52 protein-coding genes and 3 other annotated features (2 of these 55 cut by a window edge) are annotated in these 57,671 nt (G+C 41.5%); of the genes, 27 read left to right on the forward strand and 25 right to left on the reverse strand.

Translation table 11 applies throughout. From position 1 onward, the window contains the following. From A3KS_RS0100305 to A3KS_RS0100355, 11 genes are all read left to right on the forward strand, one after another. Positions 1–363, forward strand: partial view of a citrate/2-methylcitrate synthase gene (locus A3KS_RS0100305; protein WP_026393179.1) — the 3' end only. 1,005 nt of this gene lie to the left of the window's left edge; the window shows 363 of its 1,368 coding nt (coding positions 1,006–1,368); its start codon lies beyond the left edge, outside the window; the stop codon is at positions 361–363. Positions 364–596: 233 nt separating this feature from the next. Beyond that, the gene (locus A3KS_RS0100310; protein ID WP_026393180.1) at positions 597–1,568 is read left to right on the forward strand and encodes a phosphate acyltransferase; all 972 of its coding nucleotides are present in this window, start codon (positions 597–599) and stop codon (positions 1,566–1,568) included. Then, the gene (gene iorA / locus A3KS_RS0100315) at positions 1,543–3,324 is read left to right on the forward strand and encodes an indolepyruvate ferredoxin oxidoreductase subunit alpha (RefSeq protein WP_026393181.1); all 1,782 of its coding nucleotides are present in this window, start codon (positions 1,543–1,545) and stop codon (positions 3,322–3,324) included. The genes A3KS_RS0100310 and iorA overlap by 26 nt, the downstream gene beginning before the upstream one ends. A 2-nt stretch (positions 3,325–3,326) precedes the next feature. Continuing rightward, on the forward strand, positions 3,327–3,899 hold the full coding sequence (locus A3KS_RS0100320) for an indolepyruvate oxidoreductase subunit beta (protein WP_026393182.1): 573 nt from the start codon (positions 3,327–3,329) through the stop codon (positions 3,897–3,899). Between the two features lie 2 nt (positions 3,900–3,901). Then, on the forward strand, positions 3,902–4,177 hold the full coding sequence (locus A3KS_RS0100325) for a cysteine-rich small domain-containing protein (RefSeq protein WP_026393183.1): 276 nt from the start codon (positions 3,902–3,904) through the stop codon (positions 4,175–4,177). Positions 4,178–4,197: 20 nt separating this feature from the next. Then, entirely contained in the window at positions 4,198–4,812 is a 615-nt protein-coding gene (plsY, locus tag A3KS_RS0100330) for a glycerol-3-phosphate 1-O-acyltransferase PlsY (protein WP_026393184.1), read from the forward strand. Positions 4,813–4,951: 139 nt separating this feature from the next. Further along, complete coding sequence (locus A3KS_RS0100335; RefSeq protein WP_084504842.1) at positions 4,952–7,957, forward strand: vitamin B12-dependent ribonucleotide reductase; 3,006 nt, start codon at positions 4,952–4,954, stop codon at positions 7,955–7,957. 68 nt (positions 7,958–8,025) lie between these two features. Continuing rightward, positions 8,026–8,832, forward strand: coding sequence for a glutamate 5-kinase (gene proB / locus A3KS_RS0100340; RefSeq protein ID WP_026393186.1), 807 nt, complete (start codon positions 8,026–8,028; stop codon positions 8,830–8,832). 30 nt (positions 8,833–8,862) lie between these two features. After that, a complete protein-coding gene (locus A3KS_RS0100345) occupies positions 8,863–9,018 on the forward strand; it encodes a hypothetical protein (RefSeq protein WP_026393187.1) in 156 nt (51 codons plus the stop codon). A gap of 8 nt (positions 9,019–9,026) precedes the next feature. Then, positions 9,027–10,208 (forward strand): MGDG synthase family glycosyltransferase, encoded by a 1,182-nt coding sequence (locus A3KS_RS0100350; protein WP_026393188.1) that lies wholly within the window; start codon positions 9,027–9,029, stop codon positions 10,206–10,208. Between the two features lie 17 nt (positions 10,209–10,225). Further along, entirely contained in the window at positions 10,226–12,874 is a 2,649-nt protein-coding gene (locus A3KS_RS0100355) for a valine--tRNA ligase (RefSeq protein WP_026393189.1), read from the forward strand. Positions 12,875–12,939: 65 nt separating this feature from the next. Here the strand turns inward: A3KS_RS0100355 and A3KS_RS24110 are convergent, their stop codons facing one another. After that, on the reverse strand, positions 12,940–13,065 hold the full coding sequence (locus tag A3KS_RS24110; RefSeq protein ID WP_278247280.1) for a hypothetical protein: 126 nt from the start codon (positions 13,063–13,065) through the stop codon (positions 12,940–12,942). A 186-nt stretch (positions 13,066–13,251) separates the two neighbouring features. Here A3KS_RS24110 and A3KS_RS22160 point away from each other — a divergent pair, with 186 nt between their 5' ends. From A3KS_RS22160 to ytvI, 4 genes are all read left to right on the forward strand, one after another. Next, positions 13,252–13,887, forward strand: a complete 636-nt coding sequence (locus tag A3KS_RS22160; RefSeq protein ID WP_051355557.1) for an MBL fold metallo-hydrolase — start codon at positions 13,252–13,254, stop codon at positions 13,885–13,887. A 123-nt stretch (positions 13,888–14,010) separates the two neighbouring features. Further along, a complete protein-coding gene (locus A3KS_RS0100370; protein WP_026393190.1) occupies positions 14,011–16,269 on the forward strand; it encodes an AAA family ATPase in 2,259 nt (752 codons plus the stop codon). A 5-nt stretch (positions 16,270–16,274) separates the two neighbouring features. After that, entirely contained in the window at positions 16,275–17,522 is a 1,248-nt protein-coding gene (locus A3KS_RS0100375; protein ID WP_026393191.1) for an McrC family protein, read from the forward strand. A 207-nt stretch (positions 17,523–17,729) separates the two neighbouring features. Continuing rightward, positions 17,730–18,809, forward strand: a complete 1,080-nt coding sequence (gene ytvI / locus A3KS_RS0100380) for a sporulation integral membrane protein YtvI (protein ID WP_026393192.1) — start codon at positions 17,730–17,732, stop codon at positions 18,807–18,809. A gap of 100 nt (positions 18,810–18,909) precedes the next feature. On the opposite strand, the gene A3KS_RS0100385 is transcribed toward ytvI, so the two are convergent. From A3KS_RS0100385 to A3KS_RS0100400, 4 genes are read right to left on the reverse strand one after another with little or no spacing between them, the layout of a single operon-like run. After that, entirely contained in the window at positions 18,910–19,569 is a 660-nt protein-coding gene (locus tag A3KS_RS0100385; RefSeq protein WP_026393193.1) for an amino acid ABC transporter permease, read from the reverse strand. Beyond that, complete coding sequence (locus A3KS_RS0100390) at positions 19,563–20,285, reverse strand: amino acid ABC transporter permease (RefSeq protein WP_026393194.1); 723 nt, start codon at positions 20,283–20,285, stop codon at positions 19,563–19,565. Before A3KS_RS0100390 ends, A3KS_RS0100385 begins: the two co-directional genes overlap by 7 nt. After that, the gene (locus tag A3KS_RS0100395; protein ID WP_026393195.1) at positions 20,285–21,097 is read right to left on the reverse strand and encodes a transporter substrate-binding domain-containing protein; all 813 of its coding nucleotides are present in this window, start codon (positions 21,095–21,097) and stop codon (positions 20,285–20,287) included. Before A3KS_RS0100395 ends, A3KS_RS0100390 begins: the two co-directional genes overlap by 1 nt. A gap of 53 nt (positions 21,098–21,150) precedes the next feature. After that, positions 21,151–21,873, reverse strand: coding sequence for an amino acid ABC transporter ATP-binding protein (locus A3KS_RS0100400; protein ID WP_026393196.1), 723 nt, complete (start codon positions 21,871–21,873; stop codon positions 21,151–21,153). 293 nt (positions 21,874–22,166) lie between these two features. On the opposite strand from A3KS_RS0100400, the gene A3KS_RS0100405 reads away from it, so the two are divergent. Beyond that, positions 22,167–22,532 (forward strand): Acb2/Tad1 domain-containing protein, encoded by a 366-nt coding sequence (locus A3KS_RS0100405; RefSeq protein ID WP_026393197.1) that lies wholly within the window; start codon positions 22,167–22,169, stop codon positions 22,530–22,532. Positions 22,533–22,618: 86 nt separating this feature from the next. Here A3KS_RS0100405 and A3KS_RS0100410 read toward each other — a convergent pair whose 3' ends face one another. Further along, positions 22,619–23,140: a DUF4364 family protein gene (locus A3KS_RS0100410; protein ID WP_026393198.1), complete on the reverse strand. Its 522-nt coding sequence runs from the start codon at positions 23,138–23,140 to the stop codon at positions 22,619–22,621. Between the two features lie 84 nt (positions 23,141–23,224). Between A3KS_RS0100410 and A3KS_RS0100415 the strand changes: the two genes are divergently transcribed. The 11 genes from A3KS_RS0100415 to lexA all read left to right on the forward strand — a co-directional run bounded on the left by A3KS_RS0100415 (position 23,225) and on the right by lexA (position 37,778). Continuing rightward, positions 23,225–23,938, forward strand: coding sequence for an epoxyqueuosine reductase (locus A3KS_RS0100415; protein WP_207637732.1), 714 nt, complete (start codon positions 23,225–23,227; stop codon positions 23,936–23,938). A 165-nt stretch (positions 23,939–24,103) separates the two neighbouring features. Beyond that, positions 24,104–25,438, forward strand: coding sequence for a DUF512 domain-containing protein (locus tag A3KS_RS0100420; protein ID WP_026393200.1), 1,335 nt, complete (start codon positions 24,104–24,106; stop codon positions 25,436–25,438). Positions 25,439–25,496: 58 nt separating this feature from the next. Then, positions 25,497–26,816 carry a ribosome biogenesis GTPase Der gene (gene der / locus A3KS_RS0100425; RefSeq protein WP_026393201.1) on the forward strand — a complete coding sequence of 440 codons (1,320 nt, stop codon included), beginning with the start codon at positions 25,497–25,499 and terminating at the stop codon, positions 26,814–26,816. 631 nt (positions 26,817–27,447) lie between these two features. Continuing rightward, on the forward strand, positions 27,448–27,816 hold the full coding sequence (locus A3KS_RS0100430) for an ArsR/SmtB family transcription factor (RefSeq protein WP_026393202.1): 369 nt from the start codon (positions 27,448–27,450) through the stop codon (positions 27,814–27,816). A 36-nt stretch (positions 27,817–27,852) separates the two neighbouring features. Then, on the forward strand, positions 27,853–30,204 hold the full coding sequence (locus A3KS_RS19575; RefSeq protein WP_084504829.1) for a heavy metal translocating P-type ATPase: 2,352 nt from the start codon (positions 27,853–27,855) through the stop codon (positions 30,202–30,204). Positions 30,205–30,468: 264 nt separating this feature from the next. Beyond that, on the forward strand, positions 30,469–31,149 hold the full coding sequence (locus A3KS_RS22165) for a TnsA endonuclease N-terminal domain-containing protein (RefSeq protein ID WP_051355559.1): 681 nt from the start codon (positions 30,469–30,471) through the stop codon (positions 31,147–31,149). Next, a complete protein-coding gene (locus A3KS_RS0100445) occupies positions 31,127–33,028 on the forward strand; it encodes a DDE-type integrase/transposase/recombinase (protein ID WP_026393203.1) in 1,902 nt (633 codons plus the stop codon). The genes A3KS_RS22165 and A3KS_RS0100445 overlap by 23 nt, the downstream gene beginning before the upstream one ends. Positions 33,029–33,051: 23 nt before the next feature. Continuing rightward, on the forward strand, positions 33,052–34,047 hold the full coding sequence (locus tag A3KS_RS0100450) for an ATP-binding protein (protein WP_026393204.1): 996 nt from the start codon (positions 33,052–33,054) through the stop codon (positions 34,045–34,047). A gap of 23 nt (positions 34,048–34,070) precedes the next feature. Next, a complete protein-coding gene (locus tag A3KS_RS0100455) occupies positions 34,071–35,540 on the forward strand; it encodes a TniQ family protein (RefSeq protein WP_026393205.1) in 1,470 nt (489 codons plus the stop codon). Between the two features lie 527 nt (positions 35,541–36,067). After that, positions 36,068–37,051, forward strand: coding sequence for a tyrosine recombinase XerC (locus A3KS_RS0100460; RefSeq protein ID WP_035354737.1), 984 nt, complete (start codon positions 36,068–36,070; stop codon positions 37,049–37,051). Between the two features lie 82 nt (positions 37,052–37,133). Then, the gene (gene lexA / locus A3KS_RS0100465) at positions 37,134–37,778 is read left to right on the forward strand and encodes a transcriptional repressor LexA (RefSeq protein ID WP_026393207.1); all 645 of its coding nucleotides are present in this window, start codon (positions 37,134–37,136) and stop codon (positions 37,776–37,778) included. A 55-nt stretch (positions 37,779–37,833) separates the two neighbouring features. On the opposite strand, the gene zapA is transcribed toward lexA, so the two are convergent. From zapA to nadD, 19 genes are all read right to left on the reverse strand, one after another. Continuing rightward, positions 37,834–38,394: a cell division protein ZapA gene (gene zapA, locus A3KS_RS0100470; RefSeq protein WP_242834712.1), complete on the reverse strand. Its 561-nt coding sequence runs from the start codon at positions 38,392–38,394 to the stop codon at positions 37,834–37,836. Positions 38,395–38,502: 108 nt separating this feature from the next. Beyond that, complete coding sequence (locus tag A3KS_RS0100475) at positions 38,503–39,381, reverse strand: DNA-processing protein DprA (RefSeq protein WP_026393209.1); 879 nt, start codon at positions 39,379–39,381, stop codon at positions 38,503–38,505. Positions 39,382–39,398: 17 nt separating this feature from the next. Beyond that, positions 39,399–41,777, reverse strand: coding sequence for a phenylalanine--tRNA ligase subunit beta (gene pheT, locus A3KS_RS0100480; RefSeq protein WP_026393210.1), 2,379 nt, complete (start codon positions 41,775–41,777; stop codon positions 39,399–39,401). A 13-nt stretch (positions 41,778–41,790) separates the two neighbouring features. After that, positions 41,791–42,813, reverse strand: coding sequence for a phenylalanine--tRNA ligase subunit alpha (gene pheS, locus A3KS_RS0100485; protein ID WP_026393211.1), 1,023 nt, complete (start codon positions 42,811–42,813; stop codon positions 41,791–41,793). Positions 42,814–42,900: 87 nt separating this feature from the next. Further along, positions 42,901–43,128 (reverse strand) — a binding site (T-box leader). Between the two features lie 39 nt (positions 43,129–43,167). Further along, positions 43,168–43,959 carry a TrmH family RNA methyltransferase gene (locus tag A3KS_RS0100490; protein WP_026393212.1) on the reverse strand — a complete coding sequence of 264 codons (792 nt, stop codon included), beginning with the start codon at positions 43,957–43,959 and terminating at the stop codon, positions 43,168–43,170. A gap of 2 nt (positions 43,960–43,961) precedes the next feature. Beyond that, a complete protein-coding gene (locus A3KS_RS0100495) occupies positions 43,962–44,630 on the reverse strand; it encodes a potassium channel family protein (RefSeq protein ID WP_026393213.1) in 669 nt (222 codons plus the stop codon). A gap of 14 nt (positions 44,631–44,644) precedes the next feature. Next, a complete protein-coding gene (locus tag A3KS_RS0100500; protein WP_242834713.1) occupies positions 44,645–46,021 on the reverse strand; it encodes a TrkH family potassium uptake protein in 1,377 nt (458 codons plus the stop codon). 131 nt (positions 46,022–46,152) lie between these two features. Continuing rightward, a complete protein-coding gene (gene rplT / locus A3KS_RS0100505; protein ID WP_207725434.1) occupies positions 46,153–46,506 on the reverse strand; it encodes a 50S ribosomal protein L20 in 354 nt (117 codons plus the stop codon). Between the two features lie 26 nt (positions 46,507–46,532). Further along, a complete protein-coding gene (gene rpmI, locus A3KS_RS0100510; RefSeq protein ID WP_026393216.1) occupies positions 46,533–46,736 on the reverse strand; it encodes a 50S ribosomal protein L35 in 204 nt (67 codons plus the stop codon). Between the two features lie 110 nt (positions 46,737–46,846). Next, positions 46,847–47,386 carry a translation initiation factor IF-3 gene (gene infC / locus A3KS_RS0100515; RefSeq protein ID WP_026393217.1) on the reverse strand — a complete coding sequence of 180 codons (540 nt, stop codon included), beginning with the start codon at positions 47,384–47,386 and terminating at the stop codon, positions 46,847–46,849. A 170-nt stretch (positions 47,387–47,556) separates the two neighbouring features. Beyond that, entirely contained in the window at positions 47,557–48,351 is a 795-nt protein-coding gene (locus tag A3KS_RS0100520; RefSeq protein ID WP_026393218.1) for an ABC transporter ATP-binding protein, read from the reverse strand. Beyond that, positions 48,352–49,248, reverse strand: coding sequence for an ABC transporter permease (locus tag A3KS_RS0100525; protein ID WP_035354741.1), 897 nt, complete (start codon positions 49,246–49,248; stop codon positions 48,352–48,354). Positions 49,249–49,350: 102 nt separating this feature from the next. Continuing rightward, the gene (locus tag A3KS_RS0100530) at positions 49,351–50,343 is read right to left on the reverse strand and encodes an ABC transporter substrate-binding protein (protein WP_026393220.1); all 993 of its coding nucleotides are present in this window, start codon (positions 50,341–50,343) and stop codon (positions 49,351–49,353) included. 109 nt (positions 50,344–50,452) lie between these two features. Next, positions 50,453–50,694 (reverse strand) — a binding site (T-box leader). 71 nt (positions 50,695–50,765) lie between these two features. Next, complete coding sequence (gene thrS / locus A3KS_RS0100535) at positions 50,766–52,682, reverse strand: threonine--tRNA ligase (protein ID WP_026393221.1); 1,917 nt, start codon at positions 52,680–52,682, stop codon at positions 50,766–50,768. A 103-nt stretch (positions 52,683–52,785) separates the two neighbouring features. Next, positions 52,786–53,041 (reverse strand) — a binding site (T-box leader). Between the two features lie 70 nt (positions 53,042–53,111). Further along, positions 53,112–54,818 carry a B12-binding domain-containing radical SAM protein gene (locus tag A3KS_RS0100540; protein ID WP_026393222.1) on the reverse strand — a complete coding sequence of 569 codons (1,707 nt, stop codon included), beginning with the start codon at positions 54,816–54,818 and terminating at the stop codon, positions 53,112–53,114. A 51-nt stretch (positions 54,819–54,869) separates the two neighbouring features. Beyond that, entirely contained in the window at positions 54,870–55,967 is a 1,098-nt protein-coding gene (gene ychF, locus A3KS_RS0100545) for a redox-regulated ATPase YchF (RefSeq protein ID WP_026393223.1), read from the reverse strand. A gap of 247 nt (positions 55,968–56,214) precedes the next feature. Next, complete coding sequence (rsfS, locus tag A3KS_RS0100550) at positions 56,215–56,559, reverse strand: ribosome silencing factor (RefSeq protein WP_026393224.1); 345 nt, start codon at positions 56,557–56,559, stop codon at positions 56,215–56,217. A 28-nt stretch (positions 56,560–56,587) separates the two neighbouring features. After that, positions 56,588–57,169, reverse strand: a complete 582-nt coding sequence (yqeK, locus tag A3KS_RS0100555) for a bis(5'-nucleosyl)-tetraphosphatase (symmetrical) YqeK (RefSeq protein ID WP_026393225.1) — start codon at positions 57,167–57,169, stop codon at positions 56,588–56,590. After that, a protein-coding gene (nadD, locus tag A3KS_RS0100560; protein WP_026393226.1) for a nicotinate-nucleotide adenylyltransferase crosses the window boundary here: on the reverse strand, positions 57,156–57,671 show its 3' portion. It continues 126 nt past the right edge of the window; the window shows 516 of its 642 coding nt (coding positions 127–642); the start codon falls outside the window, past its right edge — the gene reads right to left on this strand; the stop codon is at positions 57,156–57,158. Before nadD ends, yqeK begins: the two co-directional genes overlap by 14 nt.

Raw genomic sequence — 57,671 nt, forward strand, 5'->3', positions numbered from 1 at the left:
TCGGTATCGGATCCCCGGGCCAATGTATTTAAAGGATTTGTCCGCAGCTTATCGGAAGAAAAGGGCTTGCATGATGAGTTTGAACTCTATTCAATGGTCGAACGTCTGGCCCCTGAAGTAATCGGCGAAGAACGAAAAATCTACAAAGGCGTCAGCGCCAATGTCGATTTCTACAGTGGCTTTGTTTACAGCATGCTGGGATTACCACTGGAACTCTTTACCCCGATTTTTGCCATCGCCAGAATTGCCGGTTGGAGCGCTCACCGTCTTGAAGAACTGATCAATGCCGGTAAAATTATTCGTCCCGCCTATATGAATGTCAGCGAACGACGAGCTTACGAACCATTAGACGAACGAAAATAGTTCCTTAATTTGAGGATCTGTTTTGACAGCAAGAAAAAATATCTCCGTGTTTGTATAGTCTTCCTGATCTGTTCTGTGCTAGAATAGATCAGGAAGCTTTTTTTATCACAAATTTTATTTTACGGTGTTCAGCATCAGTCAGAGATTGTCCAGAAGTAATTGTAACAAAATTGTTTCTTTATTATGGGTTTGAATTAGTGTATAATATTTCATATGAAAAAAATGAGGTTAAGATGTTTGATAATTTTAAGGACATTGGTGAATCGGTGAAGTGTGGCGAAAAGGGAACCCTGGTTGTTGCCGCCGCTGCGGAAGGTGACTTGTTAAAAGCCCTTGCCATTGCAAACGAATTATATCTGAGTCACATTATTCTAGTTGGTAGTCGAACGAAAATCGAAACGATCAGTCGTGATGAAAGCATCGACGTCAGTAATATGGAAATCATCGACGTCGCTGACACGGCGGTAGCCTGTCAGAAGGCTGTGTCACTGGTACACCATGGACAGGCTGATTTTATTATGAAGGGTTTAGTGGATACCTCTGTCTTTCTCAAAGCTGTGATCAATAAGGCTGAGGGGTTGATGGTTGGCCGCCTCTTGAGTAGTATAATGATGGTCAGAATCACGTCGTATCACAAATTTTTGATTCTGTCTGATGGCGGAATGATCATTGATCCAGATCTGGTGAAAAAGCAAGGGATAATTGCGAATACTGTCGATTTTGCGCGACTGCTGGGTATTTCTCCGATTAAGGTCGGCTGTCTGGCAGCCAAAGAGAAGGTTAATCCCAAAATGCCGGCAACTGTGGACGGCGCAGCATTAAAACAATTATCTCAACACCAGTATTTTGGCGCTGATGTGCTGGTTGAAGGTCCCATTGCGATGGATCTGCTGATCTCTCAAAAAGCCGCCCAGGTCAAGGGTTATGAATCGGATGTCGCCGGCGATGCCGATGTTATTATCATGCCAAATATTGAAACCGGTAATGCAATCATAAAAGTAATGACTCATTTGGGTAATGCCCAATTGGGAGGGATCGTAATGGGTGCCTGTGCACCCATTATTTTAACATCCCGATCGGATTCTTATGAAAATAAATTAAATTCCATTATCCTGGGGGCATATCTAACCCAGAGAATGGGCAATTGTCACCAAATCAGAGAGGAGCATCAAGAAAGAAATGAAGCTATTATTAACAGGAAATGAAGCCATCGCAAGAGGGGCCTGGGAGGCTGGGGTAAAGTTTGCCACAGCCTATCCGGGAACACCAAGTACTGAAATTTTAGAAAATGTGGCTACTTATAAGGAAATTGTCTCCGAATGGGCCCCCAATGAAAAGGTCGCCCTGGAAGCAGCGGCTGGAGCATCTATCGGTGGCGTCAGAAGCTTATGTGCGATGAAACACGTGGGGGTCAATGTTGCCACCGATCCATTGTTTACCTTTGCTTATCTGGGGGTTAACGCCGGGTCAGTTCTCGTCACAGCTGACGAACCAGGCATGCATTCATCTCAAAACGAGCAGGACAACCGTAATTATGCTCGTCATGCCAAAGTTTGTATGTTTGAACCATCAGACAGCCAGGAAGCTAAGGATATGCTTAAAGAAGCGTATGCCGTCAGCGAAGCCTACGACATGCCAGTATTATTTCGAATGACCACCCGGGTATGCCACTCCAAATCAATTGTCGACTGTAGCGACCGGGTTGAAGTAATGGATAAGCCTTACGAAAAGGATATCCGGAAATATTGCCCGCTGCCGGCATTTGCTCGCGGCATGCAGGTTAAGCTAGCCGATAATTTTAAGCGACTGGAAGACTATTCCAATAATTCGCCATTTAATTATATTGAAGATAATGGTGCTGATATCGGTATTATCGGATCTGGGGTGGCCTATCGTTATGCCAAGGAAGTGTTTGGGAAGACCGTTTCTTATTTAAAAATTGGCTTTAGTTATCCACTGCCGATGGAAAAAATTGCCGCCTTCGCCAAGGGGAAAAAGACCCTTTATATATTTGAAGAAAACGATCCGATTATGGAAACCGAAATCAAAGCGGCTGGAATTGACTGTATCGGCAAAGAAAAATTGCCTGCTATGGGAGAGTTGACTCCTGATCGTGTCCGTAAAGCCCTCTTAAACGAGGAAGCTCAAATTATTGAACCAAACCCAGAAATGGTATTGCCACGACCTCCAGCGCTGTGTGCCGGATGTCCGCATCGTGGCGTTTTTTATGAACTGGGGCGTCGCAAAGATCTGATGATTTTCAGTGATATTGGTTGCTACTCGTTAGGACTAATGCCTCCTTACAATGCTACTGATGCCATGATTTGTATGGGCGCCAGCATCAGTGCCGGCCATGGCGTTCAAAAAGCCTTTGACATTAAGGGCGATCATTCAAAAAAAGTGGTGTCGATCCTCGGCGATTCAACCTTTTTCCATTCTGGCATTACCAGTCTGATGGATGTCACTTATAATAAAAGCAATACCCTGACCATTATCCTGGATAATCGCATTACCGGCATGACTGGTCACCAGCAGAATCCCGGTACTGGGTACGATTTAATGGGCGAAGCTGCGCCAATGATCGACATTGAAGCGATGGTTAAAGCCTGTGGCGTCAAAAACCTGATTTCCATCGATCCCAATAATTTGACCATTGTTGAAGAAGCGATTGAATGGGGTCTTAACATCGAAGGACCCGCTGTCATTATTACCCGTTGGCCCTGTGTTCTTAAAAAGTTCTCAGCCCAGGATAATAAGGAGTTTCCGACGGCTTTTAAAATGGTTGCAACCGTCGATGTGGAAAAATGCATTGGCTGTAAAAAATGCCTGAAGTCCGGTTGCCCGGCGTTAGCATTTGATCGCGCTAATAAAAAATCCGGCATTTTAAAAGAAACCTGTGTTGGCTGTGGTGTTTGTGCTCAGATCTGTCCCAAACAAGCCATTAATGTGGAGGTGAGATAGAGATGGAAACAAAAAATATTGTATTAGTGGGCGTTGGCGGTCAGGGCACCATTTTAGCGGCCAAGTTGTTAACCACTGGTTTGATGGAAGCTGGTTATGACGTGAAAATGAGCGAAATTCATGGCATGAGTCAGCGTGGTGGCTCGGTTTCTTCGTTAGTTCGTTATGGTGATGATGTTCAGTCTCCGGTTATTGAGATCGGCAGTGCCGATATTGTCGTTGCTTTTGAAAAAATGGAAGGTCTGAGATCTCTGGAATACCTTAAACCGACCGGCAAAATGATCGTTAATGATACTGAAATCTTTCCACTGTCGGTCATTATTGGTGTCACCACCTATCCTGACAATATTCTCGATGAAATTAACAGCAAGGTTAATCTGCGGGTGATGTCAGCCTCCAAAATGGCTGAAGAGCTGGGTAATCCCAAGGTCATGAACGTGATTCTGCTGGGTTCGATCATCAAATCGATGGGCCTGACCGATATCGATTGGGAAGCAATTATTGCCGATAATGTCAAAGCTCAGTTTAAAGATCTTAATATTAAAGCCCTGCAGGCCGGAATGAATGCTGTATAAAAATGAAAAAAGACGATTCGAATTATAAATATTTTCAGCATACCGCCTGCGAGTACTTTCCTTGCCATAAGATTGATGATCTAAAAGATTTTAATTGTCTGTTTTGTTATTGTCCGCTGTATGCCTTGGGCAGTAACTGTGGTGGTCATTTTACTTATACGGATAAGGGTATTAAAAACTGCAGTTCTTGCAGTTTTCCTCACCAGCGCGAGCATTATGATGAGGTATTGGAAAAACTGGGAACGCTCATTGAACAACTCAGAATAACTAAAATTTAATGTGTTAAAGGGGTAGTGAAATGTCGATTGTTATTGGACTTGTTTTTGTTGTCGCGGCTTATTTAATTGGAAATTTGAATTTTGCCTATATCCTGGTGAAATTTTTAAAAAATGAAGACGTGCGCAACTACGGCAGCGGCAACGCGGGAACAACAAACGTACTCCGGGTGATGGGAAAAAATGTCGCCATTCCCGTGTTTCTGCTTGACGCATTAAAGGGCTGTCTGGTGGTTGTCATTGGTCGCTATGTTTTAAGCCTGAACGAGGTCTTTCTTGTTTTAGGTGGAATCGCCGTTGTCGCTGGTCATAACTGGCCTGCCTTTCTGCAGTTCCGCGGCGGTAAGGGCACTGCAACTTCGCTGGGCGTCTTTCTGACCTATGACTGGGAGGTTGCTATCATTGCCATCATGATCGGTTTGATTGTTCTGGCTATCTGGAAAATGGTTTCCCTGACATCGATGGTTGGGATGACGATGCTGCCAATTTTCGCCCTTTTGTTTGGCCGTACTGTGACCGAAGTTATTTTTGCGGTTGTTTTATGTCTTTTCAGTTTATTCCAGCATCGCAAGAATATCGGCCGGATCATTCAGGGGCGGGAAAGCAAGCTGGGACAAAAAGTTAAAATGAAAAATTAGATAATTGAATTTTTAATAATCAATAAATACAAGATTCTCTTATAAAAAGGCTCTGTCATGAGCCTTTTTATTTGCTCTGAGACACACTTTGAAATTTGCAACATACGCATTAAAAAATACATTGTTAAACACTATATATATGATTATAATTAGAGATAAAACCCAAGATCATGTAAAAAAATTAGGAGGAACAAAAGAATTGAATCAAATAAATCAACTGTTCAAACGGGTATTCACCAAAGAACTGGAAAATTCAGATAAAACGGTTTATGATCTGTTTCAATGGCAGACTGTCGACGTTATTTTAAAAAACTATAAAACCGGTGCAACCATTTATGAAATGAAAGACCTGGAATTCCCTGAGCATTACTCTCAAAATGCCTGCAATATTATCGCCACCAAGTACTTCCGTCGAAAAGGTGTTCCCAATCAATTTGGTTATGAACACAGCATGCGCGAAATTGCTGACCGTCTGGTCGGCTTTTGGACTGACGCCATTCGCGAAGAAGGACTAATTAACTCTGATGAGGAATGGCAGATTTATTACGATGAACTGGTTTATGCCTTTCTGATGCAAATGTGGGCGCCTAATTCACCCCAATGGTTTAACACCGGGCTGATGCGCAGCTATCAGATTGCCGGTTCCAAAGATGATTTGTATTTTTACGATGAAAAAACCGAACAGGTTCTCGAATCCGAAGATCGCTACACCCGCACTCAGGCCAGTGCCTGCTTTATTTTATCGATTGAGGATCGGCTACTTGGTGATCATTCCATCTCTGAACATTATGTCAGTGAAACCAAGTTATTCAAAGGTGGATCCGGTGTCGGCACGAATTTTTCCAGCCTCAGAGCTGCCAATGAAGGTCTTACCAGTGGTGGGCAATCATCAGGGATGATGAGTTTTCTTCAGGGTCTGGATCGCAATGCCGGAGCGATTAAATCGGGGGGAACGACGAGGCGGGCCGCCAAAATGGTGATCGTCGACATTGATCATCCGGAAATAGATAATTTTATCAACTGGAAAGTCAAAGAAGAACAAAAAGTCCGGGCGTTGGGAAAAATGGGCTACGACATTTCGATGGATGGTGAAGCCTACCAGACCGTCAGCGGCCAGAACAGCAATAACTCGGTCCGTCTCAACGCTGAATTTATGCAGGCCGTCTTGAATTTAAAAAACGAGCCGGATCATAAGTTAAAACTGCGGGGGCGGGTTGATGATAAGGTTGATCGGGAAGTACCGGTGCAGGAATTATGGAATCATCTTAATCAGGCTACCTGGGAATGCGCCGATCCGGGCATTCAATTTGACGATATTTTTAATGCCTGGCATACCTGTCCCGGCGGCGAAAATGGCAACATCAATGAAAAATTCAATCGGATCAATGCCACCAATCCCTGTTCAGAGTATGCTTTCTTAGATGATACCGCTTGTAATCTGGCTTCCATTAATATTTTTAAATTTTATAATCAAGAAGACAATAGTTTTGAACTTGAACCCTACATCCACCTGGTAGGCTTGATCCAATGTGCCCTGGAAGGCTCTATTTATCACGGTCAATTTCCCACTAAAGACGTCGCCCGAAAAAGTTATCTGTTCCGCACCACCGGTCTCGGTATTGCCAATGCAGCATCCTTGCTACTAGCCCTGGGCTATCCCTATGATTCCGCGGAAAGTCGTAATCTGATCGCCGGAATCACTGGCATCATGACGGGAACATCGTACTATGTTTCGGGACTGATGGCCGGAAAAATTGGGGCCTTCCCGAAATATCAAGTCAATGAGCCCTATATGAAACGGGTCATCCGCAACCATAGTCGGGTTGCCGGGGCCCGCATCGACGACTATGAAGAACTTCATTATGAACCGATTAAGATCAACCATAAACTGCTTCAAAAAATGGGCTTTAAAGAGATCAGCAATCAGTTGAAAAATGCCTGGAAACTGGCCGAAGAAGCTGGCGATGCTTATGGCTATCGCAATGCCCAGGTATCTGTCATTGCGCCGACCGGAACCATTTCCTTTGCAATGGACTGTGGCGCTACCTCGGTGGAACCTTTTTATAATCATGTTGTCTTTAAAAAACTGATTGGCGGCGGATCAATGGAAATCGTTAATCCAGTAATGGAAATGGCGCTTTACAATCTCGGTTATAGTGAAAAAGAAATCGGCGAAATCCTGACATACCTACTGGAAAAAGATAACCAGGGCTATTTTCTTCACGAAGGAGTGGCTGGCGCCCCCCATATCAAACCGGAACATTTGCCGATTTTTGATACCGCCAACACCATTTCACCAATGGGCCACGTCTTAATGGTTTCTGCGATTACCCCAATGATCAGCGGCTCGGTTTCTAAAACTGTCAATCTACCCAATGATGCCGCCGTGGAAGATGTCGAAAACATCCATTTGCTGGCCTATCGAACCGGAACCAAGGCCATCGCCATTTATCGCGATGGTTGTAAAGCCTCTCAACCGTTAAGCTCGGGGATGGCTGATGACCACGATAAGGTGCTGGACGACTACTCCTATGCTGAATTACTGGCACTGGTAAAAGACGGCTCAACCAAAGCCCTAAATCGGGTCCGTCCGGAAGGCATGCGGCTCAGTCGCACCCATGCAGCGAAGATCGGTGATATTGAACTTTATATCACGATTGGATTTTATGAAGATGGTGGCATTGCCGAGATATTTGTATCGACTGACAAAGAGGGAACCGTTGTCAAAGGGCTGTTGGCATCATTGTCCAAATCGATATCCAACATGCTCCAATACCATATCCCGCCCGATCAGATTTCCAAAATGCTTAGAGGTCAGAAATACGAACCCTCCGGTTTTGTTTCACGCCATCCATACATAAAATTTGCGTCGTCAATTTCTGATCTGATCAGCAAGGTCATTGATATTGAACATGGGGATTTTTCCAATTGTCAAGTTAAACCAAAAAACTTTACCTTGATGCATAAACAAAACATGGTCAAAAGTGTCAGTACCGCCGAAAACACGCCGCATGACTACAATAATGAGGTGTCAGGCGAGGTATTATACGGCGAAACCTGCAGTCATTGCGGTAGCGACCGGATGATGCGCAATGGAACCTGTAAGTTATGTCTCGACTGCGGCACAACCACTGGTTGCAGCTAAAAAATGTTTGATGTTTTCCCATTGTTTGATATAATAATTAACTAGGATACACAACTTAGGAGATTTAGATGCGAGAAAAGATTAAAAATGCCACAACAATTGTTGTTAAAATGGGAACAACATCAGTTACACATGCCAATGGAACCCTGGATCTACGAAAGCTGGAAATCCTCGCCAGGGTTCTGACGGATCTTGAAAATGGCGGTAAAAAAATGGTACTGGTTTCATCTGGAGCCATTGGTGCCGGTATGAATCGGATGAAGCTGAAAGAGCGACCAAAAACCCTTAAGGAAAAACAGGCCGCAGCTTCGGTGGGACAAGGCTTGTTGATGCGGGTCTATCATAAATTTTTTGATGAGTACCATCAAACAGTGGGACAGATTCTGCTGACCAAAGATGTTTTCAAACATACGATTAAGCGGAATAACGCCATGAATACCTTCAATGCTCTGATTGAAGGGGGAATTATCCCGATTGTCAATGAAAATGACTGTATCGCCACCGATGAAATTCAGGAGGAATGTTTTGGCGATAATGATATTCTTTCGGCCATGACTGCCAACCTGGTCGATGCCGATTTGCTAATCATTTTGTCTGATGTCGATGGGCTATATGATGATAATCCAGCCATTAACAGTGAAGCCAAACTGATCCGAACGGTTCATCACGTTGACAGCAAAATTATGAAAAGTGCCGGCAACACCGCCTCGTGCCTGGGCACCGGTGGCATGATCACCAAACTGGGGGCTGCAAAATATGCTACTGATCGCGGTATCGATGTGATCATCGCGTCTGGGGAAGATGTTAAAACCCTTTATGATATTCTCAATGGAAAAGAAATAGGGACCGTTTTCTTAAGTGATTCAAAAGAATAATACAAATACAATAAAATATGGAGGATTCTTATGTTAAAAAAAATATTCGTAGGATTTTCTGCCGTTGCCGCAGGAATGTTAATGGTTTTTGGTGGCATCTATTTTGTCGAAAAAAGAAAAGAAGAAGCCATGGGTGGTAAGCTCATGCGGGTAAATTACAAGTTTACTAAAGAATTCGAAGATTAAGGTTTGCCATGTCAAAAGTATTTATTTTTACAGCTTCAACCGGTGCTGGTCACAATTTAGCAGCCCAGTCGTTAAAAGAGTCGCTGGACGATACCGGCTTTCAGACTGAAGTTTATGATGCGTTTAAAGAAACGAATATCACCCTGGACCGGCTGATTACAAAAGGCTATCAGCAAATGGTGGTGAATGTGCCGAAGCTTTATGAGCAAATGTACAATCAGTTCAATAATATGAATCATTTTCAGCAGGGCATTTTTCAGGTGCTGACCAAGGTCATGAATCCTGATATTGTGCCACTGATCAATTCTGGAAAACCGGATTTAATCATTACCACCCATCCGTTTGTAACCAATGTATTAGGTACGCTTAAAGAGCATAATGCTTTTGATGTTCCGGTTTTATCGATTGTCACAGACTATAAGATTCATACCCTTTATCTGAAAAAAATGATTGATGCCTATGTTGTCGGCAGTGACTATACCAAGCAAACCATGGTCGAAAAAGGGGTGGCCGAGGAGATCATTTATCCCTATGGCATTCCGATTCGGCAGACTTTTTTAACCAACAATCATCTTGAGCGAAAAGAAATCTCCGATGTAGCGGGCACAATCCTGTTAATGGCCGGCAGTTTAGGCAGCAAACAAATGGAAAAAGCCTTTTCATCGTTGCTGAAGGTCAAAGAGAAAATCCGGATTATTGTGGTCTGTGGCAACAATGCTAAAATTGAAAAAGAAATTAAAAGTCTCTACGCCCGGGAAATGGATGATGATAAAATTGTCGAAATCCACGGTTTTGTCAATAATGTTTCCGAGCTGATGGATCAATCCGATGCCATCATTTCCAAGCCCGGGGGACTCACCACCACCGAAGCGATTGTAAAAAACATCCCCATGATTATTCCGTTCTATTATCCCGGTCAGGAAGAAGAAAATGCCGATTACCTGGTTGATGGGGGAATGGCCATTAAAGTTGATAAGATCAAAGATTTGACCTCGATGGTTGATTTTTTGTTTGAAAATAAATATATCATTAAACGGATGTCCGAAAACATGTCGGAGGAGGCACAGAAACGATCGATGAGTAAAACCATCGAGCTCTGCAAAAACCTGATTGCCGCTTATACCACCCGAAAAGCCCTCCCTGAACCGCAACCGGATCCCTACAAAATCAAAGAAATTGAAGACCATTAAGAAGAGCAGGTGCAAAAATGAAGAAAGAAATGTCAAAAACTTATGATCCCAAAGAAGTAGAAGATAAAACCTATGCCAGCTGGCAGGAAAAGGGTTATTTCAAACCGGAAGTCAATCCTGACGGCAAACCGTTTACGATTGTGATGCCACCCCCAAATATCACCGGACAGCTCCACATGGGCCACGCCTTTGATGGTACCCTGCAGGATGTTTTGACCCGCTATAAGCGGATGGATGGTTATTCCGCCCTGTGGCTGCCGGGAACCGACCATGCCAGTATTGCTACGGAAGTCAAAGTCGTCGATAAGCTCCGTGAAGAAGAAGGCAAAACCAAACAGGATATCGGTCGGGAAGCCTACCTGGAACGGGCCTGGGACTGGGCGCTGACTTATAAAACCCGGATTACCGACCAACTCAAAAAACTGGGAGCCTCCTGTGACTGGAGCCGCGAACGCTTTACCATGGATGAAGGCTGTAGCCAGGCCGTAAACGAAGCCTTTGTCAACCTCTATGAAAAAGGCCTGATTTATAAGGGCAGCCGCATAATCAACTGGTGTACTACCTGCAAAACGGCGCTCTCTGAAGCCGAGGTGGAATATGCTGAACACCAGGGTAATCTCTGGCACATCCGCTACCCGCTAACCGAAGGTGACGGCTATCTGGTCGTTGCCACGACCCGACCCGAAACAATGCTGGGGGACAGTGGCGTCGCTGTTCATCCGGAAGATGAGCGCTATGCCCACCTGATCGGCAAAACCGTGATGCTCCCTTTGCTTGACAAAGAAATCATCATCGTTGCCGACGACTATGTTGATATGAGCTTTGGAACTGGGGTGGTTAAAATGACCCCTGCCCATGATCCCAATGACTACGAGGTGGGGCTGCGCCATAATCTGGAACAGATTCGGGTGCTGAACGATGATGGCACGATGAACGAACTGGCTGGAAAATATGCTGGTATGGATCGCTATGACTGTCGTAAAGCGGTCGTCAAAGATCTGGAAGCGCTGGAACTGCTGGAAAAAATTGAAGAACACCAGCATAATGTTGGCGAATGCTACCGCTGTTCAACCACGGTCGAAACCATGACCTCCGAACAATGGTTTGTCAAAATGGAACCACTGGCGGGTCCAGCCCTCGATGCGGTACGCAATCACGAGACTGATTTCATTCCTGAGCGTTTTAACAAAATCTACTACAATTGGTTGGAAAACATCAGAGACTGGTGTATTTCCCGGCAATTGTGGTGGGGACATCGAATTCCTGCTTATTATTGCGACGATTGTGGAGAGATGGTGGTTTCCAAAACAGCACCTGAAAGCTGTCCCAAGTGTGGTTGTACCCAGCTTAGTCAGGATGAAGACGTGCTGGATACCTGGTTCAGTTCCGGCCTATGGCCGTTCTCAACCCTAGGCTGGCCGGAAAACACCGAAGATTTGAAAAAGTTCTATCCGACCACAGTGCTGGTCACCGGTTATGATATTATCTTCTTCTGGGTCGCCCGGATGATTTTTATGGGCCTCTTCGAAATAGGCGAAACGCCCTTTAAAGATGTCTATATTCATGGTCTGGTGCGCGATTCCCAGGGCCGTAAAATGAGCAAGTCATTAGGCAACGGCATCGATCCGCTGGAACTTATCGAAACCTACAGCGCCGACGCCCTGCGCTTTACCATCATCACCGGGAACTCCGCCGGCAACGATATCCGCTGGCAGGATGAAAAGGTCGAATCCAGCCGTAATTTCTTAAACAAGATCTGGAACGCCGCCCGCTTTGTGCTGATGAATCTGGATGAAGACATTATGGACAAAAAGGATCAGGCTTTGACTTATCTGGGGAACACCGATAAGTGGATTCTGTCCCGAATGAACACCATCGTCGCTGAAGTCAACCATAATATGACTAAATATGAATTGGGCATCGCCGCTTCCAAAATCTATGATTTTGCCTGGAACGAATATTGTGACTGGTATATCGAACTGGTGAAGCCACGGTTATACGGCGAGGAAATGCAGACCAAGATCTCGGCCCAGTATACCCTGCGCGTAGTGCTGGATACGATCCTGCGGTTACTCCACCCCTTTACGCCCTTTATTACCGAAGAAATCAACGGCTACCTGCCGGGTACCACCGGTGATATCATGGTGGCCCAATGGCCCCACTTCAACGAGGCTTATGTCTTCCCGGAAGATGAAAAACAAGTGGAGTTTTTAATGGCCGCAATCCGCAGCATCCGCAACATCCGTGCTGAAATGGATGTACCTAATTCCAAAAAGACCCAGTTATTCTTGATTTGTGATAATCAGGCCCACCTGTCACTGATGGCCGACTCACTTCATTATTTCCAGAAGCTGGCCTCAGTATCGACGATTCTGCCGATCACCAAAGCCGAGATCCAGGAAAACTATGTCTCCGCGGTGGTGGAAGATCTGGAAATCTATATTAACCTCGACGAATTGGTCGATAAGGAAAAAGAAATTGCCCGTCTGGAAGCCGAGAAAAAGAAACTCCAGCAGGAAATTGACCGGGTCACCCAGAAGCTGAGCAACAAAGGATTCACCGACAAAGCCCCGGAAAAGGTAGTCGAAATTGAACGGGACAAACAGAAAAAATTCATCGAAACGATGGAAAAAGTAGTCGAACGGTTGGAGTATTTTAACAAGTAACAATTTTTTTAAATAACTTAATTGAAATCAATCAGAACCCGGAGCAACCTGAAGTCATTTCAGTGTTATTCCGGGTTTTTTGTCGTGCGCAGGTAGGCAACCGCCAGATCCCAATTACAGAGCTGTGTCGGTCTGGTGGCGGATGATCCCAAATTTGACATGGTTTCTGAATTATCAACATAGTAACCCATTGTGATGGCAATCGTCCTAATATTAAGTATAAAAAAACATCAGCATTACCTGAAACGAAAATTGTTATGGTCAGTAGTGGAGTATAAGCGTATAATTAGAATACAACAAAAACAGGCAACTTTGATTAGTGCTGAATGTGCAGAGCTCACGTGACTGATGAGCTGCATAACAAAGGAGAATCAAAAATGAACATCATCACCATCTCAGCCGGTTCTAATTGTCACCTGATCTCCGATGGGGAACGTCATCTGATGATTGACGCCGGTGCTCCGGGTATGGGAGCTAAAATTGAAAGAACCCTGGCACAAAATAAGATTGCCATGGAACAAATCAGTTATCTGGTTCTGACCCATGGTCATAGCGATCATATTGGCAATGCTGCTGTTTTTCAGAAAAAATATGGAATCCCGATTGTCATCCATGAAAACGACCTCTCGCTGATTGACAATCCGTTGTCTCAGGAGATGCAGGCCACCCATCCCATCGGTAAAATGATCAAATGGGTGGGGCAGGGTTCCATGAAGCGGAATCCGCCCCAACCCTTCAAGCCGGATCTCGTCATCACCGGGCCACAAACCAACCGGCTGGGTTTTGGTGAAACCATCCAGCCCCTGCCTGGTCATACCCGGGGCTCCATGGTCGTTTCTTTTCCCAGCGGTGAATTATTTGTAGGGGACATCCTCATGAATCTGACCGGCCCACATCCGGCGTATCTTTGGGAAGATACCGCAGCCTTGCAAAAGAGTATTCAGGCGGTGCAGCAGCTGCCCGCAAAAACCGTATACTACGGTCATGGACGACCGACACCGGTAGAACAATAAGCTCAACGGCGATCGCCCGGATAACAAGGTCTGGTGTCCGAACACTTGCGGCTACCGATTGTTGCCTGGAACCAAAGCCAACCCTTTATAATGTAACAAAAGCGCAACAGAAAGGACAGGTTGATGAATAAATTATTTATTGGAAAGTTCAAAACGGGGGATCAGCTCGATAAAAACTACTATCGAATTGATACCACGGATCAAGATTTTTTTAAACAGCACTTTAACGGTATGGAGGCGGGTGATTATGTGTTGCCTGTGAAAGCCGGTGAGATCGAAAAACTTTTTATGCTTGAGCAATTTGAAACGAATGAAACAAATATTGAGGCAAAATTTAGAGTTGTACAAGTTTATGAGCCCAAACTGGCTTTAACTGGAAATATTGTTAGTTGTAAATATTTTCAGCCGGATTTAAATTTGTTGAACAAAGCCATAAAATCGACGAGAGGTGTTGGTTTTATCCCGGTTGCGTTGGAAGAAAACAGTCCCGAAATACCAGAAATTGACTTTAATAAATCAAAACGACGATTCTTTGTTTGCCTGAAAAGTAAATTGGAACAGGTTGCTTTTTTTAAGCCTTTTGATATCTGCCTGGTTATTTCCGATATGGAAAAAACAAGAATCGAAGATATTCTTGAATTTAATGGTCAATCGTTCAGTCGAAAAAATGTTTTGTGGGATCTTTATCTTGACAAAACCTCAAATGGCAATGAGAAGTATTCCTTGCGCCAATTACTGGAGTTTGCAAATGAAAAAAATGATGATGCTCCTAAAAAACGCAACTATATCACGTCGTTGCTGAGTGAGTTGGATTCCGAGTCGATCTTTCCGGTTGATAGTCCAATCTCGTTATATGATAATGTAATTGTCGGACGCAAACGATCAGCATCAGGCGGTTCAACAGGGACAGTCAGTACAACGGTTGAGGATGATCTAACCGACGTTGAAGAAACCACCGATTATGAAAAATATGCAAAGCTGATGCAATTCAATCCCAATGTAATCTTGTACGGTCCGCCAGGTACAGGTAAAACTTACGGGGCAATGCGTATAATTGAAGCATTTGAGAAGCAAAACGGTAGTCCGGTTTCATTCAAGCAAGTGGTGGCTGAAAAACGGGCAAAATTTATTACCTTTCATCAGGCCTTTTCCTACGAAGAATTTGTAGAAGGCATACGTCCGCAAATCGATGAAGAAGGTCAGATGGCATATCCGGTGCAGCCAGGTGTTTTAAAAGAATTTGCTGATGCATGCAGTATGCAGTCAAAAAAGAAAAATATAAAAGAAGAAGCGCTAAATAATACAACACCCAGCAATCAGGTCTGGAAGGTTTCACTTGGACAAAAAAAAGAAAACCACATCTATACAACCTTACGCGATAAGAATGTCATCGCCATTGGTTACGGGCCAGAAGAAGATGTCAGCGACTGGAATGATGCCCAATTAGATCAAAGCGATCCGACAAGTACGCTAAAATGTCTGCATAGCCGCGTGAATATTGGCGATATTGTCATGGTCTTCAATAGTCCCCAGACCATACGACTGATGGGTGTTATCACCAGTGATTATTTTTATGATAATAGTGACGGGTTTGGTTACAGACATCGACGAGCGGTTAAGTGGTTAGCTAATTTTGAAGCGAAGCCAAAAGATATTATTGCGATTAACAAAAATAAGCAACTGGTGCAGGGTGCCATCTATAAGCTGAGAGTTTCTGTTAATGATGCCTTGGCGCTACTAGAAAAAGAGGAAAACAAAGACGATTTACCTAAGCCATATTACCTGATTATTGATGAGATAAACAGAGGGAATATTGCCAAAATATTCGGTGAATTGATTACTTTAATTGAGAAAGATAAGCGCGAACTTCTGACCTGTGAACTGCCCTATTCCCGGGATGCGTTTTCAATCCCAGGCAATTTATTTCTGATCGGCACCATGAACACGAGTGACCGAAGCATCGCCCTGTTAGATACTGCGTTGCGTCGTCGTTTTGCCTTTGTTGAAATCAACACTGACGCGTCGCTTGTGGAACGATTCCATCCTTCAATTGGCGGAAATGTGTCGCCGGGTAAATTATTACAGGCATTGAATAATCGTATAACGGACAAAATAGACCGGGACCATCGCATTGGCCACAGCTATTTTATGGGTGATGATCTGGTGACAAAATATGATTTGTATAATGTCTGGTATTATAAACTGCTACCTTTGCTGATGGAATATTTTTACAACGATATCAAACAGGTCGGCCAGATTATTGGCGATCGTTTTTTTGATAAACAGACAGGTGAGATTATTCAATTCAGCTTAAAACCTGATGAAGATGGCATATCTCAATTTGAAGCTGCGCTGATTTCAATCTATGAAAAAGGGGTATAAACCTGGTGCAAACCGTCATTACAGTTTTTGAAGACCGCCAACAGAAATGTGAACTTTTACCCTGGCAGAAGACTGATATTCTCGAACTTCGTCACATCATTGGCGAAAACCGCCTGTCATTATCGTATGATGGCGTGCTTCACATTCGACATTATGCTGGTTTTATTTCCAAGGGAAACACGCGCCTGCAGATCTTGCCAAAAATATATGAAAACAGCGGTTTGACCGAACAAGACGAACAGCGTGAGGCAATGAAAGTATTACTGAATTTGCTGCGAGTGTCGGAGTTCAACAAAATTCTATGCTTACCAAACCAGTCCAGTGCCGCTGAACAATCAGACATTATGGAGCTCTTCATTTCGCTATTTGGCGATAAAGTATTTCAAGTATACTCTCGCCAAATGAACCGCGAATATGTGGATATCAGCGAAAACAGTTCTTTTGTAAAAGGGAGCATCGATTTCTCTGCAAATATTCGTACAAATCCCATCAGACGAGACAGACATATGATCACATATCAAAGCTACGAACATGATAATGTGTTAAATAACACGATTAAAAGTGTTTGTTTAAAATTGATTCAATTGACCAGCGTACCGGAAAATAAAAAGAAACTCAAGAAAGCCCTGTTTCTTTTAGATGATGCCAGCGATGTGGCTTTAACGAAAGAGTTGTTTGATGCCGTTAAATTTACACGTTTGAATATGTCATTCAAACCAGTTTTTGAAATGGCAAAGATGTTTTTTTACAACTTAACACCACAGAGCTACCAAGGGGACGATACCGTTTGTTCATTTTTGATTCCATTAAATGAATTATTTGAATTTTATCTTTATAAACTCTTTTCTAATTTGGGAGAAGGCTATCACGCAAATTATCAAAACAGCCGTCGATTTGCCAGTAGTCAAAAAGCAGTTTTTGGCAGACAGGTACGACCGGACATTATTCTTGAACATCACGAGAAAACGGTTTTAATCGCAGATGCCAAATATAAAAACCCCCATTATCAGAATGGAAAGTACGACCATATTAGTCAGGCTGATATTTACCAGGTTTTTGCCTATGCAAAGATCTATGGCGTTGATTCAGTGACGTTGATCTATCCGCTGTTTGAGAAAGACTTGCCAGCTCCAATGATTGTTGATTTACAAGATCATCTTTCTAAAACGAAATTAATAATAGGCTGTCTTGATATAAAAAAAGCCAATATCGAGAAGGACAGTGCATTATTAAAGCTGATGATGAATTTATAGGTACAAATGCATAAACTGTAGCCCAGTTGTAAATGATACCAATGTTTAAATATGTATAATATCATTGATCTTTACAGCGAGATGGGGTAGAATTACTACAATAACAAAACAGAGCGTGAACGCAAACCGTTTTTCAGATTACCTGAGGAGCGGTTTTGTTAATAATCGAATGCCAAGGTGTGTTCGATGAAAAAATCGGAGGAATAAATGGAATCCCCTTATGACAAAAAAAGACAGTTTATCATCAATGCTGTTTATATTCTATTGATAGCAGCGATTGTATACCTGATTTTTGAGTATGCAATATCGCTGCTGAGCCCTTTTATCCTGGCCTTTCTGATTGCTTATGTGCTTAAAGGACCCGCCAAAGCGATTTCAGAATTGACAAAATTACCCAATAAGCTGGTGTCATTTATTCTGGTGCTGGTGTTTTATGGTGGTGCCGGGATTCTGGTGTCACTAGTAGGGGTCAAATTGATCTCAATCATTTCGCAAACAAGCAGTGCATTGCCAGAAATCTATGAGTATCAACTGAGACCTTTTCTGATGACCACTTTTGACGGGATTGAACAAACGGTTTTTCTGATTGATGCGGCACTTGTTGATGTTTTGAATGCGACGACGGAACAGCTGATCAATTCCTTAGGTGATAATGTAACCAGCATATCATTGACTTTTGTAGCATTCTTGTCAGACCTTGCAGGATCCCTGCCGGCATTTTTAATAAAAATTTTGTTGATGGTGATCGCGACCTTTTTTATGGCGGTTGATTATGAGATGCTGTCATCATTTGTTTTCAGGCAGTTTTCGGAAAAAGGAAATGAGATTATCCAGACAATTAAAAATTTTATTGTCAATACCTTGTTTGTTGTCGTTCGATCCTATGCACTGATTATGTCAATTACTTTTGTTGAACTCTCGATTGGGCTGTCAATTGTCGGGATTGACAATCCCATCCTGATTGCCTTTTTTATTGCCATCTTTGATATTTTACCAGTGCTGGGAACCGGCGGTATTATGATTCCCTGGACGATTATAACTCTGCTTCAGGGAAATTATCAGACAGGACTGGGATTGCTTCTGGTTTATCTTTTTGTGACGGTGATCCGAAATATTTTAGAGCCCAAGATTGTTGGTAGCCAGCTTGGACTTCATCCGGTGGTTACTTTAATGAGTATGTTTTTGGGTGTGAACTTGCTGGGGGTTTTGGGTCTATTTGGATTTCCAATAGCGCTCTCGCTACTGAAACATTTAAATGATGTGGGTACAATAAAATTGTTCAAATAAACGAATAACTATCGAACATAAAAACAAAGTCATGGATTTAATGTGAATCCATGACTTTGTTTGTGTCTGTAAATCATTATCGATATCTTGTTTGATTTCATTATCTGACTATTTCAGTTCTTTTTTGATAACCTCGGACAACACAAGAGAGGCTGAAACAAATCACAAAATAACCAACTGCCAGTACCGCAAAAATCATAAAGACCTCTGGAGTGGTAGTATATCGTCCCATCACTACGAATCCGCTGCGGGTATACTCCGGGATCGCAACAACCTGTAAAAAAGATGTATCTTTAACAGTCGTAATGACCTGAGATAACAGGGAAGGAATAATACTTTTGAAACATTGCGGGAGCACAATCAATATCAATGTTTGAATCAGCGTAAAACCCTGAGATTTTGCTGCTTCAAATTGTCCTTCTGCCACAGAATTCAAACCACCACGAACAATTTCAGCAATGACAGCGGATGTATATAATGTCAATGCTAAACCGCCCCGGATGACAATGGTACCATAGGGAATCATAAAACAGCAGACCAGAATCCACAGCAATAACGGGGTATTTCGAAACATTTCAATATAGAATCCGGCTAACTTACCCAAAACCCGTTTTTCATAGGTTCGCAGTAAGGCCAAAATGGTACCGAAAAGGATCGAGATAAGGACAACTGATACCGAAAGCACTAAGGTTAACGCCATTCCTTTGGCTAAAAACTCAACGTTTGAAGGCGTAAATACATTCTGAAATACTTCTAGCATGTGACCGCCTCCTCACTTGGATCAAAGGGAATACGGGCGGTGTCTTTTCGTTTGAGACGTTCTTCGTACTTTCTTGCCCAGGTTGCCAATGGAAAACAGAGCATGAAATATAAAAATCCGGCAAATACATAAGACGGACCGTAATCCAGACTGGATGATGCCCAGGAATCAGCCATATACATCAGATCAAAACCTGAAATCATTGCCAGGACTGACGTGTTTTTAATCAGATTGACAGCCTGATTTGTCAGCGGTGGAAGGATGATTTTGATGGTCTGTGGGAGAATGATATAGCGCATATACTGGACATAAGTAAATCCCTGGGACTTTGCTGCTTCAACTTGTCCTACTGGAATTGAGGTAATTCCGGTTTTGACAACCTCAGAAACATAAGCGCCGTGATAAATTCCCACCCCTAAAACACCAATCATAAACACACTTAGCCGTATTCCGGCAATGGCCAGACCATTATACATAAAGAAAACCTGAATAACTAGGGGAGTGTTTTGGAAGAACTCAACGTAAACCCTTGCAATCCCCCGCATTACTTTGTTGTTCGATGTTGAGATCACACCAAAGATAATGCCCAGAACAAGTGCGAGGATTAAGGCGAGGGCTGCGACCTCAATCGTTCGCAGAAACCCCTCGCCAAACATTTGCCATTCGCCAAACATCTTCTCCCAACGCCATAAGGCAAAAGGATTAGAACTTTTCATTAATATTTAAGTCCCCATTTGGTAATTAGGCCTTCAATTGTACCATCTTCAAGCCATCCATTGATATAGCCGTCAACCGCTTCAGTCAGGGCCAGGCTATCAAGCTTTGAGGTAACACCATATTGTTGCGGTGAGAATCGATCGGGTAAAATCATCGTTGAGTCATCAACATAGCCCCCCAGGATTGATCCGTCAACGCAGAAAGCATCAACTCGACCAGAGTCCAATGCCGCCTTGATTTCCGGATAGGTTGCATATTCTGAGAATGATACGGTGATACCTTTTTCATCGGCTACTTTTTGAACGGCGTCTTTGGAAGTCGCGCTTTGAGCCACACCGATTACTTTGCCATTCATGTCAGCAAGACCTTTGAAACCGGCATCTTTTTTAACTAACAAACCGACCGCATCTTCATAATAAGGGGTCGAGAAGTTGTAGGTTAATTTTCGTTCGTCAGTAATCGTGAAGGTTGCAATAACGAGATCAACTTCACCATTGTCAAGTAACGGACCACGGGTTTTTGCAGTTACTGGAGTTAATTCATAAGCATTTTCATCGCCCAAAATTTCTTTGGCCAGTAGCTTGACAATATCAATTTCAAAACCTTCGATTTCACCGGTAGCGGTGTTGCGAAGTCCGAAGTTGGGAACGTCTTCTTTAACACCGACTCTTAAAACACCGGCTTTTACAACTGAATCAAGACTGCCATCAGTGGTAGCAGTATCCTTTGAACCAGTCGAAGACGAACAGGCTGCCAGGGTAAACACCAGGCATAAAATAAGCAGAGCAGAGAGTACCTTTTTCATAATCATTTTCCTCCTAAATATAATAATTATAACACCTAATATCGTTGAGATATTAGAAATTAACGCAAGATCTTACTGAGAAAAAGTTTTGTTCGTTCCTCTGAAGGATTTTCAAAGAAATGTTCCGGTTTTCCTTCTTCAACAATCCGACCTTCATCCATAAAGATGATACGGTCGGCAACCACCCGGGCAAAACCCATTTCATGGGTAACAACTACCATGGTGATATTCTCCTTTGATAATTTGATCATGACATCAAGTACTTCTTGAACTGTTTCCGGATCAAGTGCTGATGTCGGTTCGTCGAAAAGAATGATCTTTCGTTCGGTTGCCAGGGCTCTGGCAATGGCGACACGTTGTTGTTGGCCACCAGATAAGGTTGACGGATAAGCATTCTCCTTTTCACTCAGACCAACCGTAGCCAAATATTTTCGTGCTTTTTTGATGGCTTCTTCTTTTGTCAGTTTTTGCAGTTTTATCGGCGCCAGGGTCAGATTTTCCAATACTGTTTTATGGGGGTACAAGTTAAAGCTCTGAAATACCATCGCTGATGTTCGTCGGACCAGCTGTATTTTGTTTTTTTGGGTGAGTTCTTCGCCATCGATAATAACCTGCCCCGAAGTGGGGGCTTCTAAAAAATTCATGCAACGAACAGTGGTACTTTTACCCGAACCAGACGGTCCGATAATAACCAATTTTTCACCTTCCGCGACGGTTAGATTAATATCTTTCAGCACATGGTTTTCACCAAAATATTTATTTACATCTTGAAGTTTTATCAATTATTCTTCCTCCATATCTAATGACAATAGCAAAAAAAAGAACTTCCATTAAATATACGCATTGTGTTATAGTATATTTGAAGCTCCTTTGCTACATCAGGCAATTTTAAAAATAAAAATCCCTTTTACAATAATATTATGAAGAAGAGCTTTTGTCAAGAGTTTTCAAAATGTAGCACCATTAGAAACGTCAATGTTGAAAAGAACTGAATAAGCGGTTATTATTGGGGTATATACGAGAATACTAAAACAGTCAAATAAATTCTAAATTAGAGTGGAAAGAGGGCGGAAAAATGGGCGAAAGAATAACAACCGTTCAGTACAAAGGTAATTTAAATGAGGTTTATCGCGTTGCTGACAAGGGCGTCGGCAATGCTTATAACGAGTATGTCATCCGGACTAAAGATGATGAACCCGTTGAACTGGCCAGAATTAAGTTTCAAAAAGGAGCCAGAAACGAACCGGTATCGGAAGTAGGCGTAATCGATTCTGATTTGCTTGAAATTGTCAGAGATCGCTTAAAGTTATTCCAGGAAGGTGAATTTGAGTGTACTGAAAATGCGATGGCGTTAGTTCATATTGAAACCGCCATTATGTGGCTAAACCGGCGGGTGGAAGATCGGATCAAACGTGATGTCATCGGGACCCATAAAAAATAAAATAATGTGACTGAGAAAAAAAGGTTTACCAAGAGGTTTCAAAAACCCGATGGCAAACCTTTTTGATGTACCAGCATTGAAACTGATCAGGTTAACAGACTCAATACCGAGGCATAAAGATCCTGGGTATTTTCTTTCCAGCGATTACAGATATCAAGGGCCAGCTTTAATGTGGGAGCATTTAGTGATATTTCCATCAAGACAATATTATTCTCGTGAAGTTTTAATTCAACCAGATAATCAGTTTCCCCTAATTTCTGGTAGTTCGCGGTAATTTTCACTTCCTTGAAGATCTTTTCCCGGTTTTCCTTAAGATAAAGATCGATCATATCGCTAATATAAGCCGGAATTTTATTGCAAAAGAGCTTTAGTGCTTCTTTGCCCATCGCTGACAAGGTGAGTACTGACTTTCCGTCATAATCCAACACCGAAAGAAACTCATCTTTGATCAGATCATCAATATATAATTGAATATCAAAATAACCAATCTGTAAATTTTCGATAATTATCAGAGCGACCTGTTCGCGGGTTAATGAGGTTTTGATTTTTTTTAGTACATAAAGTATGATCAGTTTATCCTCAGCCTGTTGTTCAGAATTAAAGAGCATGAATACCACCACCTTTGTTTGCTATGAATATTGTAACATATCAATGGAGCAATTTCCCTATTTCTATGTAAAAAAGAGAAAAAAATGAAAAAAGAAGTCAACCGCAATCACGCGCTGGCGCAAAATCAATGTAATCAGACAATTATCAGTCTGGGGCAATCATTGGGCGCTACAGAAATCGGGTTTTCCGATTTATCGCTACTACCGGCCCAAAAAAGAATGAACTTTGAGCACGGCATCAGTGTAGTTATTAAGCTTTCTGATGGTATTTTAAATCAGATCGGGACTGAACCGACGCAAACTTATTTCAGCCACTACCGGAGTGTTAACCGTCTGATTGATGACATCTGCCTACGGATTTTATTAGCGCTGGAAGCCCAAGGTTATCCCAGTGTGGCGATTCCCGCATCTCAGTCTGTGACCGATCCGAAAGATCCGTTCACCGGCGCATTTCAACATAAAACAGCCGCCGTTCTGGCAGGACTGGGGTGGATCGGACGCAGCGCCTTATTTATTCATCAGCGCTACGGACCCCGGGTCCGCCTCGGGACTATCTTAACCAATGCTCCGATAGTCGCGGCGGAACCGGTCACTAAAAGCGCTTGCGGTTCCTGTCGGGCCTGTGTCGGTGCCTGCCCGGCAATGGCCATTGAAGGCCGGCTATGGGAACCCGGCATGCCGCGCAATCAGCTTTATGATGCCTACGCCTGCAGCCAGTATATGAAAGAAGTCTATCATCATATCGGCCGGGGTGTTGTCTGCGGCTTATGTGTTGTCGCCTGTCCGATTAAAAAATAAGCAACTTTTGATCAAATGATTTATAAATTTTCTGCAAAAGATTGCTTTAATTGGGAAAAATGCTTAAATAGGTTTTTTTTTCTTGAAAAATATTATATAATAGATAAGGAGAACTGCCGGCTGGTTTTGCTAGGCAGTTTTTAAATTGTAAAGAAACAGAGAGAAGTGTTGAAAAAATTTATAATAAACGGCGTTGAGAATGATAGCATTCTCAATGAAATGGAAGTCGAAGCGGGGGATATCCTGCTGTCGATCAATGGCATGCCGGTAACGGATATATTGGATTATCGCTATCTGATTGCCGACGATGCCCTAGAGGTCGAAATTGAAAAACCGGATGGCGAAATCTGGGTACTGGATATTGAAAAAGAATATGAAGAAGATTTGGGGGTAATCTTTCCGGAAGCGATGATTGGCACAAAGACCTGCAAGAATAATTGTATCTTTTGTTTTATCGATCAGCTGCCAGCTGGCATGCGCGACAGCCTGTATGTCAAAGATGACGACGAACGATTATCGTTTTTAACCGGCAATTATATTACCATGACAAATCTCACCACCGATGAACTGAATCGAATTATTCGCTACCGCATTATGCCGATGAATTTATCGATTCACACCACCAATCCCAGTTTAAGGATCAAGATGCTTAAAAACCGTTTTGCCGGGGATGTGATGGCATATCTTAAGACCTTTTATGATAATGGTATTCAAATGAACGGTCAAATTGTGCTGGTTCCTGATTGTAACGATGGCAACGAACTGGTCAAGACACTTACTGATTTAAAAGCGTTTTATCCCGTTCTGCAGTCCGTTTCGGTGGTCCCGGTGGGTCTTTCCAACCATCGCAAGGGTTTGGAAAAGCTTCGTCAATTTAATCAGGATGATGCCCTGAAAACCCTGGAAATTATTAATGCCGTCCATAATGAAATGGAAGCCGCGTATGGCGATGGATTTGTCTATCCCAGCGACGAGTTTTTTTTACTGGCTAAGCTTCCCATTCCTGAAAGTGCTTATTACAACGACTTTCCCCAAATTGAAAATGGGGTGGGGATGATGGCTGATTTTACGGCCTCGGTTCAGGAAGCCTTATCGGTGATCAAAACTGAGAATGCTGATTTACCAACAACCGCCACCAAAAGAATCGGGATCCTGACCGGTACAGCAGCATATGATTATCTCAACAACCTTATTGCTGAAATTAAACAGGAATATCCATTGCTGGTTCTGACCGTTTTTCCAATTACTAACCATTTTTTTGGCGAAGCCATTACCGTATCCGGGCTGCTCACCGGTGCTGACATCCTTGCCCAAATCAAACCCCTGCAGGAGCTAAATCCCTGCGATTTGCTGCTGCTGCCTGAAAATGCCCTACGCAGCGGTACCGACACCTTATTGGACGACTGGACCCTGGAAACATTAGGCGAAGCCCTTAATGTGATAATTCAAGGCGTTCCGATTCAGGGTGAAGAACTGTTACAAACGTTATTAGACAATTAAAAATATGATTAAAAAATAAAATTATGAATAATGATTATAAATGAAGTGAGGAAATAAAATGCCAAAACCTATCGTAGCAGTAGTTGGCCGCCCGAATGTGGGAAAGTCAACGCTGTTTAATAAATTAGTTGGAGAACGTATAGCCATCGTCGAAGATACTCCCGGTGTAACCCGGGATCGGATCATTGCCGACGCCGAATGGCAAAACCACCATTTTACCCTGATCGACACCGGCGGGATCGAACCCCATACCAAGGATGACATTCTTTTGCAAATGCGGATTCAGGCTGAAATCGCCATCGATATGGCCGATCTGATTGTCCTGATGGTCGACGGTCGTGAAGGAATGACCGCATCGGATCTGGAAGTTGCCAATATGATCCGAAAACATGAAAAAGATGTGTTATTGGCCGTCAATAAGGTTGACAGCCAGGGTCTGGAAAATAACGCCTTTGAATTCTATAACCTGGGAATCGGGGAACCAATAGCTATCTCAGCCGAGCAGGGATTGGGTTTAGGTGATTTTCTCGATGAAATCATCAACCATGTTAAGCGTTATTACGACGAAGAAGAAACCGAAGATGACCGACTACGGGTTGCCGTTATCGGCAAACCAAATGTCGGTAAGTCGACCCTGATCAATAAGGTCCTGGGCGAAGAGCGACTGATCGTCAGCGATATCCCCGGGACAACCCGGGATGCCGTCGATACCGGCGTCAGATACGACGGGGAAGACTATGTCTTAATTGATACCGCCGGATTGCGACGCAAGAAAAAAATCTACGAAGATATAGAACGTTACAGCATCATCCGCGCCATTGCCGCCGTTGAACGAAGCCAGGTAGTGCTGGTTCTGATTGATGCATCCCAGGGCGTCACCGAACAGGATGCTAAAATTGCCGGGATCGCCCATAATCGCTCCAAGCCATCGATTATTATTGTCAATAAGTGGGACGCTGTGGAAAAAGATAATAAAACCATGAAGAAGATGGAAGGGGATATCCGCGACGCACTTTCATTTATGGATTACGCACCAATCATTTTTATCTCAGCCAAAACCGGTCAGCGATTGGGTAAAATATTTGAAACCATCGAATATGTCAAAGCTCAGAGCGCCAAACGGATCACCACCGGTAAGGTTAATGAAGCGCTGGCCGAATTTGTAATGATGAAACAGCCGCCATCAAAACATGGCCGTCGTCTGAAATTATATTATGCATCCCAGGTAGCCATTAATCCGCCAACATTTGTGGTATTTGTCAATGATATGACCCTGGTCCATTTTTCATATCAGCGTTATCTGGAAAACAAGCTCCGTGAAACCTTTGATTTCTTTGGAACACCGATTCGTTTCTTTATCCGGGAACGGTCGGAGTAAGATCTCAAGTTTAATTACCAGATTTTGTTTTAAAGAACGAAAATTTTGCCGCAGCGTGTGCAGAATTTTCGTTCTTTTTTGTGCATTGACATATAACCCGTACAAAATTCAATTATAAAAATCCCATAAAAAAGCCATTCGTTTTTTTTATTACCACTTATATGTCAAAATATTTTGACATATAAGTGGTAATTTTTGATTTTTTGACATATAACACGTAAAAAACGAAAATTTGACATATAACACGTAAAAAAAGTTAGAATCATTATTATGAACTTTAGTTTCTTTTATAAATGAAATATATATACATAGAAAGCAACTTACATGAAAAAGATCGATTTGATCGTAAATGTCAATTAAACATGATTGTATTGCTTATAAATCATTTCTGAATGTTTGTGAAAGTAAAGATTGATAAAATATGTAGCCAATACCATATTACCCTTCCCGAAACAATGTAACTTTGTCATAAATGTACTCATAGACTTTATACTCGGAGCTGAACATCTTATTTTAAATGAATATATGAACAATTATTCAAATATTGATTGACAATTAGTCCATGAAAGAGGTATAATCGATACATGAATAGCTGTTCATGTATAAATCTTTTAAATGTAAGGGGAATGACATGATTCGTATTGAGAATCCAATCGAACGTTGTGATTGTAATGTAATCCATGAGGATGTTGTAAAGCAAGTTAAGGATAAAATGCCAAAAGAAGAGCTCCTATATGATCTTGCTGAGTTATTCAAGGTTTTTGGAGATTCAACAAGAATCAAAATATTGTGGGCATTAGCTGAAAGTGAGATGTGTGTATGTGACATCGCATTTCTATTGAATATGACACAATCCGCCATTTCACATCAGCTAAAGGTTTTAAAACAAGCAAAACTTGTGAAAAATAGAAAAGAAGGAAAAGTAGTATTCTACTCATTGGATGATGACCACGTTAAGCAAATATTTAATCAAGGGATGGTACACATAAACGAAAAGTAGAAATATAGTTGATAATAAAAAAGGAGGAGATCAATAATGGAAGAATCAAAAATTGAACTTGTTTTAGATGGTTTGGATTGTGCTGTCTGTGCGGCAAAAATTAATGATAAAGCGAACAATATAGAGGGAGTTAAAGAGTCCACGCTTAATTTCGTCTCTAAAATTATGACTATTGAACTGGATAATGCTGATATGAAAGAATCTGTTATTAAACATGTAACGGAAATTGTATATAAGATTGAACCTGATGTCACTGTGTCTGAAAAGTTGCATGATAAATACATTAAAAAGACACTTGTATTAGAAGGACTTGATTGCGCTAATTGTGCTTTGAAAATTGAAGGAAAAATCAAGGAACTAGATAGCATAAAAAACGCCAATGTTGATTTTACAACGGGTAAACTTAATATTGAAACAAGAAATAGAGATCTCGAAACAGCAATAAAAGATATTAAACTTATTGTAAAAAAAATAGAGCCTGATGTAATGGTAAACGAAGAAGCTAAAAAAGCTACCGAGGAACATGTGGAAATTGGTGATGAAAATAGGAAAGAGCTTGTCAAATTAGCAATCGGTGGGGTGTTGTTTGCCATTGCTTTAATATTTACATTCCAAACACCAGTGGAATTTATTTTGTATTTTGTTGCGTATTTGATAGTTGGCGGAGAAGTTGTGTTGCGAGCTGCTAAAGATATAAAAAACGGACAGCTTTTTGATGAAAGTTTTCTGATGTCAATCGCAACGATAGGAGCATTTGCTATCGGTCAATATCCAGAAGGTGTTGCAGTAATGCTGTTCTATCAAGTGGGCGAATTCTTCCAGGATTTGGCGGTAAACAGGTCCAGACGATCGATTGCCGAACTTATGGATATTAGACCTGATTACGCAAATTTAAAGGATGGGGATGATATCAAAATTGTTTCTCCAGAGGATGTGCTTATCGGAGAATATATTATTGTGAAACCAGGTGAAAAAGTACCACTTGATGGAGTTGTTGTTGAAGGGAAATCCATGATGGACACTTCAGCACTTACGGGGGAGTCCGTTCCTCGTGAAGTAGAAGTTGGTAATGAAGTCTACGGAGGGTTCATCAATAAAAACGGGTTATTAACGATTGAAGTTAAAAAAGAATTTGGCGATTCCACGGTATCAAGAATTTTGGAACTGGTTGAAAACGCCAGCAGTCGAAAAGCGCCTACGGAACAGTTTATTACAAAGTTTGCGCGAGTATACACCCCAATAGTAGTAGTAGCAGCTTTAGCGCTTGCGATTATTCCGCCTTTAGTTATCCAAGGTGCAACTTTTTCTGACTGGATTTACAGGTCATTGGTTTTTTTGGTAATTTCTTGTCCTTGTGCATTGGTTATTTCAATCCCGCTGGGCTTTTTTGGTGGAATTGGAGGCGCTTCAAAAAATGGTATCTTGATAAAAGGTGGAAATTATCTAGAGGCTTTGAATAATGTTGATACTGTAATATTTGATAAAACTGGAACCTTGACAAAAGGTGTGTTTAAAGTAACAGAAATTAAAGCGGTCCAAGGCATAACCAATGATGAGCTTTTAATGTATGCTGCATATGCTGAAAATTATTCCAACCATCCCATTGCTCAATCAATTATGAAAGCTTATGGCAAAGAAATTGACAAAGGCGTAATTGAAGCGCATGAAGAACTACCCGGCCTGGGATTAAAGGTTAATATTAAAGGGAAGGAAATTTTTGCAGGTAATGCAAAGCTGATGGCCGATAAAGAAATAGCCATACTGGAAAATGATGAACCTGGAACAATTGTATATATAGCGATAGATCGGAGTTATGCAGGTTCGATTGTCATCTCAGATGAAATCAAAAAGGATTCTAAAAAACTTGTTGGTGACTTAAAAGCACTCGGTATAAAAAAGACTGTTATGCTGACAGGCGATAATAAGATCATCGGTGATAAAGTTGGTAAGCAACTAGGATTGGACTTAGTTTATTCGGATCTACTTCCCGATCAAAAGGTAGAAAAACTGGAGCTGCTTTATAACCAAAAAAGCACTAAAGGATGCGTTGTTTTTGTTGGAGATGGTATAAATGATGCCCCAGTCTTAGCAAGAGCTGATGTTGGCGTTGCAATGGGGGGGTTAGGATCTGATGCCGCTATTGAAGCTGCGGATGTTGTGCTAATGACTGATGAACCGAGTAAACTGATCAGTGCAATAAATATTTCAAAGAAAACGAGACGTATAGTATTACAGAATATTACTTTGGCGTTTGTTGTAAAAGTAATTGTCCTAATATTAGGTGCCGGTGGACTTGCTACAATGTGGGAAGCAGTATTTGCTGATGTAGGAGTTGCATTGTTAGCAGTCTTAAATGCTATGAGAGTCATGAATACGAAAAATTTGTAAAAATAGATTAAAGGATCATTAATTTAGTGTTGCTATTTTAGTTTCAAATGAAGCTTAAACATTAAACACTACTATACTTTTAACAAATTAAATTGAGCCTAATGACGGATTGAAATAAAAAATTCAATCCGTCATTTTTGGTATTTAAACCTTAAAGTATCTTTGAATAAATTTCTGTGATTATTCTAAAGAAAATTGGATAAGTAAACGATAACAATATTTGCTTTTGAGTTTTGAGATTAATAAATATTGCGGAGGAAGCCCATGTTAAGTGAAAAGCCAATCGAAATGCCACGCTCACAGAGCTATGGATCGAATTACTTTATTTGTCATAGTCTAAAACTAAATCGAAGGGCATGTTTTTACAGTAATCTGGAATATGCGAACTTTTTATCTGTTGAATTGAACCCGCAAATTATTAAATACGTCGAACAACCACTTCAAATAACTGGAAAAAATGATGATGGCAAAATGTGCAAAACAGTGTTTGATATGGAAGTTCTTTATGAAGACAATATTAATGAATTATGGGAAATTAAGTATTCTTCTGATTTAACTGGAGACAATAAATCCGCAGTCAGAGCAAAGTCTCAAATTGCTATCCAAAAAAATTGGTGTTTGAAAAATAATATTCTATATCGTGTGCGTACTGAAAATGATATTTTTCAAGGTCTGGAACATCTCAATAATATGAGATTTATGTATCACTGCATTTGTAGAACTGATGAAAGGTTACTCGGAAATTGTATAAAACGAATAAAACGATTTATAGAACAAGTAGGGGATACTACAATTGGACATATCTATGAATCTGATCCAGAGCCAACAATGGTATTTCCAAGCCTGGTCTATTTGCTGATACGTGATCAGATCAAAGCGGATGTGTTTAATCAGGAATTGAACTTTTATACAGAGGTGTGTTATGGCAAACGTTTTTTGGAATAATAAGATCGCAAAATTTTATGAAGAAAGTAAAACATGGCGAACTGTAAGTACCTATAATATGTCAGACTCTGATAAACAAATCTATGAATCAAGGAAAAAAGCAGTTGATTTGTATTTAAATGGTGAGTCAATGAAAAACATAGAAAAAATGACCGGCATAAACCATTCTCATATTAAAGAGTTTGTCGATCGATGTGCAAGCCTTGATACGAGTGGCCAACCTGTAGGTTATATTGGATTAATAAAAGGGCACCGATTGAAATCGAGAAAGGGTCCATTTATTAAATTAATGGAGGATCACCCCGATATTCGAGATCAATTACTATTAGATTATTTTAATGAAAAAAAATCAAAATGGGACAAATTATCATCTTTTAAAACAATCCATGAATCTTTAATAAAAAATCTGATAGCAAACGGCTTTAAAGAGACCGACTATCCATTTGAAACTAAATCCCAAGGATATCGATCAATGGTCAGATTTTTGCATAATATTGGTGACGAAAATCCTTATGCTTCATTGAATCGTTACGGAAAAAATGCGGAGCAATTATTTCGCAACACAAGATGCATACAGCCGGATCAATCCAGTCCTAAACGACCTTTTGCAAAAGTTGAGTTAGATGGGCATAAAATCGATGCATTATTTACAGTTGCTGTTGAAAATGAATATGGAGATACTGTCTATGTTTTAGCAAACCGTATTTGGATTTTAGCAATTATTGACGTAGCGACTCGCGTTATACTTGGGTACACTATTTCTGTTAGTCAAAACTATAATCGATTTGATGTATTGGAATGTATTCAAAATGCAATAATTCCACATAAAGCATTGAATTTTAGTCAATTCAATTTAATAAAAAGTATTGAAGGATACCATTCAGTAGCAGTCCCTTTTACGCAATGGGCGCTCTTTGATGAGATTTGTATGGATAATGCACTCTCTCATCTTTCACGTGACGTTACGGATAATCTAGAAAAATTAGGTATCAGTATAAATTTTGGCCCTGTTGCAACACCTCATAGACGCCCACTCATTGAACGATTTTTTAGAACTTTAGAAGAGAAAGGTTTTCATCGAATGCCATCTACAACGGGGAGCAACATTAATGATATTCGTCGAATCGGAGCAGAAAAAGATGCTGTTACATATCGGATTACCCTCAAAGAGATCTCCGAAATTGCTGAAATAATTATTTCAGAATACAATTTGCAACCTCATCAAGGATTAGGAGGCTTTTCGCCTCTATCAGTTATGAGAGACCGAATTGATCGAGGTTTGATTCCATCATATGTTTCAGATGATAGCAGAAAGGATTTTTCGCTAATGAAATGTTATCAAATCAGAAAAGTTCAAGGCAATAAAAAAAAGGGAATCCGGCCATATATCAATTTTGCTGGATACAAATATACAAGTTCTGTTTTGTCTTCAAGCTATACACCAGTCGGTAAGAATATTGTAATCGAGTTTGATCCGCTTGATATTAGAGAGATGGAAGCATATTTAGAAAATGGCGCTCATATTGGACATTTAGTGATCAAAGGTAAACAGATTGGAACTGCGATTTCCTTAAAAACAAATAAATTAATTCGAGATTTTGCGAATAATAATGACATGAATAACAGTCACGTCGAAGATATAATAACAAATTTTGCAAATAATCTGGAAGAAAAAGCCCTATTCAGTAAAACGGCGGCAACTCACTTGGCATCTGTTCGAAATGAGGCTGAAAAAAGAAGTCCAGGATCAAATATTCTACCTCAAAATAAAAAATGTTCCAATACTACAGACGAAATCACTCGTGAAGATGACAAAAATTTGTTAAGCGATGAGGAATTAATGGCGAAATGGTCAGACCCATCCAAGCGCACATGGTAATGAAGTGAAAGGGCTAAAATAAAATGAATGCAGATCAATTTGATCAAGTAAAATCAAAAGTAAAAAATAAACATCCCATTCACACTGGTAATTACAAAATAAAAACATCGATTGTCGAAGAAGCAATCAAAAAAATAGACGAAGCGATCAAATTTAGAATACAAGGGATGATTATTTATGGACCATCAGGTTATGGAAAATCGACAGCAATCAATATAATAAAAAATGAAATATACGAAAAGTATGACCGCGAAATTTTAACGTTTGTGAGCTCCATGCCTGATCCACTAAAGAACACCAATGTTTTTTACACGCGATTATTGAAAGCCACAAATCATGATTTATTTAACAAAGGTTCAGCACAAGATAAATCGGATCGATTGTGTTCTCAGCTAATAAATTTAGCCCTTGAAGAAAACGGAAATCGAAAAATCCTTTTTTTCATAGATGAAGCAGATGCGTTAGATAAGAATGAATACCAATGCCTTAAAGATATTAATAACCAGTTAAAAGCTCAAAGTATAGAAATGACGACAATTTTAGTTGGTACTGAAGATTTAATCTCGCAGCGGAACTTGTTCTCAGGAATGAAGGAAGTCCAGATTGTGCGACGTTTCATGCAAAAAACGCACATATTCAATGGTATTCGGACAAAGAAAGAACTTCAAGATGTCCTCGGTGCATACGATTTCGGTATGCGATTTCCCTTAGATTCAGACTTGACATACACGAACTATTTTTTTCCAACGGCATTCAGTGAGAGTAAATTTTTGATCCATGAAACTGAAAATTTATATAATTGTATTTGTAATATTTATGGAAAAACTATTTTCAGTAAACATGGATTGTCAATGAGTCATTTATGTAACATGATTGAATTTCTTTTTATAGAACATGGAATTGAAGGGGCAGGGGATGGATGGATTACCGAAGATATGTGGATCGAGACTGTCAAATTTGCAGACTGTGGCCACGAGCAAGACCTTTTAAATGCATGTATCAATGGAAAGCGAAAGTGAGTATAAAACTAGGATAAGCTGGTATGCTAACAAAATTTAAGCGAAATCAATATGAAAGTTTTTATGATTATTTAGTTAAATCATGTTACGTGAATTCTTGTTCTTCAAATATATTGATTAAACCAATATTGGTAAACAATAATGATACAAATAAATTTTTGCCAGAACTTTTATTTCAATATAGGGGTAAAATAAACGTTGAAGGTTTAAATTCCATAATTGAAGAACCAGTTCTTCTGCAAATAAAAGAAGATGTGAAGAGACTATTAGGTCCATTTTCAATATTTCTTTCCCATAATCTCATTTTTCTATTCGATCATTATTTTAAATATTGTCCAAAGTGCCTGGAAGAAGGAAATCATTATTTATTTCATCAATTTTCTTTTTTAGATCAATGTCTTATACATAATATGCTTTTGGTTGAACATTGCCCTGTTTGTAACCATCGCAGATTTTCGGAATTTTGCTTCAATAAAAAAAGTTATTATATTTGTCCCCATTGTGAAATTGACTTATTCCGACATTTCATGATACACTCACCAATGGAGCTTGTTGCAAGAAGTTATCATAATAAATCAATACCGTTGAATCTTCCATCTATTTCGGATAGAAGTTGTACTATAATTGAGATTAATCCCTGGCAATTAAAAATTAAAAATAAACTTCCGGATTTTGGCGCTAAATTTATAAAAGATTATCTTATCAACGGCGAAAAGAGTAGTCTAGCGACAATTAGTGTGCGAAAAGTAACGAAATTAACTAAATATGAAATTAGTAATCTGAACAATTATTACTCAAATTGCGATTGTGATTGGATTAATTTAGTAAAAGACTATTCAAAAAATGATTTGTCAATTCTTTCATCACTTGAAGATATCATAAATAAAGTCGACAGCCGGATCAAGAAAACTTTCCGAGTTGGTTATCATTGCGAAAATATGAATCGAACAAATATTGATTACAAAACGAAATTAAATAATATTTTTGTAAAATGTCTCTATGGTAATAAAAAAATAAAAAAAGAACAATATGCATATTATCTATGGTTATATTCTTGTATATTGAGAAATAGGGCAGGAGAGTGTAATACTTCTTTCTTGTTGTCCTTATATGAATACCTCATTCAACTCTTTTATGATTTCTTTAATGATCCCAAAAGCACAACAATTTCGGCCGATGTTTTCCAGCTTGCTTGTAAAATTATCGAGTTTTATTTATTTGAATACTTTTGTAGACTATTAGGTTTTATTGAGAATAATATTAGAAATGGTGACTTTATAAAAATAATTACAGAAGATCTTTTAGATTCTGGTATTTCAGTTGGCCCAGCCTATAAAGGCATTATTATCGAGAATGATCTCTTTTATAATGTCTATTTTTTCGAAGAAGAAGAGTCTCAGGTGAATGAAGATTATCGAAACAATATAGATAATATGGAAACAATGGTTGGGGGATATAGTCTGATTGTACGCTACAATGTTTCCATTGGATAATTATAAGGCTTAATACATTTTCACTGAAAGTTGGCATTACATATAGAACTTATTTTTTTCATGAAAACCTTCCATTTTTTACGGGTTATATGTCAAATTTTACCTATTTTTAAAATAAAATAGGTATCATACGAACCTGTCATTTTATTTTTCATTTTCTTCACCGGAGATAATAAAATTTCATATTTCTGATTATTGTTCATAGAATTCAATTAAATTCGTTATTTATGTCCGATCAATTATACATAAGCGCAAACAAATGAATTATTTTTTACCATTTATATGTCAAACTATGTCCGAAGTATATGTCAATGCACATTTTTAAATCTGTATTTCTGAGTAGATTCGATCGAGAGCCTGAAATCTTTTGTCGCGAAATGTAAGTTTCGTGACAAAAGTGTCAAAATATGATAAGCTATCAACAAATCATCCGTCGCCGCCAGATTAATTTAATGATCTGTACTGAGCGGCTTTTCTGGAGCTCATGTTCTCCAACTGACTGCCAAATAAATTTTAGGAGACCTGTCATGACATCCCCAACAAATCTAACAGATAAAATAATTCCGAACAACAGCTTGATTGATGAATTTCTGAACTATGTTTTGACCATTAAAGGTTACTCTGATAAATCAGCTCAGGCCTACCGTTATGATCTGATTATCTTTTTCAGATTTATTAAGCGCTATTTTGCGATGGTTCCGCAAGCCCTTGACTTTGATGAAATTCCCATCGATGATGTCACAATTGATGATTTGAAAGCTGTCAATCTCGGGATTCTCTACGCCTTTCTTTCTTATTCAAGCAAAGAGCGCCATAATGCTGATGCCGCCCGTAGCCGGAAGGTTTCGTCACTCCGCTCTTTCTTTAATTACCTTTGTAATAAGCAGAAGTACTTTCTTCCTAATCCGGTGACTGAATTGGAAATGCCCAAGCTACCGGCCCGTCATGCCCGTTATCTGGAATGGGATGAAGCCGTTGATCTACTAAAAGGAATTACTGGCCGTCATAAAGAACGGGACTTTGCTATTGTAACGCTGTTTTTAAATTGTGGAATGCGACTTTCCGAACTGACCCAAATTAAAATATCTGATATAAAGAATGATTCCCTGCGGATTATTGGCAAAGGAAATAAGGAACGAACCGTCTTTTTAAACCATGCCTGTCTCAAAGCGGTTAACCGATATCTGGCTGTTCGTCAGGAATCAGACTCCCCCTACTTATTTCTCAGCCAGCAGAATACGCCCATCAGCAACCGGGCGGTTCAACATCTGGTCAAGAAACACCTGGCCAGCTGTGGACTGAATACCGACGAAATCAGTGTCCATAAACTCAGACATACAGCGGCAACTCTGATGTTTCGCTATGGCAATGCTGATCTACGGTCGGTTCAGGAAATTTTAGGTCATCAGAATGTTTCGACAACCCAGATCTATACCCATATCAATGAAGAAACGCTGCGGGACACCTTAAATCAAAACCCGTTATCGCAATTTGAAAGCGATGATGACTGAGAATTTGTTTAAATGAGAACTTACGTTTGTTTTTATTTTTCGGATATGGTATAATAAACTATAAATTTTTGGAGGAATGCTAATGTATGAGGATTTAAACAGCAAACAGTTTGCAATATTAAAATTTATTGAAACTCAAATGCGTGATAAACGTTATCCCCCTTCGGTACGGGAAATATGTGCCGCTGTTAACTTAAAATCGACTTCCACTGCTCATACCTACCTTAAAAAGCTGGAAGAACTTGGTTATATTAAACGAGACTCAACAAAAACCCGGGCTATCGAAGTCCTTCGCCATGATCCTAACGAAACAATTTCTAATTACTTTGACGAAAAAACGATTGTTTCACTGCCAATTTTAGGTTGTGTTACGGCGGGCTCTCCGATTCTGGCAATCGAAAATATTACTGATATTTTCCCGCTGCCGCTGGATTTTACCGGAACTGATGCCGCGTTTATTCTTGAAGTTAAGGGCACCAGTATGATTGATGCCGGCATCCTTGATGGGGATAAAATTGTCGTCAGAAAACAGGAAACCGCGAGAAATAATGAAATTGTTGTGGCCCTCATGCTTGAAGATAACGAAGCCACCGTAAAGCGGATTTTTTATGAAGACACCAATAAAATTCGCCTTCAGCCGGATAATAAAACGATGGATCCAATTATCTGCAATGAAGAAGATGTCAAAATTCTTGGTAAGGTTACCGGATTAATCCGTAAATTCTAAACACAAAAAAAGATGTTTGCACATCTTTTTTTGTGTTTGTTTTTTTATCAGTTTTTTAATCCAGTTTCATTTTGTCTTCAATACTTTTGAAGACGTCTTTTTCAATATGATTTTTGTTAGCTTTTACTAATTCAATCTGACTTTCAAAAAGTTGATTTTGTAAATCCAGAATTGTTTTGCGGCTGGTTTCGCTTTCGATCTTACTTTGGCGCAAATGTTCACGATACTGAGCCAGTAAATCATTTTTTTCATCCAATTCTTTTTGCAGTATTTCGGTTTCTTCAACCAGGGTTTCATATTTTGCTTTTTCTTCAGCTAAAATGTCGTTTGTTTTCTTAAGTTCTTCTTTGACGAGTTTAATCTCGCCGCTTTCCTTAACTTTGAACTCTTCACTGGTACGAACTTCTTCTTCAGCAATAAATAACCGCTCGGTAATATTCATACAGCCGAGGATCGCGATCCGAATGTGGTTGGTAAAAGGATTAGCAGCCTTGACGCGTTCCAATTCGGCATTGACGTAATCAGAAACATGTTTGATATGCTCTTCGTTTCCCTTTGCCTTTAAATTAAATTCGGTATCTAATATGCGTAATTCCATTATTGTTTGTTCAGGCATTTTTTCCTCCTGTGAAATAAATTTAATTCTCTGAAAGTAATAATCATATTCTACTCTGTTATCTTCTATTATATGTAATAAACAAAAAAATTACAAATGATTTGTCAATTAATAATTTTCGATGACTTGTGTCAGCTCGGTATTCTGGATAATCTGAAAGTTAATCCCCTTCTGGTTAAGGTGATTAAAACCATCCCGTGATTCTTCATAAATGATCGGGATGGAATAAACCGGCTTATTATATTTGTTGGCGTAATCCAGGGTATGGATGGTTCCGCTGCCCGGTGCAAAATTGGATACGATGACAAACTGACTCGTGCTACTTTGCAGCCGATCGCGTTCGATGAATTTATAGGGCTGAACCATTTGATGATGATTGTACTCTGAAATCAGGCAACCACCCTGGTCGCAAATTTTTCCCGCTAAATCGCGATTTGTGTCCGGATAGATCTGTGTCAAACCCGAAGGTAAAAACGCTACCGTCTTTCCACCACCAGCCAGACAGCCTGAATGTCCATAAGAATCGGTGCCAACTGCCAGGCCGCTGATCACCACAAAATTGTTTTCGGCCAGCATTTTACCAGCCTGAAAGGCGAAGTCGGAACCCAGCCGGGATGGTGTCCGACTGCCGACAACCGCGGCCCGTTTGGGGTGATTTAAAATTTCAAGATCGCCCTTATAGTAAATCAAGACCGGATAATCATTAAAATACAGGCTAACCGGAAAACCATCATCTAAAAATGATGTGCGATCAATGCCCAGCTCATTGCATTCATGGATTAGCCGTTTGGCGTAATCCATGGATGCCTCAATTTCGGTTTGACTGATTTGATTAGGGATAATATGAAGGGCTTGGCCGATTTCCACCATCTCTCTGAACGAGAGATCCTGGGGTGCGGTAAGTATTTCCAGTAGCAGTCTAACTTTCTGGCGTCCGACCCCTTTTAATTGCATGAGTCCAATAATCAGCGTATGGATGTTATTCATACCCGTTCGTTTAACAACTACTCGCGCAGCTGGGCGTCAAATGATCGCTTTAATTCACCGAGGATTTGCTCGATCACCGGGTTGATGTCATTGTCATTAAGGGTCCGGCCATGATGTCTGAAGTTTAAGGCATAAGCCAGACTCTTGTAACCATCGGGAATTTGCGCCCCGGTATAGACATCAAATAAATCGATGCTTTCAAGAATATCACCACTGTTTTTGCGGATAATGGTTTCAACCGCCGCCGCCGGAATATCGGCCTTTAATAAAATTGCCAGATCGCGATTTGACGCCGGGAATTTGGGCAGATCGGTAAATTTATTATCCAGTGATGAGCAGTCAAATAGCGCCTTAAACGACAATTGACAGATATAACAACGCTTGGGCAGTTCATAATTCTTTACAACAACTGGATGAATCTCCCCAATCTCGCCTAATATTATCCCATCGACAAAAATTTCAGCTTTGCGGCCGGGATGCAGGAAGTCTGAGCCACCGGCAATAAAATCGGGATATTTAATGCCGGACTGCTCCAGTAACAGCTCGACAACCCCTTTTAATTCAAAATAATCCTCACCGCCATAGCTACTGATAGCCAGTTTCTGTTCCTCGATCGGTAATTCCCCTGACTTCGTATTCTTGCGATATGTATTGGACAGTTCAAAAAAACGACCAAACGGATTTTTGCGATTATAGTTGAGTGAAATCACTTCCAATTGATGTCCGATTAGCGTATGGCGCATAATACTGTTTTCTTCGCCCAATGGGTTAATCAGTGGGACGAGGTTTTCGTCAAGCTGTGAATTAAGCCCGTGAAGACGTTTTTCGCTAGTGAAAGAGGATGTCAGGGTTTCATAATAGCCCTGACCGACCAGGATGTTCTTAAGGGCGTCTTCAAATTTCTGCACCGGGGTTTTACCGCCAACCATGGTTTCGCCGCCCATGATGGTGCCAGGAATCATATCGTAACCAAAAATCCGGACCACTTCTTCGGCCAGATCTTCTTTAAGGTCAATATCCAACCGATAACTGGGGACTTCCACTTCCAGCACATAATCAGAGCTTTTTTCGACGTTGAAAAACAACCGGGTCAGCATTTTGGCAATCTCATCAATTGTGAGCGAAATACCAACAAAGGTATTGAACCAATTAATGTCCAGGTTGACTTTTTTTAAGGATGCGACGCTGGGATAAACATCGATCAGCCCTTCAATGACTTCGCAAGCACCGATTTCCAGCAACAGCTGGGTGGCCCGCAGCGCTGCCATACCAGCCAGTTCGGGATCGACGCCCTTTTCAAAACGAGATGATGCCTCGGTTCTCAGGCCCAGCTTTTTAGCGGTTAGCCGAACACTGCCTTTGTTAAAATTGGCCGATTCCAGCACAATCAGACTGGTTTTTTCGGTTATCTCGGAATTTTCGCCGCCCATGACGCCGGCAATCGCTACTGGTACCTTACCGTTGGTGATCATCAGCATCGTTTCATCGATGTCCCGTTCTTTGTCATCAAGGGTTACAATCTTCTTATTGGTGGTGGTTTTAACCACAATTTCCTGGGACTGGAGGCTGTCATAATCAAAGGCATGCAGCGGCTGGCCCAGTTCCAGCATCACGTAATTGGTGACATCGACAATATTATTAATCGGACGCACGCCACTGTTTTGCAGTTTGATCTGCATCCACAATGGCGATGCTTCAATTTTCTTAACTTTCAGCATCTTGGCGACATAACGAGGACAAGCGGGATCTTCGATTCTGACACTCAAATAATCGGCAATCTGATTGGTACTTTCAACGGTATCATAGGTGGTTACACCGGCCATCGGGAGATCCAGAGTTGCTGACGCTTCCCGGGCGATGCCAATGATCGATTGGCAGTCCGACCGGTTAGCCGTCAATTCCACATCGATGATCACATCATTCAGCCACAGCAGTTCCCGGGCATCCATTCCCAGCGGGGTATTTTCTGGGAGAATCAGAATTCCTTCCATGATTTCTTTGGAAAACAAATCGGTATTCATACCCAGTTCTTCAATCGAGCAGAACATCCCGTGGGAAAGCAGTCCTCTAAAATCATTGGTGCCGATTTTGGTACCATTGGCAAGCACGGCCCCATCAACAGCAACGGAAACAATAGCGCCTTCAAAGACGTTCTTGGCGGCAGTGACAATCACCCGTTCGTCTGCTCCCATATCCACCGTACAAACAGTTAGCTTATCGGCATTGGGATGGGGTTCAATTTTGGTAATTTTTCCAGTCAAGATATTGGCAACATTTTCAGAAACAACAGTCAGTGTTTCGACCTTTGTGCCTGACATGGTCAGGGCCTCGCCAAAATCATAAGGGGACATTTTTATATCAACAAATTCTTTTAACCAATTCAGTGAAACGAGCATATTATGGTTCCTCCTATTTAAATTGCGCTAAAAAACGCAGATCATTTTCAAATAATAAACGCAGATCGTTTATTCCGTACTTGATCATCGTGATCCGGTCAAGGCCCATGCCAAAGGCAAAGCCACTGTATTCATCCGGGTCGATGCCACAAAACCGCAGGACATTCGGGTGAACCATACCGCAGCCCAGAATCTCGATCCAACCGGTGTTGCTGCAAACCTTGCAGCCGACGCCGCCACATTTGAAACAGGTGACATCCATTTCCGCGCTGGGTTCGGTAAAATAAAACTGGTGCGGGCGGAATTTTGTTTTGGTCTGTTCGCCAAACAGCTTTTTGGCAAATAAATCCAGAGTTCCTTTAAGATCACTCATGGTAATGCCCTTGTCGATGACCAGGCCTTCCATTTGATGGAAAACCGGCGAATGGGTGGCATCTATTTCGTCGCAGCGATAAACCCGGCCTGGTGAAATAATCCGCAATGGCGGCTTTTGTTCCTGCATAACCCGTACCTGCACTGGCGAGGTCTGAGTTCTCAGAACAATATCGTCTTCATAATAGAAGGTATCCTGCAAGTCTCTGGCGGAATGATCCTGAGGAACGTTCAGGTAGTCAAAATTATATTTAGCCCATTCAATTTCCGGACCTTCGGCAATCGAAAAGCCCATGCCCAGAAAGATTTCTTTCAATTCGTTGACGGTGGTGGTCAGCGGATGGAGATTTCCGGCCTGGTGCTTTTTCCCCGGTAAGGACACATCGATACTCTCTTCTTTGATCTGGGCTTCGATTTCTTTTTGCTCAAGGGCGTGTTTCTGAGCTGAAATATTATTTTCAATTTCTTCCCGGATTTCATTGGCCAATTTTCCAATGATCGGTCGTTCTTCGTTGGAGAGCTTGCCCATGCCCTTCAGGGCAATGGTCAGCTCCCCTTTTTTCCCCAGGTACTTTATTCGCACATTATCCAGTGTTTTTAATTCTTCAACGGCATTAAGATCAGCCAAGCAGCGATCTCTTAATTGTTTGAGTTCTAACTCCATTTCTTTCTCCTTTATTAATTATCTTATTAAATGCTTTTTTGAATTCTTTGCATATTTAATCATTAAAATAAAAAAATCGTCCTTCTGAAAAAGGACGAAATAATTCCGCGGTACCACCTTAAATTAATACTGATTGTATTCACTCAAAATTTTAACGCAATTAACGTTAGAGGCTAAAGGCCATCGCAATCGGATGACGTTCACGTCTAAAACTCCAGAGGGAACTTCAATAAAATTAAACACAAAATCTCTCAGCCTGGGATTTTTTCTCTGTAAAATTTAAAATTTATTTACTCGCTCTATCATTGTTGATAAGCTATTCAATTTTTCTTTTGATTTTTCTCGATAAAGCATTTATTGAAAATCTCTGACCAGGTCATACATAATAATTCCTGCTGCGGTTGCCACATTAAGCGACTCGGCCTGACCCAAAATGGGGATTTTAAGTAACAGGTCACAGCATTCACTCATTTCATGTGTCATTCCCCTGGACTCGTTACCCATCACAATGGCTAATGATCTGTTAAGGGGTTCGCGCTCCCATAAGGAACTGCCCATTAAGGAGGTGCCAATGATGGTAATCGACTGGTCTTTTAATTGCTGCACATAATCGAGCAAGGACTCGACTTGATAAATCGGCAGGTGAAAAACTGAACCCATCGACCCGCGCAGTACTTTTTCGTTATAAACATCGGCCGTTTTGGTGGATGTCACCACACAGTCAAAGCCAGCTGCATCAGCCGTTCGGATGATGGTGCCAACATTGTAGGGATCCTGAACGTCCTCCAGTAAAACATAACGTTTGAATGTTGCCGGGGGGAAGTTGATTTTAGGCAACACACAAATAATTCCTTCAGATTTTTGCAACGTTGAAACTGATGAAAATACAGAAGGGCCAACAATGGCGATGGTCACATCCTTTTCAGCTAGCGACAGCAAATAATCACTGTTCGATCCCGCATTGATATCCAGCCATTCTTTAGTAATAAAGACTTGTTTAATTGGCAACTGCGCTTTGACAGCCTCGAGAAATAACTTGGTTCCTTCGATTGCGAAGGAACCCTCCGCATCTCTAAATGATTTACTGGTAAGTTTGCGGAGATATTTGAGCTGTTCATTATTTTTTGAAGTAATTTCCTGAAACATCGTTAATGGTCTTTTCGGGAGAGTTTATTAATCTCATTAATCGATCGGTTTTCGCCCATAACAATCAACTTATCGCCAGAACGAACGATATCACTTGCAACCGGGGAAGCATTTAGAACATCTAGGGTCCGAATGGCAATCACATTTAAGCCATGCTTTTCTCTCAGGTTCAGTTGCTCCAGAGTTTTTCCTTCCCAGATATGGAGGGACTCCACTTCGACAATCGAATGATTGGTATCCAATTCTAAAATATCGATAAAATCGCCAGAGAACAGATTATGTGCAACCCGCTCGCCCATATCACGTTCTGGTGAAAACACCTTTTTAACCCCTAATTTTAGCAATACCTTTTCATGCTGAGCATTGTTAGCTTTCCCATAAATTTCGCTGATTCCCAGCTCCTGAGCATTGACAATGCCCATGATACTGCTGTTAATATCGGAAGTGATCGAAACAACCACGGCATCGACATTTTTTAACCCAATTGACTTCAGGGCATTGATATCGGTGACATCGGCCTGGACCGCATAGGTTACTAAATTCGCAATGTTTTGAATCTTTTCTTCGTCTTTATCGACAACAACAACATTACAGCCCAACTCACTGAGAGTGATGGCAAGTGCTTCACCAAAACGCCCTAAACCAAGGACTGCAAACTGCTTTTCTTTCAATTAATACTCCTCCTCTAGCCAATCATAATATTGCCTTCCGGCAATTTAAAATTACCCACGTTTTCCCGGGCGCGTTTTTCACTACGTGAAATAGCATAGGCTACTGTCAATGGACCCAGCCGACCGACAAACATGGTAATACTTATGGCTATTTTTCCCCCAATTGATAATTGAGGGGTTAATCCGGTTGTTAAACCAACCGTGCCAAATGCAGAAAGCACTTCAAAAACCACGGTTTCAAAAGAAGCTTCGGGTTCAGTACATAATAACACAAAAATCATAAAGATGACAATAGCGAAAGCAATAACCAGCACTGAAATTGCCCGACGGATGGCCGGACCTAAGATACTGCGTTTAAATGCAACGACATCCTTGCGGCCATGCAGGACCGAGACAACAGTCATAATGATGATGGCAAAGGTGGTTGTTTTAACACCCCCGCCAGTGGAGCCTGGTGATGCACCTACAAACATTAAAAGCATCGTTAAAAACAGCGATGGCGTTGTGAGGGCAGCAATATCGATGGTATTATAACCGGCTGTTCGCGGAGTGATCGACTGAAAAGCTGCAGCCATAAATTTTACCGGCAACGATAAATTACCCATTGTTTTGGGGTTATTATACTCAAAAATAAAAAAGAGCACAAAACCGACAACTAACAAAGCGCCGGTAACGGTTAATACCAGCTTGGTATGCATACTCATTTTATCAAACTTACGGATATTAATTAAGTCACTGGTAACGGCAAAGCCCAGACCGCCGAGAATAATTAAACCGCCAATCACAAAATTGACAATAAAATTGCCGACGTATTTTGTTAAGCTGGAATAATTTCCAAATAAATCAAAACCAGCATTGCAAAAAGCCGAAATAGAATGAAAAAAACTATAGGCAGTCCCCTGTAAAAACCCGTATTCCGGGATAAAAACAAGAGCCAGCAACAAAGCTCCAATTCCTTCTATCACCAAGGATGAGAAGAAAATATACTTGGTAAATTTAACAATCCCTGAGATCGAATCCATATTGACGGAAGATTGAATTAGCAACCGGTCTTTGATGGTGATCCGTTTCCCGGCCAGAACAAAAAACATCGTGGTCAGTGACATGAAACCCAATCCACCAATTTGAATCAGCAAAATAATGACAACTTTCCCGAATCCTGACCAGAATGTCCCCGTATCGACAACTACTAATCCGGTCACACAGACAGCCGATGTTGATGTAAACAAAGCGTTGATGAAACCGCCGCTCTCCCCAGAATTACTGGCAATGGGCAGAGTAAGAAGAATTGCACCCAGCAAAATAACCAGTGCGAATCCGTAAATCAGCATTTCCGCAGGGGAGCGCTGTCCAACAAATTTATTAAAATTCCAACGTATTTTTTCTGCCACAATTCTGTCTCCACATATAATATTTGACAATCATACATATTTTAACACGCTGCTATAAAAAAGCAACAATTATATACAATAAAAAAACTTCCCAAGCATGGATAATCCGTTGAGAAGTTTTTTCAGTACGATTAGTTCATGTTTTTCTTTGATACTTCAACTAAATCTTTGAATGCATTGATGTCATTCATGGCCAAATCAGCTAAGATTTTACGGTCAATTTCAACACCTGCCTGTTTTAAACCAAACATGAATTTGCTGTAGCTTAAGCCATACATTCTGGCACCGGCATTGATTCGGGTGATCCATAATCTTCTGAAATTTCGCTTCTTTTCTTTACGGCCAACATATGAAGATCTGAGTGCTCGCATAACGGCTTCATTTGCTGATCTATATAACTTACTTTTAGCACCATAATAGCCTTTTGCAAGTTTAAGTACTTTTTTATGTTTCTTTTTGGCATTAACGCCTTTTTTAATTCGCATTATCTATTTCCTCCTATCTTCAAATATTATCTTTTTACCATTTTGATCATTTTCATTACTACTTTAGCATCTCCAGGAGCTAAACCAGTAGCTTTTCTGAGGTTTCTTTTTCGCTTACTGCTTTTTTTGTTTAGAATATGGCGTTTACCAGCTTTGGTCCGTTTAATAAAACCTGATTTTTTTATTTTAAAACGCTTTGCAGCACCACGGTGTGTTTTCATTTTTGGCATAACTATTTCCTCCTCCCTGTACAAGGTATCTTTTATAAAAAACTATATCTGAGAAACTTAATTAACAATAACTAAGTTTCGATAACAGATAGTCAATTAACGTTGTTTACTTAACTTATCTTTTTGGGGGCGATATACATAACCATATTTCGGCCTTCAATTTTCGGCGCTTTTTCAATAACGGCAAGATCAGAAACACGTTCGGCAAAATCAAGTAATACTTCTTTTCCCTGTTCCGTATAAGCCATTTCACGGCCTCTGAAACGAATAGCCACTTTAACCCGACTACCTTGTTCCAAGAATTTAATGCAATTTTTAATTTTAACATTAATATCATGCTCTTCAACTCGAACTGACATACGAATTTCTTTAATAACCACAGCTTTTTGATTTTTTTTAGCTTCTTTTAATCGTTGAATTTCTTCGTATCTAAACTTTCCGTAGTCAAGAATCTTACAAACCGGCGGTTTTGCGTTTGGTGAAACTTTCACTAGATCCAAATTTTTCTCATCGGCTAATGCTTGAGCGTCTTTTGTATTCATGACTCCCAACATCTCACCTGCTTCGTCAATTACACGGATTTCGCGATCACGGATCTCGTTATTAATTTCGTGTTGAACTTCTTTGCTAATAGTAATATACCTCCATATATAAAAATTGCAGGTAGAGTCACTCCACCTGCAAAAAAATACTAACGAACATTCATCATGCGTTCATTCATATTTACCTATTTCCCTGAGAAATGAGGTGAGAAGTGTGTTTCCTCTACTTTGTTACTTAGCTATTATATGCTTATCCATCACCGTTGTCAAGCGTTTTTTTAGGAAAGTAACGCCCGGTCATTAGCAAATTCTTCACCACTGACCTGACCAAAGCGTTTCAGTAAATCTTCAACGGTCAGCTGTTGCTTTTCTTCGCCCTTAATATCCAGGATAACCCGTCCTTCATGCATCATGATCAGACGATTGCCATGTTCAATCGCGTGGCGCATGTTATGCGTGACCATCAGGGTTGTCAGATTACCTTCCTTGACAAAACGGTCACTTAGTTGCAGTACCTTATCGGCTGTTTTTGGATCCAAAGCTGCCGTGTGTTCATCCAGCAACAGCAGTTTCGGTTTTTTCAAGGTCGCCATCAACAAGGTCAATGCCTGTCGCTGTCCCCCCGAAAGCAAACCGACCTTGGCATGAAGACGATTTTCCAGCCCCAAATCCAGATGACTGAGGTATTCTTTGTAAATCTCCCGTTCCTTATTGCTGATGCCCCAGCTCAATGACCGGGTTTTGCCGCGACGATAAGCCAGGGCAAGGTTTTCTTCAATCCCCATATTGCCGGCTGTCCCCATCATCGGGTCCTGAAAGACCCGGCCGATGACCGCCGAACGTTTATGTTCCGGAAGCTTGGTGACATCTAAGCCATCAATCTGGATGGAGCCCTTATCGACGCCAAAGACTCCAGCCACACAATTAAGAAAGGTCGATTTCCCGGCGCCGTTGCCGCCGATGACGGTGACAAAATCGCCTTCGGTTAAGGACAGGCTAAAACCACTGAGCGCTACTTTTTCATTGACCGTCCCGGCATTGAATTTTTTCTCGATATCTTTAATTACTAACATTTATAGGTCCCCTCCATTCATCGATTTTTTAATCGGTCGGAGATAGGTTTTAAAGACCGGTAATGACAGCGCAATGGCCACGGTAATCGCCGTGAACAATTTCAAGTCGTTGGCCGGCATCCCCATTTTCAATACCAGTGCGATGATAATACGATAGGTAATGGCACCGAGAACTAATGAAATCAGGCAATTGAAAAAATTACGGGTCCCAAAAATAACTTCACCAATAATAACCGAGGCTAAACCGATAACGATTGAACCGATTCCCATCTGAATATCAGCAAAGCTCTGGCTCTGGGCGATTAACGACCCGGAGAGAGCAACCAGACCATTGCTGATGACCAAACCGAGAATAATCATATTATTGGTGTTGATCCCCTGAGCCCGGGCCATTTGCGGGTTGTTACCGGTAGCCCGGATCGCACAGCCGATTTCGGTTCCGAAAAACCAGTATAAAAGACCAACTATCGCCATTACACTGATAAAGCCAAAAAGCATGACCGAATATGTTGGGCTTAATCCCAGGTTCTCCATGGGGGTGAAGACAGTATCAATCCGTAACAGTGACAGGTTGGCCTTCCCCATGATCCGCAGATTGACCGAATAAAGCGCGATCATTGTTAAAATACCGGCCAGTAACGCGGGTATTTTTAGTTTTGTATGAAGAATTCCAGTGACCAGTCCGGCCAGCATCCCGCCGACAAAGGCTAAACATGTGGCGACGAAAGGATTCATCCCATTAAAAATTGAAAAAGCTGCGATGGCAGCTCCCATTGCAATACTTCCTTCTACTGTTAAATCAGCAATATCGAGTATTCGGTAGGTGATATAAACGCCGATCGTCATGATCGCCCATAGCAGACCCAGCGATATTGCACCTAATATAATCTCAAACATTATTCTGCCTCACTTTTTATCTATTGATTATCTTGATTAATAATTATAGCAAGCAGTAATGGTGTTCATTACTGCTTGCTAAATCGTTTTTATTTAAATCTTTTATTTTGCGGTAATAACATATTGCTGAAGATCAGCGGGAATGGTTAAACCAATTTCCTGAGCGACGGCACCATTGATCGCATACTCAAATTTAGTTGCGGATTCGATTGGCATGGTTGCTGGTTCGGCTTCGCCTTTAAGAATTTTTACGGCCATTAAACCCGTCTGGTAACCCAGGTCTGAGTAGCTGATTCCCAGGGTAGCTAATCCACCGGATTCAACCATCCCGGATTCACCGCAGATTACCGGTGTTTTTGACTGGGAGGTAATGCTTTGAACCTGAGGCATAGCTGAGGCAAAGACATTATCGGTGGGAATGTAAATGGCATCACATTGGCTGACAATCGATTGAGTCGCTTGTTGAACATCATTTGAATTGGTAACTGTTACTTCCACATATTTCAGCCCCAGTTTTTCAATCGCTTCTTTGGCAATTTTAGCCTGGATTACTGAATTATCTTCGCTGGAAGTGTAAAGAACTCCAACTGTTTTGGCAGTCGGCACCAGTTTTACCAGCAGGTCAATTTGCTCCTTAATTGGGTTCATATCGGTTGTTCCGCTGACATTTCCGCCCGGTGCTTCATTTGAAGTGACCAGTCGAGCGGCTTCATAATCGGTAATAGCAGTTCCCAAAATTGGGATTTCGGTCGTTTTACCAGCGATGGCCTGAGCCGCCGGGGTCGCAATGGCTAGAACCATATCAACCTTGTTGCTGACAAAACGGTCACTGATGGTTGATAAATTACTTTGATCACCCTGGGCATTTTGGACATCAATGGTAATATTGTCGCCATCGGTATAACCATTGTCGGCCAGTGCGGTAACAAAGCCTTCTCGAGCCGCGTCCAGGGCGACATGATCGACGTATTGAACAATCCCGATAGTCGCTTCTTGACTTTCTTCTTTTGTGGCCGAGCTTGTGCATCCGGCGCCTAAGGCAACCATAGCTGCAACGAGCAGAACGGTCATTAATTTTCTTCCGTGTGTTTTCATTTCTTTTCCTCCATTTTCATTTTTTATTCAATAAAACCTTTTCAGGTCGAATTGTTCGTACAGATTGCTGCTTTTTTTACCTTCACGCAAAAAAAATTCGTCTCTGAATAACAGGGACGAATACAAATTCGCGGTACCACCTTGCCTTTGATGCTTACACATCACACTCTGCAAGCAACCTTAGTCACTTAGCCATGATAACGGTTGGTATCCGGCCCAGCCTACCGGGCAAAGCCTTTCGGTGAGCAGCTCACAGGATGTATTCATAACGGGGTCCTGCTTTCTCACACCAACCGAAAGCTCTCTGCAAAGATCATCCAATTATTACTTGTTCCTGGTCATCACTTTATTGTTTTTTATTATATTTATACGAGCCGAATTTGTCAACCATTATTGCAAATTCGACCCGTATTATTCCTGATTTATTCCAGGGTCAATGATTTTGTCTTAATTTTTTCGATCAGTTTTTCTTTGAGATCGGCCAGACTGATCAGGCCGGCATCGCCAGTATCGCGGATTCGCAGGGCTAGATCGCCGCCTTCAGCTTCTTTATCACCGACGACCAGCATATAAGGTACTTTTTGCATCTGTGCTTCCCGAATCCGGTAGCCCAGTTTCTCATCCCGGATATCCACCGAGGCGCGAACGCCGATGGCGGTCAGTTCTTCGGCAATACCTTTGGCAAAATCGTGATGAGCATCCGCCACCGGAATGATCATTACCTGAACCGGTGCCAGCCAAACCGGGAATTTTCCGGCAAAGTGCTCAATCAGGATCCCGAAGAAGCGTTCGATACTACCTAAAATGGTGCGGTGAACAATAACCGGACGGTGTTTTTCGCCGTCTGAGCCAATATAGTTCAGGTCAAAGCGTTCCGGCATCTGGAAATCCAGCTGAATCGTCCCACATTGCCAGGTCCGACCGAGACTATCCTCCAGATGGAAGTCGATTTTAGGACCGTAGAAAGCCCCATCACCAGGGTTTAAACGATAGTCAATCCCTTTTTTCTCCAGCGCTTTACGCAAGGCCTCGGTGGCGATTTCCCAAACCTCATCCGAGCCAATAGCTTTATCTGGTTTGGTTGATAATTCAACCTTGTAGTTAAACCCAAAGACCCGGTAAACATCATCGGCAAGATCGATGACCTTGATGACTTCGGCTTCAATCTGATCTGGAGTCATAAAGATATGGGCATCATCCTGAGTAAAGTTTCGCACCCGCATCAGGCCGTGGAGGGCACCATGCAGCTCATGACGATGGACCAGACCAAGCTCGGCCATTTTTAACGGCAGGTCCCGGTAAGAGTGGCCTTTTCGTTTATAAACGAGCATACCACCCGGGCAGTTCATTGGTTTAACGGCATAGGAGGCTTCATCAATTTCGGTGAAATACATATTCTCTTTGTAATGATCCCAGTGACCGGATCGTTTCCACAGCTCAGCATTGAGGATAATTGGGGTTTTAATTTCCTGGTAGCCCCGCAGTTGATGGATCTGGCGCCAGAAATTTTCCAGTTCGTTGCGAATAATCATGCCTTTGGGATGGAAAAATGGGAACCCCGGACCTTCTTCCTGGAGCGAGAAAAGATCCAGCTCTTTTCCCAACTTACGGTGATCGCGTTTTTTGGCTTCTTCCAGCCGGGTCAGATAGGCTTCCAATTCGCTTTTTTTAGGGAAGGTAATGCCGTAGATCCGCTGTAGCATCTTATTTTTTTCATCACCGCGCCAATAAGCACCGGCCAGACTTAACAATTTAACCGCTTTAATCCCGCTGAGGTTTTGAATATGAGGACCAGCGCAAAGGTCGGAGAACTCACCCTGGGAATAAAAGCTGATGATGGCGTCTTCCGGCAGGTTTTCGATCAGTTCGGCTTTGTAAATCTCGCCTTCAGCATTCACTTTGGCCAGAGCCTCGTTGCGGCTTAGTTCATAGCGATCGATGGCCAATCCTTCTTTGACTATTTTGGCCATTTCTTTCTCAATTTTTTCCATGATTTCCGGAGTGATTATCACATCCACATCGATATCATAGTAAAAACCATTGTCGATCGCCGGTCCAATCGCCAGTTTTGCTTGTGGATAAAGGCGCTTGACTGCCTGGGCCAGCAGATGGGAACCGGTATGCCAGAAGGCATGCTTGCCGCCTTCGTCTTCGAATTTCAACAGATTGAGGGTGGCATCTTCATTAATTGGTTGGCGGATATCGACAACCTCACCGTTAAGTTCTCCCGCCATGGTATTTTTAGCTAAACCGGGGCTGATATCATTGGCAACTTCAAGAACAGTGATTCCGGGTTCATAAGTCTTTATGGATCCGTCTTTTAACGTAATAGTAATCATAATTTTCTCCTTTTTCTTTGGCGTTTATTGAAAAACAGGGTATTTTTTAGCGACCGCTGTTTAAAAACACTTATTTTAAAAACAAAAAAGCCCCTTTGTCAAACAAAGGGACGTATCAACGCGGTTCCACCCAATTTGATTCACTTGCGTGAATCCACTTAAGTTCTGAATAACGGTCAGCTCCGAAAAACCCTACTATAAAAGAAAGTGCCAGCAGGTGCATAACGCGACTTTCCAATCAATTTCAGGTTTACGACTCCAAGGTGGTTTTCAATTATCTGCAGTATAGGCAATTACAGCCAGGTTGCCTACTCTCTGAAACGTATGGATAACTTACTCGTCCTTATCAGCGTCTTTTTTTATTTTTATTGCTTATCAGTATAACCTTTATCTAACCAGGAATCAATACTTTTCAGCAAATTTAATATTTTATTGAATGATAATGCGCGAGCCCGCTGCCGAAAATACCATTAATCCCGGTTTGTCTGCGGGTGATAAAGCAGTTCCTGAGAGCCGACTGAGAAAGGCCGCCGAAAAATACTGAAATTTGACCCGGGTGTAGATTTTTTTCGGTGCCAGATCAATAAATTCACTCAGATACGTTTCAATGTTCTGGGAGTCTTTTAAAAACTCAAAAATCCATTCTTTATCAGGGCTGGTATCGCCCATGCCGGCTGGCAGTCGGAGATTCTGGGTGAGGAAATCAAATTTAAGCCATTCCCCGATCAGCTGGAATTCTTGATGATCCTTGAAAAAGTCCTCGAGGATCCCGAAGAGCTGTTCCTTTGATTTGCCCACATCATAATAACCCTGGCGGTCCCAATAATGGGAAAAGGCTTCAAAAAAATCAAAGGGGGTGTCATAAATCCGGGCTGCCAAAATAAAAGCCAGACTATCTTTGAAGGTGCCGCTATTGTAGTAACGGTCCACCAACATTTCAATTTGCCGCAATTGATAGAGTTCTTCAGCGCTGATGTACTTATTTGAAATAATTTCATAGGGCGGAAAACTGGCATACTGATAATTATGGCTATCCGCTTCTTCGCGAATCCGGGTCCCTTTCAGACATTTCAGGAAACCCAGCTGTAGCATATCCGGCTCAAGGGCAATCACCCGATTAAAGGATTCTTTGAAAACCGCATAGGTTTCATAAGGTAAGCCGGCAATCAGATCCAGATGAATATGAATGTTCTGCTGAGCCAACAGTTTTATTACGTGTTCTGCGGTTCTGGTCACACTGATTTTTCGGCCAATCGCCGAGAGTGTCGCCGGGGCGGTGCTCTGGACGCCGATTTCAAACTGGATCAATCCCGGCGGTGCTGTGGCAAGCAGCGCAATCATCTCATCGTCGATCAGGTCGCCGGTCATTTCAAAGTGGAAATTAGTATCGCCGCCCTGTTTAATCAGATAGAAAAATATTGCTTTAGCCCGGTCCAGGTTGCAGTTAAAAGTCCGGTCGACCAGTTTAACCTGCTTGACACCAGCCTGAATAAAGAAATCCAGTTCCGCAAAAACCCGGTCCAGACTCAACATATTCAATCCCTGTTTAGCCGAGGAAAGACAATACGAACAGGAAAATGGGCAGCCCCGCATGGTTTCATAATAAATGATTTTATGATCAAGACTGTCCATATCAATATTTAAATAGGGAAAAACGAATTGGTTTAATGAGACCGGTTCAGCATCGGGATTTTCGCTCAGTTCCCCGGCGCGGCTGCGATAACAGAGACCGGGAATGGTCCTTAAGTCATCCGGATCATCGTTTGCCAGTAATGCTCTTAGCTTGGCTTCCCCTTCGCCCTGGATAATGAGATCGCAAAAAGGGTGGGCTTTCATCAGTGCCAAGCCATCAAAACTGACCTCCGGTCCACCCCAAATAATCTGCACCTGGGGCCGGGCTTTTTTAAGGACTTCGGCCAACTTAAGGACAAGCTCCATATTCCAGATATAACACGAAAAACCAATCCGTTTGGTATTCAGATCCAGCAACAGCTTGATGATCCGATGAAGCGGATCGTTGATCGACATTTCCAGAATTTCGACATCAAAATCCGGCAATTGCGCTTTTAATGAACGAACGGCCAGATTGGTATGGATGTATTTGGCATTGATGGCGACTAAAACAAGATCTTTCACAGTAACCTCCAGGTAATTGGGTGGTGTCAGTTCATAACAGTTAATGAAAAATTATACGTTAAACCGGAAAAAAGTAACATCGCCATCTTTCATGACATACTCTTTTCCCTCCACCCGGGTAACACCGCTTTCCTTGGCTTTCACTTCAGAACCGGCTTCAATCAGTTGATCAAAGCTGGTAATTTCAGCCCGAATAAATCCGCGCTCAATATCACTATGGATCTTGCCGGCGGCCTGGGGCGCTTTGGTGCCTTCGATAACCGTCCAGGCCCGGATCTCCTGGGGACCGGCAGTTAAGAAAGTTATCAGACCTAAGAGCTTATAGCCGGCCCGAATAACCTGATCCAACCCGGATGCTTCCAGACCCATGTCGGATAAGAACTCAGCTTTTTCCTCATCATCAAATTGAGCAATTTCTTCCTCAATTTTTGCCGATATTTTAATAATATCGATATGATTTCCGGAATGGTTTTCCAAAACAGTGGCTTTCAAGCGCGTTACCATATCATTATCTTCATGAAGATCGTCTTCAGAAACATTGGCAATGTACAGGACTGGCTTAATGGATATCAGTTGATTGGTTTGAATGAACTCCCATTCGTCGGCAGTAAACTCATCATCATTGGGCATCTTACCCGTCTCCAGAATTTCCCGCAGACGCATGGCTACTTCGATATTGGCTTTCTCCTGGGGGTTTGTTTTAGCCAGTTTTTTGTTCTTTTCAATCCGTCGATCGAGCATTTCGATATCTGAGAAAATCAGTTCCAGATTAATGGTTTCGAGATCGTCAATGGGATCGATTTTTCCTTCCACATGGACAACGTTGTCATCTTCAAAACAACGGACAACATGAACAATGGCATCAACCTCGCGGATATGTGAAAGAAACTTGTTACCAAGACCCTCACCTTTGCTGGCGCCGCGCACGAGACCGGCGATATCGACAAATTCGATGGTGGTGGGAATCACTTTTTTCGAGTTATACATTTTTTCTAAAACCGCCAGGCGGGGATCTGGTACCGTCACAACCCCGATATTGGGGTCAATGGTGCAAAATGGGTAATTGGCAGACTCTGCCCCAGCCTTGGTCAACGCATTGAATATGGTGCTTTTCCCGACGTTGGGTAAGCCAACGATTCCTATCTTCATAGTTACCTCTTTCTAATTTTCATATTAGATAATTGCGAAAGTATCGTGAACATTGTTCAATATTTATCCCTTACGCAACTGTCACATTTTCTTATTAATGATATTTGTTAATTTGGTTCGAGTCCAAACATACGGGCTGGACTCAAAATTAATCCTGACATTTAAAAAGGTGGGTTTCCCTGGTCCCGAGGGATCAAGAAGTGCCACCATTTCGATTTGTTCAGAGATTGGTCTGACAGACAGCCGTCTAGCGACTGACTGGGCTGTTTTTCCAAAGTTTTTCAAGGCTATAAAACTCGCGTTCCTCAGCATGGAAAATATGGATGATCACATCGTAATAATCCAATAAAATCCAACGGCCTTCGCGTTGGCCTTCGATGTTTTTAGGGAATATTTCTAATTCTTTGGCTTCATATTCAATATTGTCAGCGATGGCTTTGACCTGACGTTCAGAACTCCCGCTGGCAATAACAAAATAGTTGGCGATGGATGTCATTTCCGTTACATTAATGACCTCAATGTCGATCCCATTCTTGTCTTCAATCCACCCTTTTATTTTTTGTGCAAATTCTTCTGGATTAATAAAAATCACTCACTTTCTTTTATAATTTTAAATTCTTTTATTTTAATTTCAGGTTTTTAGTTTTGATAATTAAATCATTTCGGGCATCGATGGTTCGCATGTGAAGCAAAGCACCGGTTTGAGCTACATGACAGATGCAGTTGGTCAGTGCCATAATGGTGGCCCCGTCCAGATCAGTTTCGGCTATTCCCCGAATGATCTCAACCCCTGGGAAGGAACGGTCTTGTTCAATATAATCAGCCAGATAGATGATCTTATCCAGGGTGCTCATATGCTGGCAACCGGTGGTATGACAACTAATGGCGTTTTGAATCGCGGCATCTGTGACGCCATAACGTTCTTTGGCCAGTACCGCGCCCACTGGGCCGTGTAGCAATTGAGGATCATTTTGACTGACCCGATCGATCTTGATCTGGTGCTGTTTGGCATAGTCCAGCTGCTGCCCATCGGTTAGATTCTTGGCACAGTCATGCAACAACGCCGCCAGCCGGGCCTGCTCTGGATCACAGCCAAAGGTGCGGGCCAGTTTTTCAGCTGCTTCTATCACATTCATCGTGTGCCTAAACCGTTTTGGGGTTAGCCGTTTTTTTAAATCAGCTTCGATATCAGTCCAATTCATCGTTAAACTCACTTGAAGTGTTCGGCAAGTAAAGGTGATGTTCATGAATGTAGTCTGCCACCGCATCGGGTAAAAGGTAACGGATCGAGTAACCATTTTTGATCCGCGCCCGGATGTCCGAAGAGGCGATATCCATTTCAGTGGCGTACAGTTTAAAGATAGATGCCCCGTAAATCTCCTGCAATTCTTTGATCCGCATATCCAGTCGATCATGACTATAGCCCGGCCGGAAGGTGGTGATAAACTTCACCGACTTCAACAGCTCCGGGGCACCCTTCCATAAGGTGATTTCAAACATTAAATCAGCCCCGGCGATGAAATAAAAATCGCAGTCCGGATAAATTTCTTTAATGATATTGATGGTATCAATGGTATAGGTGATGCCATTCTGATCAATTTCATGGGTCAAAATTTCAAAACTGTCATTGCCGCCGATGGCCAGTTCCACCATTTTCAGCCGATGTTTTCTGGCAATTTCGTCCTGAGATAACTTAAATGGGTT

Source organism: Acetobacterium malicum subsp. dehalogenans DSM 11527, from assembly GCF_000472665.1.
Taxonomy (GTDB): domain Bacteria; phylum Bacillota; class Clostridia; order Eubacteriales; family Eubacteriaceae; genus Acetobacterium; species Acetobacterium malicum.

Bases quoted from the DNA above. Each gene is read 5' to 3' on its own strand.
- yqeK (WP_026393225.1), bottom strand. From the start codon at position 57,169: ATGAATTGGACTGATATCGAAGCTGATTTAAAAAAACGGCTAACCCCA.
- A3KS_RS0100460 (WP_035354737.1), top strand. From the start codon at position 36,068: ATGACATCCCCAACAAATCTAACAGATAAAATAATTCCGAACAACAGC.
- A3KS_RS0100320 (WP_026393182.1), top strand. From the start codon at position 3,327: ATGGAAACAAAAAATATTGTATTAGTGGGCGTTGGCGGTCAGGGCACC.
- ychF (WP_026393223.1), bottom strand. From the start codon at position 55,967: ATGAAGATAGGAATCGTTGGCTTACCCAACGTCGGGAAAAGCACCATA.
- iorA (WP_026393181.1), top strand. From the start codon at position 1,543: ATGAAGCTATTATTAACAGGAAATGAAGCCATCGCAAGAGGGGCCTGG.
- A3KS_RS0100335 (WP_084504842.1), top strand. From the start codon at position 4,952: ATGATTATAATTAGAGATAAAACCCAAGATCATGTAAAAAAATTAGGA.
- pheT (WP_026393210.1), bottom strand. From the start codon at position 41,777: ATGCTCGTTTCACTGAATTGGTTAAAAGAATTTGTTGATATAAAAATG.
- A3KS_RS0100395 (WP_026393195.1), bottom strand. From the start codon at position 21,097: ATGATTATGAAAAAGGTACTCTCTGCTCTGCTTATTTTATGCCTGGTG.
- A3KS_RS0100475 (WP_026393209.1), bottom strand. From the start codon at position 39,381: ATGAATAACATCCATACGCTGATTATTGGACTCATGCAATTAAAAGGG.
- thrS (WP_026393221.1), bottom strand. From the start codon at position 52,682: ATGATTACTATTACGTTAAAAGACGGATCCATAAAGACTTATGAACCC.
- plsY (WP_026393184.1), top strand. From the start codon at position 4,198: ATGTCGATTGTTATTGGACTTGTTTTTGTTGTCGCGGCTTATTTAATT.
- A3KS_RS0100445 (WP_026393203.1), top strand. From the start codon at position 31,127: ATGGCAAACGTTTTTTGGAATAATAAGATCGCAAAATTTTATGAAGAA.
- A3KS_RS0100490 (WP_026393212.1), bottom strand. From the start codon at position 43,959: ATGTTTCAGGAAATTACTTCAAAAAATAATGAACAGCTCAAATATCTC.
- A3KS_RS0100370 (WP_026393190.1), top strand. From the start codon at position 14,011: ATGAATAAATTATTTATTGGAAAGTTCAAAACGGGGGATCAGCTCGAT.
- pheS (WP_026393211.1), bottom strand. From the start codon at position 42,813: ATGGAGTTAGAACTCAAACAATTAAGAGATCGCTGCTTGGCTGATCTT.
- A3KS_RS0100310 (WP_026393180.1), top strand. From the start codon at position 597: ATGTTTGATAATTTTAAGGACATTGGTGAATCGGTGAAGTGTGGCGAA.
- A3KS_RS0100345 (WP_026393187.1), top strand. From the start codon at position 8,863: ATGTTAAAAAAAATATTCGTAGGATTTTCTGCCGTTGCCGCAGGAATG.
- A3KS_RS0100390 (WP_026393194.1), bottom strand. From the start codon at position 20,285: ATGAAAAGTTCTAATCCTTTTGCCTTATGGCGTTGGGAGAAGATGTTT.
- A3KS_RS0100430 (WP_026393202.1), top strand. From the start codon at position 27,448: ATGATTCGTATTGAGAATCCAATCGAACGTTGTGATTGTAATGTAATC.
- zapA (WP_242834712.1), bottom strand. From the start codon at position 38,394: ATGCCTGAACAAACAATAATGGAATTACGCATATTAGATACCGAATTT.
- A3KS_RS0100410 (WP_026393198.1), bottom strand. From the start codon at position 23,140: ATGCTCTTTAATTCTGAACAACAGGCTGAGGATAAACTGATCATACTT.
- A3KS_RS0100325 (WP_026393183.1), top strand. From the start codon at position 3,902: ATGAAAAAAGACGATTCGAATTATAAATATTTTCAGCATACCGCCTGC.
- A3KS_RS22160 (WP_051355557.1), top strand. From the start codon at position 13,252: ATGAACATCATCACCATCTCAGCCGGTTCTAATTGTCACCTGATCTCC.
- A3KS_RS0100520 (WP_026393218.1), bottom strand. From the start codon at position 48,351: ATGTTAGTAATTAAAGATATCGAGAAAAAATTCAATGCCGGGACGGTC.
- A3KS_RS0100355 (WP_026393189.1), top strand. From the start codon at position 10,226: ATGAAGAAAGAAATGTCAAAAACTTATGATCCCAAAGAAGTAGAAGAT.
- A3KS_RS0100350 (WP_026393188.1), top strand. From the start codon at position 9,027: ATGTCAAAAGTATTTATTTTTACAGCTTCAACCGGTGCTGGTCACAAT.
- rplT (WP_207725434.1), bottom strand. From the start codon at position 46,506: ATGCGAATTAAAAAAGGCGTTAATGCCAAAAAGAAACATAAAAAAGTA.
- ytvI (WP_026393192.1), top strand. From the start codon at position 17,730: ATGGAATCCCCTTATGACAAAAAAAGACAGTTTATCATCAATGCTGTT.
- rpmI (WP_026393216.1), bottom strand. From the start codon at position 46,736: ATGCCAAAAATGAAAACACACCGTGGTGCTGCAAAGCGTTTTAAAATA.
- proB (WP_026393186.1), top strand. From the start codon at position 8,026: ATGCGAGAAAAGATTAAAAATGCCACAACAATTGTTGTTAAAATGGGA.
- A3KS_RS0100530 (WP_026393220.1), bottom strand. From the start codon at position 50,343: ATGAAAACACACGGAAGAAAATTAATGACCGTTCTGCTCGTTGCAGCT.
- A3KS_RS0100385 (WP_026393193.1), bottom strand. From the start codon at position 19,569: ATGCTAGAAGTATTTCAGAATGTATTTACGCCTTCAAACGTTGAGTTT.
- A3KS_RS19575 (WP_084504829.1), top strand. From the start codon at position 27,853: ATGGAAGAATCAAAAATTGAACTTGTTTTAGATGGTTTGGATTGTGCT.
- A3KS_RS0100450 (WP_026393204.1), top strand. From the start codon at position 33,052: ATGAATGCAGATCAATTTGATCAAGTAAAATCAAAAGTAAAAAATAAA.
- A3KS_RS22165 (WP_051355559.1), top strand. From the start codon at position 30,469: ATGTTAAGTGAAAAGCCAATCGAAATGCCACGCTCACAGAGCTATGGA.
- A3KS_RS0100525 (WP_035354741.1), bottom strand. From the start codon at position 49,248: ATGTTTGAGATTATATTAGGTGCAATATCGCTGGGTCTGCTATGGGCG.
- A3KS_RS24110 (WP_278247280.1), bottom strand. From the start codon at position 13,065: ATGGGTTACTATGTTGATAATTCAGAAACCATGTCAAATTTGGGATCA.
- der (WP_026393201.1), top strand. From the start codon at position 25,497: ATGCCAAAACCTATCGTAGCAGTAGTTGGCCGCCCGAATGTGGGAAAG.
- A3KS_RS0100415 (WP_207637732.1), top strand. From the start codon at position 23,225: ATGAAAAAAGAAGTCAACCGCAATCACGCGCTGGCGCAAAATCAATGT.
- A3KS_RS0100405 (WP_026393197.1), top strand. From the start codon at position 22,167: ATGGGCGAAAGAATAACAACCGTTCAGTACAAAGGTAATTTAAATGAG.
- lexA (WP_026393207.1), top strand. From the start codon at position 37,134: ATGTATGAGGATTTAAACAGCAAACAGTTTGCAATATTAAAATTTATT.
- A3KS_RS0100455 (WP_026393205.1), top strand. From the start codon at position 34,071: ATGCTAACAAAATTTAAGCGAAATCAATATGAAAGTTTTTATGATTAT.